Annotated in this window: 54 protein-coding genes and 1 tRNA gene (1 of these 55 cut by a window edge); 34 read left to right on the top strand and 21 right to left on the bottom strand. The window is 30.0% G+C overall.

Going from position 1 to position 52,006, the window contains the following annotated elements:
* Both AMN84_RS00930 and AMN84_RS00935 read left to right on the top strand, forming a co-directional pair.
* Nucleotides 1-468 carry the 3' portion of an ABC transporter permease gene (locus tag AMN84_RS00930; RefSeq protein ID WP_075482555.1) on the top strand. It extends 225 nt beyond the left edge of the window, so the window shows 468 of its 693 coding nt (coding positions 226-693); the start codon falls outside the window, past its left edge; it ends in the stop codon at nucleotides 466-468.
* Nucleotides 468-1,139: an ABC transporter permease gene (locus AMN84_RS00935; RefSeq protein WP_075482557.1), complete on the top strand. Its 672-nt coding sequence runs from the start codon at nucleotides 468-470 to the stop codon at nucleotides 1,137-1,139. Before AMN84_RS00930 ends, AMN84_RS00935 begins: the two co-directional genes overlap by 1 nt.
* On the opposite strand, the gene AMN84_RS00940 is transcribed toward AMN84_RS00935, so the two are convergent.
* Complete coding sequence (locus AMN84_RS00940) at nucleotides 1,136-1,525, bottom strand: DUF6165 family protein (protein ID WP_075482559.1); 390 nt, start codon at nucleotides 1,523-1,525, stop codon at nucleotides 1,136-1,138. The genes AMN84_RS00935 and AMN84_RS00940 overlap by 4 nt on opposite strands.
* Nucleotides 1,526-1,557: 32 nt before the next feature.
* Here AMN84_RS00940 and AMN84_RS00945 point away from each other — a divergent pair, with 32 nt between their 5' ends.
* Nucleotides 1,558-2,487 carry a glycosyltransferase family 9 protein gene (locus tag AMN84_RS00945; protein WP_075482561.1) on the top strand — a complete coding sequence of 310 codons (930 nt, stop codon included), beginning with the start codon at nucleotides 1,558-1,560 and terminating at the stop codon, nucleotides 2,485-2,487.
* Here the strand turns inward: AMN84_RS00945 and AMN84_RS00950 are convergent.
* Nucleotides 2,476-3,564 carry a glycosyltransferase family 4 protein gene (locus AMN84_RS00950; RefSeq protein ID WP_075482563.1) on the bottom strand — a complete coding sequence of 363 codons (1,089 nt, stop codon included), beginning with the start codon at nucleotides 3,562-3,564 and terminating at the stop codon, nucleotides 2,476-2,478. The genes AMN84_RS00945 and AMN84_RS00950 overlap by 12 nt on opposite strands.
* On the bottom strand, nucleotides 3,564-4,118 hold the full coding sequence (locus AMN84_RS00955) for a thioredoxin family protein (RefSeq protein ID WP_075482565.1): 555 nt from the start codon (nucleotides 4,116-4,118) through the stop codon (nucleotides 3,564-3,566). Before AMN84_RS00955 ends, AMN84_RS00950 begins: the two co-directional genes overlap by 1 nt.
* Before the next feature lie 17 nt (nucleotides 4,119-4,135).
* On the opposite strand from AMN84_RS00955, the gene AMN84_RS00960 reads away from it, so the two are divergent.
* The gene (locus AMN84_RS00960) at nucleotides 4,136-4,648 is read left to right on the top strand and encodes a gamma carbonic anhydrase family protein (protein WP_075482567.1); all 513 of its coding nucleotides are present in this window, start codon (nucleotides 4,136-4,138) and stop codon (nucleotides 4,646-4,648) included.
* Here AMN84_RS00960 and AMN84_RS00965 read toward each other — a convergent pair.
* Complete coding sequence (locus AMN84_RS00965) at nucleotides 4,645-5,244, bottom strand: PNPOx family protein (RefSeq protein ID WP_075482569.1); 600 nt, start codon at nucleotides 5,242-5,244, stop codon at nucleotides 4,645-4,647. The two genes, AMN84_RS00960 and AMN84_RS00965, sit on opposite strands and share 4 nt — an antisense overlap.
* 4 nt (nucleotides 5,245-5,248) lie before the next feature.
* A complete protein-coding gene (locus AMN84_RS00970) occupies nucleotides 5,249-6,118 on the bottom strand; it encodes an NAD(P)-dependent oxidoreductase (protein WP_075482571.1) in 870 nt (289 codons plus the stop codon).
* Between the two features lie 6 nt (nucleotides 6,119-6,124).
* Between AMN84_RS00970 and AMN84_RS00975 the strand changes: the two genes are divergently transcribed.
* Genes AMN84_RS00975 through AMN84_RS00985 form a run of 3 tightly spaced genes read left to right on the top strand, consistent with a single transcriptional unit; the run spans nucleotide 6,125 to nucleotide 8,586 of the window.
* Nucleotides 6,125-7,327 (top strand): MFS transporter, encoded by a 1,203-nt coding sequence (locus AMN84_RS00975; protein ID WP_075482573.1) that lies wholly within the window; start codon nucleotides 6,125-6,127, stop codon nucleotides 7,325-7,327.
* 42 nt (nucleotides 7,328-7,369) lie between these two features.
* Complete coding sequence (gene rpoZ, locus AMN84_RS05160) at nucleotides 7,370-7,891, top strand: DNA-directed RNA polymerase subunit omega (protein WP_075482575.1); 522 nt, start codon at nucleotides 7,370-7,372, stop codon at nucleotides 7,889-7,891.
* A 53-nt stretch (nucleotides 7,892-7,944) separates the two neighbouring features.
* Entirely contained in the window at nucleotides 7,945-8,586 is a 642-nt protein-coding gene (locus AMN84_RS00985) for a (d)CMP kinase (RefSeq protein ID WP_075482576.1), read from the top strand.
* Here AMN84_RS00985 and AMN84_RS00990 read toward each other — a convergent pair.
* Complete coding sequence (locus AMN84_RS00990) at nucleotides 8,567-9,712, bottom strand: CaiB/BaiF CoA transferase family protein (protein ID WP_102133248.1); 1,146 nt, start codon at nucleotides 9,710-9,712, stop codon at nucleotides 8,567-8,569. The two genes, AMN84_RS00985 and AMN84_RS00990, sit on opposite strands and share 20 nt — an antisense overlap.
* Nucleotides 9,713-9,803: 91 nt before the next feature.
* Here AMN84_RS00990 and dctP point away from each other — a divergent pair, with 91 nt between their 5' ends.
* From dctP to AMN84_RS01025, 7 genes are read left to right on the top strand one after another with little or no spacing between them, the layout of a single operon-like run.
* A complete protein-coding gene (dctP, locus tag AMN84_RS00995; protein ID WP_075482577.1) occupies nucleotides 9,804-10,814 on the top strand; it encodes a TRAP transporter substrate-binding protein DctP in 1,011 nt (336 codons plus the stop codon).
* A 50-nt stretch (nucleotides 10,815-10,864) separates the two neighbouring features.
* Nucleotides 10,865-11,359, top strand: a complete 495-nt coding sequence (locus AMN84_RS01000; protein ID WP_075482579.1) for a TRAP transporter small permease — start codon at nucleotides 10,865-10,867, stop codon at nucleotides 11,357-11,359.
* Complete coding sequence (locus AMN84_RS01005) at nucleotides 11,359-12,690, top strand: TRAP transporter large permease (RefSeq protein WP_075482581.1); 1,332 nt, start codon at nucleotides 11,359-11,361, stop codon at nucleotides 12,688-12,690. Before AMN84_RS01000 ends, AMN84_RS01005 begins: the two co-directional genes overlap by 1 nt.
* Nucleotides 12,680-13,687 (top strand): tRNA dihydrouridine(20/20a) synthase DusA, encoded by a 1,008-nt coding sequence (gene dusA / locus AMN84_RS01010; protein WP_256998135.1) that lies wholly within the window; start codon nucleotides 12,680-12,682, stop codon nucleotides 13,685-13,687. The genes AMN84_RS01005 and dusA overlap by 11 nt, the downstream gene beginning before the upstream one ends.
* On the top strand, nucleotides 13,687-14,523 hold the full coding sequence (locus tag AMN84_RS01015; RefSeq protein WP_075482583.1) for a sulfite exporter TauE/SafE family protein: 837 nt from the start codon (nucleotides 13,687-13,689) through the stop codon (nucleotides 14,521-14,523). The genes dusA and AMN84_RS01015 overlap by 1 nt, the downstream gene beginning before the upstream one ends.
* A 54-nt stretch (nucleotides 14,524-14,577) precedes the next feature.
* Nucleotides 14,578-15,363 carry a sulfite exporter TauE/SafE family protein gene (locus tag AMN84_RS01020; RefSeq protein WP_075482585.1) on the top strand — a complete coding sequence of 262 codons (786 nt, stop codon included), beginning with the start codon at nucleotides 14,578-14,580 and terminating at the stop codon, nucleotides 15,361-15,363.
* Nucleotides 15,364-15,422: 59 nt separating this feature from the next.
* Nucleotides 15,423-15,824 (top strand): DoxX family protein, encoded by a 402-nt coding sequence (locus AMN84_RS01025; protein WP_075482587.1) that lies wholly within the window; start codon nucleotides 15,423-15,425, stop codon nucleotides 15,822-15,824.
* Nucleotides 15,825-15,826: 2 nt separating this feature from the next.
* Here AMN84_RS01025 and AMN84_RS01030 read toward each other — a convergent pair whose 3' ends face one another.
* Nucleotides 15,827-17,272 carry a phosphomannomutase/phosphoglucomutase gene (locus AMN84_RS01030; protein WP_075482589.1) on the bottom strand — a complete coding sequence of 482 codons (1,446 nt, stop codon included), beginning with the start codon at nucleotides 17,270-17,272 and terminating at the stop codon, nucleotides 15,827-15,829.
* Between the two features lie 155 nt (nucleotides 17,273-17,427).
* On the opposite strand from AMN84_RS01030, the gene AMN84_RS01035 reads away from it, so the two are divergent.
* Together AMN84_RS01035 and AMN84_RS01040 are read left to right on the top strand one after the other, a co-directional pair.
* Nucleotides 17,428-19,365 carry a ribonucleoside-diphosphate reductase subunit alpha gene (locus tag AMN84_RS01035; protein ID WP_075482591.1) on the top strand — a complete coding sequence of 646 codons (1,938 nt, stop codon included), beginning with the start codon at nucleotides 17,428-17,430 and terminating at the stop codon, nucleotides 19,363-19,365.
* On the top strand, nucleotides 19,356-20,366 hold the full coding sequence (locus AMN84_RS01040) for a ribonucleotide-diphosphate reductase subunit beta (protein ID WP_075482593.1): 1,011 nt from the start codon (nucleotides 19,356-19,358) through the stop codon (nucleotides 20,364-20,366). Before AMN84_RS01035 ends, AMN84_RS01040 begins: the two co-directional genes overlap by 10 nt.
* 22 nt (nucleotides 20,367-20,388) lie before the next feature.
* Here AMN84_RS01040 and AMN84_RS01045 read toward each other — a convergent pair whose 3' ends face one another.
* Genes AMN84_RS01045 through AMN84_RS01060 form a run of 4 tightly spaced genes read right to left on the bottom strand, consistent with a single transcriptional unit; the run spans nucleotide 20,389 to nucleotide 24,636 of the window.
* A complete protein-coding gene (locus tag AMN84_RS01045) occupies nucleotides 20,389-21,513 on the bottom strand; it encodes a bifunctional 2-methylcitrate synthase/citrate synthase (RefSeq protein ID WP_075482595.1) in 1,125 nt (374 codons plus the stop codon).
* Nucleotides 21,513-22,409, bottom strand: a complete 897-nt coding sequence (gene prpB, locus AMN84_RS01050) for a methylisocitrate lyase (RefSeq protein WP_075482597.1) — start codon at nucleotides 22,407-22,409, stop codon at nucleotides 21,513-21,515. The genes AMN84_RS01045 and prpB overlap by 1 nt, the downstream gene beginning before the upstream one ends.
* Nucleotides 22,409-23,911, bottom strand: a complete 1,503-nt coding sequence (locus AMN84_RS01055) for an MmgE/PrpD family protein (RefSeq protein ID WP_075482599.1) — start codon at nucleotides 23,909-23,911, stop codon at nucleotides 22,409-22,411. The genes prpB and AMN84_RS01055 overlap by 1 nt, the downstream gene beginning before the upstream one ends.
* A 35-nt stretch (nucleotides 23,912-23,946) precedes the next feature.
* Nucleotides 23,947-24,636 (bottom strand): HAD hydrolase-like protein, encoded by a 690-nt coding sequence (locus AMN84_RS01060; protein ID WP_075482601.1) that lies wholly within the window; start codon nucleotides 24,634-24,636, stop codon nucleotides 23,947-23,949.
* Between the two features lie 71 nt (nucleotides 24,637-24,707).
* Between AMN84_RS01060 and AMN84_RS01065 the strand changes: the two genes are divergently transcribed.
* The 9 genes from AMN84_RS01065 to rpsD are packed head-to-tail and all read left to right on the top strand — an operon-like array spanning nucleotide 24,708 to nucleotide 34,595.
* Complete coding sequence (locus AMN84_RS01065; RefSeq protein ID WP_075482603.1) at nucleotides 24,708-25,319, top strand: DapH/DapD/GlmU-related protein; 612 nt, start codon at nucleotides 24,708-24,710, stop codon at nucleotides 25,317-25,319.
* A gap of 3 nt (nucleotides 25,320-25,322) precedes the next feature.
* Nucleotides 25,323-27,143, top strand: a complete 1,821-nt coding sequence (gene glmS / locus AMN84_RS01070) for a glutamine--fructose-6-phosphate transaminase (isomerizing) (RefSeq protein WP_075482605.1) — start codon at nucleotides 25,323-25,325, stop codon at nucleotides 27,141-27,143.
* Nucleotides 27,144-27,202: 59 nt separating this feature from the next.
* Nucleotides 27,203-28,582, top strand: a complete 1,380-nt coding sequence (locus tag AMN84_RS01075) for a class II 3-deoxy-7-phosphoheptulonate synthase (protein WP_075482607.1) — start codon at nucleotides 27,203-27,205, stop codon at nucleotides 28,580-28,582.
* A 37-nt stretch (nucleotides 28,583-28,619) separates the two neighbouring features.
* Complete coding sequence (nadE, locus tag AMN84_RS01080) at nucleotides 28,620-29,357, top strand: NAD(+) synthase (RefSeq protein ID WP_075482609.1); 738 nt, start codon at nucleotides 28,620-28,622, stop codon at nucleotides 29,355-29,357.
* Between the two features lie 45 nt (nucleotides 29,358-29,402).
* Nucleotides 29,403-30,764: a cysteine--tRNA ligase gene (gene cysS / locus AMN84_RS01085; RefSeq protein ID WP_075482611.1), complete on the top strand. Its 1,362-nt coding sequence runs from the start codon at nucleotides 29,403-29,405 to the stop codon at nucleotides 30,762-30,764.
* A complete protein-coding gene (gene cimA, locus AMN84_RS01090) occupies nucleotides 30,761-32,362 on the top strand; it encodes a citramalate synthase (RefSeq protein ID WP_075482684.1) in 1,602 nt (533 codons plus the stop codon). Before cysS ends, cimA begins: the two co-directional genes overlap by 4 nt.
* Nucleotides 32,363-33,223, top strand: a complete 861-nt coding sequence (locus AMN84_RS01095; RefSeq protein ID WP_075482613.1) for an urea carboxylase-associated family protein — start codon at nucleotides 32,363-32,365, stop codon at nucleotides 33,221-33,223.
* Nucleotides 33,224-33,937 (top strand): RNA methyltransferase, encoded by a 714-nt coding sequence (locus AMN84_RS01100; protein WP_075482615.1) that lies wholly within the window; start codon nucleotides 33,224-33,226, stop codon nucleotides 33,935-33,937.
* Nucleotides 33,938-33,977: 40 nt separating this feature from the next.
* Nucleotides 33,978-34,595, top strand: coding sequence for a 30S ribosomal protein S4 (gene rpsD / locus AMN84_RS01105; protein ID WP_075482617.1), 618 nt, complete (start codon nucleotides 33,978-33,980; stop codon nucleotides 34,593-34,595).
* 2 nt (nucleotides 34,596-34,597) lie between these two features.
* Here the strand turns inward: rpsD and grxD are convergent, their stop codons facing one another.
* From grxD to sfsA, 9 genes are read right to left on the bottom strand one after another with little or no spacing between them, the layout of a single operon-like run.
* Nucleotides 34,598-34,930: a Grx4 family monothiol glutaredoxin gene (gene grxD / locus AMN84_RS01110; protein WP_075482620.1), complete on the bottom strand. Its 333-nt coding sequence runs from the start codon at nucleotides 34,928-34,930 to the stop codon at nucleotides 34,598-34,600.
* Nucleotides 34,930-35,160 (bottom strand): BolA/IbaG family iron-sulfur metabolism protein, encoded by a 231-nt coding sequence (locus AMN84_RS01115; RefSeq protein ID WP_075482622.1) that lies wholly within the window; start codon nucleotides 35,158-35,160, stop codon nucleotides 34,930-34,932. The genes grxD and AMN84_RS01115 overlap by 1 nt, the downstream gene beginning before the upstream one ends.
* A gap of 2 nt (nucleotides 35,161-35,162) precedes the next feature.
* The gene (purL, locus tag AMN84_RS01120; protein ID WP_075482624.1) at nucleotides 35,163-37,352 is read right to left on the bottom strand and encodes a phosphoribosylformylglycinamidine synthase subunit PurL; all 2,190 of its coding nucleotides are present in this window, start codon (nucleotides 37,350-37,352) and stop codon (nucleotides 35,163-35,165) included.
* Nucleotides 37,352-38,035, bottom strand: coding sequence for a phosphoribosylformylglycinamidine synthase subunit PurQ (gene purQ, locus AMN84_RS01125; RefSeq protein ID WP_075482626.1), 684 nt, complete (start codon nucleotides 38,033-38,035; stop codon nucleotides 37,352-37,354). The genes purL and purQ overlap by 1 nt, the downstream gene beginning before the upstream one ends.
* Entirely contained in the window at nucleotides 38,035-38,268 is a 234-nt protein-coding gene (purS, locus tag AMN84_RS01130; RefSeq protein WP_075482628.1) for a phosphoribosylformylglycinamidine synthase subunit PurS, read from the bottom strand. Before purS ends, purQ begins: the two co-directional genes overlap by 1 nt.
* Nucleotides 38,269-39,051: a phosphoribosylaminoimidazolesuccinocarboxamide synthase gene (gene purC, locus AMN84_RS01135; protein ID WP_075482630.1), complete on the bottom strand. Its 783-nt coding sequence runs from the start codon at nucleotides 39,049-39,051 to the stop codon at nucleotides 38,269-38,271.
* Entirely contained in the window at nucleotides 39,051-40,343 is a 1,293-nt protein-coding gene (gene purB, locus AMN84_RS01140) for an adenylosuccinate lyase (protein ID WP_075482633.1), read from the bottom strand. The genes purC and purB overlap by 1 nt, the downstream gene beginning before the upstream one ends.
* Nucleotides 40,343-41,113, bottom strand: a complete 771-nt coding sequence (gene map, locus AMN84_RS01145; protein ID WP_075482635.1) for a type I methionyl aminopeptidase — start codon at nucleotides 41,111-41,113, stop codon at nucleotides 40,343-40,345. The genes purB and map overlap by 1 nt, the downstream gene beginning before the upstream one ends.
* Nucleotides 41,106-41,792: a DNA/RNA nuclease SfsA gene (gene sfsA, locus AMN84_RS01150; protein ID WP_075482686.1), complete on the bottom strand. Its 687-nt coding sequence runs from the start codon at nucleotides 41,790-41,792 to the stop codon at nucleotides 41,106-41,108. The genes map and sfsA overlap by 8 nt, the downstream gene beginning before the upstream one ends.
* 22 nt (nucleotides 41,793-41,814) lie before the next feature.
* Here sfsA and AMN84_RS01155 point away from each other — a divergent pair, with 22 nt between their 5' ends.
* Genes AMN84_RS01155 through AMN84_RS01170 form a run of 4 tightly spaced genes read left to right on the top strand, consistent with a single transcriptional unit; the run spans nucleotide 41,815 to nucleotide 43,964 of the window.
* On the top strand, nucleotides 41,815-42,567 hold the full coding sequence (locus tag AMN84_RS01155) for a competence/damage-inducible protein A (RefSeq protein WP_075482637.1): 753 nt from the start codon (nucleotides 41,815-41,817) through the stop codon (nucleotides 42,565-42,567).
* Nucleotides 42,567-42,968: a gamma-glutamylcyclotransferase family protein gene (locus tag AMN84_RS01160; RefSeq protein ID WP_075482639.1), complete on the top strand. Its 402-nt coding sequence runs from the start codon at nucleotides 42,567-42,569 to the stop codon at nucleotides 42,966-42,968. Before AMN84_RS01155 ends, AMN84_RS01160 begins: the two co-directional genes overlap by 1 nt.
* Nucleotide 42,969: 1 nt before the next feature.
* Nucleotides 42,970-43,656, top strand: a complete 687-nt coding sequence (locus tag AMN84_RS01165; protein WP_075482641.1) for an AzlC family ABC transporter permease — start codon at nucleotides 42,970-42,972, stop codon at nucleotides 43,654-43,656.
* Nucleotides 43,653-43,964: an AzlD domain-containing protein gene (locus tag AMN84_RS01170; protein ID WP_075482643.1), complete on the top strand. Its 312-nt coding sequence runs from the start codon at nucleotides 43,653-43,655 to the stop codon at nucleotides 43,962-43,964. Before AMN84_RS01165 ends, AMN84_RS01170 begins: the two co-directional genes overlap by 4 nt.
* Nucleotide 43,965: 1 nt before the next feature.
* Here the strand turns inward: AMN84_RS01170 and AMN84_RS01175 are convergent, their stop codons facing one another.
* Nucleotides 43,966-44,925: a glycosyltransferase gene (locus AMN84_RS01175; protein WP_075482645.1), complete on the bottom strand. Its 960-nt coding sequence runs from the start codon at nucleotides 44,923-44,925 to the stop codon at nucleotides 43,966-43,968.
* A gap of 109 nt (nucleotides 44,926-45,034) precedes the next feature.
* On the opposite strand from AMN84_RS01175, the gene AMN84_RS01180 reads away from it, so the two are divergent.
* From AMN84_RS01180 to AMN84_RS01200, 5 genes are all read left to right on the top strand, one after another.
* Nucleotides 45,035-45,120 (top strand) — tRNA-Leu (locus AMN84_RS01180).
* Nucleotides 45,121-45,133: 13 nt separating this feature from the next.
* Nucleotides 45,134-45,886: a hypothetical protein gene (locus tag AMN84_RS01185; RefSeq protein ID WP_075482648.1), complete on the top strand. Its 753-nt coding sequence runs from the start codon at nucleotides 45,134-45,136 to the stop codon at nucleotides 45,884-45,886.
* Nucleotides 45,887-46,654: an NAD kinase gene (locus AMN84_RS01190; RefSeq protein WP_075482650.1), complete on the top strand. Its 768-nt coding sequence runs from the start codon at nucleotides 45,887-45,889 to the stop codon at nucleotides 46,652-46,654.
* Between the two features lie 115 nt (nucleotides 46,655-46,769).
* Entirely contained in the window at nucleotides 46,770-50,003 is a 3,234-nt protein-coding gene (locus AMN84_RS01195) for a helicase-related protein (protein ID WP_075482652.1), read from the top strand.
* Nucleotides 49,996-52,006 (top strand): Eco57I restriction-modification methylase domain-containing protein (locus tag AMN84_RS01200; protein WP_218836767.1); only part of this gene is annotated, 2,011 nt, incomplete at its 3' end. The genes AMN84_RS01195 and AMN84_RS01200, both read left to right, overlap by 8 nt.

A 52,006-nucleotide genomic window follows, 5' to 3' on the forward strand; every position in this document is an offset into this window, starting at 1 on the left:
TTTGGTGGAAGTGGTGCAGTAATGTTTGTTGCGTCAATTTTTGGTTATAATGAATACATTGAGATTAACGCTTTTATCACAGGTTCTTTTGCAATTGGAATAATTTCTGGCGCTTACTCAACTGAAGTTTTTAGAGGAGCAATACAATCAATTGATAAAGGTCAATTCGAAGCCTCTCAAGTTTTAGGGCTGAAAAAACCGATCCATTTTTTAAAAGTAATACTTCCACAAATGCTTCGATTAGCTATCCCAAATTTAAGTAATGTATGGCAAATAACTCTTAAAGATACATCTTTGATTTCTGTAACAGGATTGGTCGAAATTATGAGGCAATCATACATTGCAGCAGGCTCAACAAGAGATCCGTTATTTTTTTATTCATTTGCTGCTTTATTATATTTGTTATTAACTTTTTTAAGCATGAAATTAATCAACAAATTAGAAATAAAATACAATAGGGGTTTTTAATGGATTTTGATTTAATGTTAAATAGTTTTCCAAAGTTGCTCAATGCTACTTTAGTAACATTAAAGTTATTATCTTTATCTCTAATAATCGGGTTGTTTCTAGGATTTTGTTTCGCAATTTTAAGGCTTAGCAAAAATATTTTTATTAATAGGTTTGCTTATGGATATTCGTATCTATTCAGAGGCACACCATTACTTGTTCAAATATTCATTATATATTTTGGTTTAGGACAAATAGAATTTTTAAGATCATCAGCATTATGGGTTATTTTAAAAGAACCTTATTGGTGCGCCATCATAGCGTTTTCCTTAAATACTGGAGCTTATACATCTGAAATAATAAGATCAGCTCTACAAACAATAAAACTAGGTTTTATAGAAGCAGGCAAAAGCTTAGGCTTATCAAACAAAATTATTTTTTTTAAAATACAAATTCCAATTGCAATTCGGCAATCATTGCCTGCTTACGGTAATGAAATTATATTGATGCTGAAAGGGACCTCTTTAGCTAGCACAGTTACTTTAATGGATTTAACAGGAGTAGCTAAATATATTATTTCTACAACTTTCAAACCAGTCGAAGTATTTGTTGTTGCTGGTAGTATTTATCTTTTTTTAACTTTCCTGATACACAATCTAATTAAATTTTTAGAAAAAAAATATAGTTACTAATATTTTGTATATTCTTTAATTTCTTTGATTTTTGACCCTGTATGATTATTAATTTCCAGTTTTATACTTGCCCGTTTATCGTTTAAGAAGTGGATCTCTCTCGATAATAAAATGAAATGATCATCGAATTTTGAATCTTTTTCACATTGTCTTTTATTATCCTCAATATCCCACAATTTAGCATTTATTTCTTTTAATTCAGAGAATAGTTTCTTAATCTTTTCATCAACTTTCACATTTTTATCATATTGTTCCTTTAAAGAATCATATTCTAAATTTATGAATTTTAATTTTTCTGAGTCTTTAATTCTGTCTTTTTTGATTTCAAGGATAGTTAATTTATCCAATAACTCACCAACAGATACTTCAACCAATATTTTATTCATAAAATTTTATAGTGTGATAAATTGTTAAAAATATGTCTAATATATTAATCATAAAGCACGGATCACTAGGAGATATAGCTCAAGCGAGTGGGGCAATTCAAGATATTTATGACAATCACAAAGATGATTTTATTTACTTATTAACATCTCACGTATATTCAGATCTTTTCAAAAAAAATCCTAATATAAAAGAAGTAATTATCGATAAAAGACTATCTAGATTTAATTTGATCTATCTTTTTTCATTAATGAAAAAAATTAAAAATCATAAATTTACAAAGGTCTACGATCTACAGAATTCCTCAAGGACTTCATTTTATAAAAGTATTTTATTTCCTAACTCAGGATCTTATAAATGGTCCTCTTCAGAAACTAATCTTCCAGCAAATGAAACTAAAAAAGAATTTGATAAAAAACCTGTTTTAGAGAGATTTGATCATCAACTGAGGATATCTGGTTTAAAAACCTCTCATACTTTAAAACCAGATTTTTCTTGGGGTTGTTCTAATATTGATAAACTTATTTCTAAATATAATTTAACTGATTATATACTGTTGTTCCCTTTCTGCTCTGAACATTTAAAACAAAAGAAATGGCCTTATTACGATCAATTAATAAAACTTATAAAACAAAATCATCCTAATCTAAAAATAGTGATAGCACCTGGTCCTGGTGAAATAGAAAAAGCAAAAGAATTAGATGCTGTATCTATTTTAAGTGAAGACAAACCAATTTCTATTTCAGAGCTTGCGGGTTTAATTAAAAAAAGCAAATTTGTCGTTGCTAATGATACAGGTCCTGCACATATGGCGGCACATTTGAATGTTCATGGACTATCATTGTTTGGAAGTCATACAACAGCTCATAAAGTAAGTATTGAAAGAGAAAACTTTAAAGCAATACAAGTGAGTGATTTAAAAAATTTAAGTGCAGAGAAAGTTTTCGAAAGATTAGTTCTTTAATATTAGTAAATAACTTTTTATGATTTCTTGCCAAAGAAATTTTTTTGCATTTTCTTCTGCATTTTTTCCTAAAACTTTAAATTTATTGTTCTGTAATATATCTACTAAACTTTGATAGATTTCATCCATGTTATTTCCATCACATAGTAAACCAGTTTCATTATCGACTATAGCATCGGATGCACCACCAACTTTTCCGCCAATAGACGGCACTCCATATTGAGCAGCCTCAACATAAACAATTCCAAATCCCTCTACAGATTTTTTGTAAGAAATTGATGGCATTACAAAAACATTTGAATTTTTTAAATAAGAGTTTTTTTCATCTTTTGTTAAATTCTTTAAAAATAAAACATTATTTTCAAGTTTTAGTTCTTTAATAAGTTTTTCCTGAGACTCCAAAGTATCTCCTTGGCCTATACAAATATAAATTATGTTTGGGTAAATTTCCTTCAAATTTCTCAAAGACATAATTATTTTTTCATGATTTTTTCTTTTATCAAATCTAGCAACAGTAATTAGCCTTGGCTCTTTTCCCTCAAGTTTCTTTAATATTTTTTCCTCTATTTTTGGATTTAATTCTTCTTTTGGAAAAACTCCTGGGTTAATAACCTTTATTTTTTCTTCATTAACGCCAATTTCAACACCAAGACTTTTGGTGAAATTTGAATTTGCAATAACATGATCACAATTATTTAATACTCTAACAACTCTTTTATTTAAAAAAGAATCTTTTTTATGATTTATCTCTTTAGAGTGAATAAGACATATTTTTCTAATTTTGGTATTAATATTTTCTAAACTTTTCCAATGGTCACAGATGATATTTTTAACTTTAGTATTTTTTTGTAAGTAATTATTAATTAATGAAGCTTTTCTAAATTTTCTAAAGATTTTTGGCCCCCCAACTCTTTCAATTGAAAATGATAAGTCTTCATCAAATTTTTCCTGTTGATAATGTTGATCAGCAAATACCTTGACCATCATATGCTCTGACAGTGATTTTGTAAGGCCAAACATAAGATTTTGCATACCTCCAACATCAGGGGGGAAATTTCTTGTGATAATTAAATTCATTATTTAAACCATTTAATACTACATCCCATACTAGGATATTGTTCTTTTGGACCTTGTTGAGTTTTGGCAATTAGCTTCATTGATTTAAGCAACTCACTGTCACCAGAACCGACAGGCTTTAAATTATTTAATTCTCTTATTCTTCCTCTGTAATTTAGTTTTAGGTCTTTATTATATCCAAAGAAGTCTGGTGTACACACGGCATCATATTTTTTTGCAATTTCTTGCGTTTCATCAATTAAATAAGGAAATGAAAAATTATATCTATCAGAAAACTTTTTCATATTTTCAAAAGAGTCTTCAGGATAGTTTTTGGTATCATTTGACATTATCGCAACTGAGTTAATGCCATCTTTTTTAAGTTTTGCACAATCATCTGCAAGTTCTCTTATTATAGCTTTTACGTATGGACAATGATTGCAAATAAACATTATCAGAGTACCATTATCGCCTTTGACATCATTCAATGTTAATAACTCCCCATTAATTGATTTAAGCTTGAAATCTATTGCATTAAGACCGAAATCACATATTGGAGTTTTTAAAAGTGCCATGTTAGAATATATAAATTATGTTTTACGATTTGGAAAATAAAAAACCAAAAAACTCTGGCGAAAATTGGGTAGCTCCTAATGCTGTTATTATTGGAGATGTAACTTTAGACAAGAATACAAGTGTTTGGTTTAATGCAACCTTAAGAGGTGACATTGAAAATATTCATATAGGTGAGGGCTCAAACGTTCAGGATGGTTGTGTGTTACATACTGATCCAGGTTGTCCTTTGAAAGTCGGAAAAGATGTAACCATTGGACATTTAGTAATGCTTCATGGATGCACAATCGGTGACAATAGTTTAATCGGAATTGGTGCAGTGATCCTTAACAAAGCAAAGATAGGAAAAAATTGTATTATAGGTGCGAAGGCTCTGATAACAGAAAATAAAGAAATACCTGATAACTCTTTAGTTGTTGGATCGCCAGGAAAAATTATTAGACAAGTAACAGAAGAAGAAAAAAAAGCAGTGTTTGAAAACACAAAACATTATCAAGATAATTGGAAAAAATATTCTAAATCAATTTTTTAAGGAACTAACCAAGTATCTTTTTTACTTTCCAAATCAAACTTTGCTCTTCGATGACCTTTAGCAGCAAGATATAACCACTCAATAGATTTTATTTTACACTGAATGACAGTGAAGTTTTTATAACCTTCTTCACTTTGCTCCTTTGTATAATCAAAATTATCTAATTCAGGTTTTAATCCAGATGTTGGAGCATCAGACTCTGTTCCTGGACCATTATCAACCAAATAACATTTACGGCTTATATGTTGAGTTTTTTCCCAAGAATTCTTTGTAATGTCGTTTTTATGATTAATAATACAGTTTACTTTAAGTCGAACCTGAATTTTTTCATCCTTATCATAAAATAAAAGAGCAGCGTTGGGATTATTTTTAAGTAATTCTATTTTATCTGATCTAATATCACTGTGAAATTGAACTAAGTTGTTTTGTTGATCTGATTTTCTTAAAACAACAATTCTTCCATCAATATCGTTATTATGACCACATATAAAAGTAGGAATTCTAAATTGAGAACTTCTATTCGTCACTGCATCATCTAGCATTGACCAGATTTTTTTCTTAATTTCTGTGAAGTCTTCATAGTACGCTGGCTGCATACTTTTACTTTCTAAATCTTTTTATTAAGCTTGAAGTATCCCATCTTTTGCCACCCATGTCTTGAACTTCAGCATAATACTTATCAATTATTTCTGTGATCGGTAATAGCGATCCATTATTCTTTGCCTCTTCCATTGCAATTTTAAGATCTTTTCTCATCCAATCTACAGCAAATCCAAAATCAAATTTATCTTCTAACATTGTTTTATATCGGTTCTCCATTTGCCAAGATTGTGCAGCACCTTTTGAAATAACTTCAATGACATCTTCCATGTTTAATCCTGCTTTTTGACCAAAGTTAATTGCTTCTGATAATCCTTGCACTAAACCTGCAATACAAATTTGATTAACCATCTTTGCTAATTGACCTGAACCTGATTTACCTAACAACTTTACTTTTTTGCTATAACAATCAATTTTATCTAATGCTTTATCAAAATCATCTTGATCTCCACCAACCATTACAGTTAAAGCACCGTTCTCGGCACCTGCTTGACCACCAGATACGGGCGCATCTAAAAAACCAAAACCATTTTTCTTTGCGTAAGAATAAATTTCTCTTGCTATTGTTGCTGAAGCAGTTGTGTTATCGATGTACACTGCTCCTTTTTTAATTGATTTGAATATTCCATTATCTCCAAATGTAACTTCTCTTAAATCATTATCGTTTCCTACACATGTAAAAACATAATCAGCGTCTTTTGCAGCATCTTTAGGTGTGTCAGCTTTTTTTCCTTTGAAATCTTTTAGCCATTTATCAGCTTTAGATCCTGTTCTATTATAAACAGTTACATTGTGCCCACCTTTTGATATATAACCAGCCATGGGATATCCCATTACACCAAGACCAATGAAAGCAACGTTACAAGACATAATTTAATGTTAAAAAATTTAAGTATTAAAGTAATTATATTTGGTTTTATATTTACATTTTTTTCAAGCTTTGGACAGAGTTTTTTTTTAGGATTGTTCAATGAAAGTATAAGAAATGAATTAAATATTACTCATGGACAATTTGGCTCAATTTATGCATCAGCAACTTTATTAAGTAGTATAATTTTAATTTGGGTTGGAAAGAAAATTGATGACTTTGATGTCTTAAAATTTTCTTTTTTTGTTATATCATTACTTGCAATTTCAACATTTACTTTCTCAAAGATTAATTCAGTAGCATTTCTTTTTGTTGCAATATTGTTAATGAGATTTTCTGGTCAAGGAATGATGTCTCACACTGCCTCTACAACAATATCTAGATACTTTACTAACACTCGGGGTAAAGCACTAAGTACTGGATGGTTTGGTTTATCTACTGCAGAATTTTTAATGCCAGTTACAATAATTTATGCTCTTACAATAATGGATTGGAGAAATATATGGATCATTATTTCAGTCGCCATAATTTTATTTCTTCCTTTAGTATCTTACTTTTTGGTTAAAGAGGTTAAACTTTCATCGAGAGAGGATGATAATGAAGTTATTAAACAAAATATAAAACAATGGAAAAGATCTGAAGTTATTAAAGATTATAGATTTATTATTATCGCTTTAAATATGTTAGCGATGCCCTGGATAGCAACAGGAATATTTGTCTATCAATCATTTATTTTGTCTGCAAAAAACTGGGGTGAATATACTATCGCTCAATCATTTATGGTTTATTCAATTGCATCTGTTTTAACTTTATTCGTAGCTGGATATTTGATTGATAAATTTACAAGTCGAAAACTACTTATATATATGAATATCCCTTTTTTGATTTCTTTATTTATTTTAATTTACTTTCAATCACCAGTTTCCTCATTTTTCTTTCTTGGATTAATAGGGGTATCAAATGGTTTTGCAAACGTTTTAGGTTCATCAACATGGGCTGAATTGTATGGAGTTAAATTTATAGGATCTATCAAAGCACTAACCACTGCATTAATGGTATTTTCAACAGCATTTGGAACTGCTTTATTTGGATTATTGATAGACTTTGATTTTACGATAGAGCAGATATCTATGATTTCTGGAGGCTATATTTTAATTTCTTTAATATTGCTGTTTTTAATTAAGGACAAACTTAATCCAACGATTTTGTAAAAACACCTTGATTTTGTAGACTTGAGAGTATAAATACTCCGCATGGCAAGAGTGACTGTAGAAGATTGTATCGATAAAGTAGACAGCCCTTATGAATTAGTTTTAGTTGCAAAGGAAAGAGCTACTCAATTAAATTCTGGAATTGAACCGAGTGTAGAAAAAGATAACGATAAAAATACCGTTATTGCACTAAGAGAAATTGCTAATGAAAATATTAAAACGAGTGAATTAACAGATAGCGCTGTTTACAAACTTAGAAAACATATCGAACAAGTAGATGATTTAAGCGAAGAAGATGAAGATATCGGAGATGATTTTGAAAATTTATACAAAGGTGAAATCTCAAAAAGTGGAGCTCCAATTTTACCATCTAAAAGAGCAAGAAAAGTACCTGAAAAAATTCAAGTTTCAAAAGAAGATTTAGCTGAATTACAAAATGCTGATGCACCTCAATCAAATGATGCTCCAGCAGAAGAGGGTGGAGAAGAAGAAAGTAACGAAGTTTCTTTAGATGAAATAGCTGAAAACGATCAGCAAGATGCTGATAACTCAGAAAATTCATAACAATAATATTTCAATAATAATCAAAATAAGTTATTTAATTAAACATTGTTTTAATGAATAAGTCTTTAAGAATTGCATGTGATGGAGAAGCTGCTAGTGGTAAAAGCACAGGTGCAAAATTAATTTCAAAAAAATATAAACTTTTTCTTATAAATTCTGGATTATTATATAGATATGCAAGCAAAATTATCATTAAGCATAAGCCAAAAAAAATAGTTCCTTTTTTAAAAAAGAAATTTAAAAATCTCTCATATAATAAAATAAAAAAGCAATCTTTACATTCACAGGAAATTAGTAACCATGTTGGTTATTTAGCTAAAAATAAAGGTGTTAGAGAAATAATGAAAATATTTCAAAAAAAAATTATCAAAAAAAATAAAAGAATATGTGTTGAAGGTAGAGACATTGCTAGCAGTATATTGAAAAAAAATCCCCGTTATGACTTAGCTTTTTACTTTACTTGTAATTTAAATGAAGCCTCCATTAGAAGATGGAAAGATTTAAAGAAGAAAGTTCCTCTCAAAGAGGTTAAAAAAAGCTTAATTATAAGAACTAGACTCGATAAAAAAAGAAAACATTCACCACTAAAAAAAATGAGAGATGCTATTTTAATCAGAACAGACAAACTAAATAAAAAAAAAGTGTTACTTAAAATGTCTCAGGAGATAGAAAAAATTAGTTACAAAACTCTTTAATAATTTTTTCTCTATGTTCATCTAAATCTGGAATATCGCCTCTTTTTTCCTCATCTTTATAGTTTGATATTTTTATTGGGTTGCCGGCGGTTTTAAATTCACCAATTTTTTTATGATATGAATTTACAATCATATTTCTTGCTTTGATTTGAGGATTTTCAACAGCTTGTTTTATATTAAAGATTGGACCACAAGGAATTTTTTCTTTTTCCATTAATGAGATCCAATCGTTTGTATTTCTAGATAAAAGTTCTTTTTCTAAAATTTTTTTAAGTTCATCCATATTTTGAGCTCTAGATGAATTTGTTTTAAATTTTTCATCTTGTACAATATTATCGATGTTCAAAACTTGGCAGAGTTTTTCAAAAAGTTTGTCGTTACCTGCGGCTATTATAATATGACTATCTTTTGTTTTAAAAGCTTCAAAAGGTGCTATTGATGGATGACGGGACCCCATTGGTTTAGGTATTTCATTCTTTGACAAGTATCTTGCAATCGCATTTTCTAAAATTGCAATTTGGCAATCAAGCATCGAAACATCTATATAAGTTCCTTTACCAGTTTTCTTTCTGTCATATAGTGCTGCATTAACACCTATCGCTGTAAACAAACCAGCAGTAATATCGCCAATTGATGTTCCAACTCTTGTAGGTTCAGAATTTGGTTGACCTGTTACACTCATTAATCCACCCATTCCTTGAACAACCATATCATACGCAGGTAATTCTCTTAAAGGACCTGTTTGACCAAATCCTGATGCAGAAGCATAGATTAACTTCGGATACTTTTTACATAAATCCTTCCAACCAAATCCCCATTTCTCCAACGTTCCAGGTTTAAAATTTTCAACTAACACATCTGCTTTTCTAAGTATTTGTTCAAAAATTTTTTTGTCTTCTGAATTTTTTAAATTTAGAGCTATACTTTCTTTTCCTCTATTAAGGGACATAAAGTATGCAGACTGATCATCAATAAAAGGTCCAAATTTTCTAGAGTCATCTCCAATTTCAGGCGCTTCAACTTTAATCACTCTAGCTCCGAGATCTGACAATATCATAGTACAATAAGGACCAACCAGCACTCTAGTTAGGTCTAAAACTAATATATCTTTTAAGGGTCCATTCATAATTAGCGTCAATTGTATTTTAAAGCATATTGACTCTTATCAAGAAGTTACATTTAATACATCAATAAAATAATAATAGAGAGGAATAATAATGTTTAAAAAAATATCTTTATATTTTCTTTCATTAGTTTTCGTAACTACAACTATTGGATCAGCTTTTGCAGTAACTTTAAAAGCTAGTCACCAATGGCCAGGTACGCCAAGAGCCGATGGATCTTACGACGTAAGACATGAAATGGTTCAAATTATTGCTGATGAAATGAAAAAAGCAAACGTGGGAGTAGACGTAAGAGTTTATCCTGCAAAATCACTTTACAAACCAAAAGAGCAATGGAAGCCGATGACAACTGGACAGTTAGATATTTCAGCTTTCCCATTAGCATATGCTGCTAAGTTTCACCCAGAGTTTGATATTACTTTGATGCCTGGAATGGTAAAAAACCATAAACACGCTTTAAGAGTAAACAAATCTCCGATGATGGATGAAATTAGAAAAATTATGGATGATGCTGGAGTAATAGTATTATCTGATGCATGGTTAGCAGGTGGATTTGCTTCAAAAACTAAATGTATTAGAAACCCATCAGACGCTCAAGGACAAGTTATGAGAGCAGCTGGAAAAGCATTTAACCAAATGTTAGCAGCAGCTGGTGCTGGTATTCAAAAAATGCCATCATCTGAAATTTATACTGGTCTTCAGACTGGAGTATTAACTGGTGCAAATACAAGTTCAGGAAGTTTTGTAAGTTACAAAATTTATGAACAAGTAAAATGTGCAACACCTCCAGGAAAATTTGGTTTATGGTTTATGTATGAGCCAATTTTGATGTCTAAGAAGAACTTCAACGCTTTAAATGAAAAACAACAAAAAGCTTTGATGAAAGCTGGAAAAAAAGCTGAGAAGTATATGACTAAACAAGCAGCAGGCTTAGATAAGACTTTTGAAAAAGCTTACAAAGCAGCTGGTGTTGAATTAGCGTATATGGATCAAGATGATTTCAACGCATGGTTAGAAATAGCTAAGAAATCTTCTTACAAAAATTTTGCAGATAAAGTACCAGGCGGTCAAAAACTGATCGATATGGCTTTAGCTGTTAAGTAAAATAATATATAAAGAACCCCTATTTATGAAAATAAGTAGGGGTTTTTTTTATGAAATCAAAATACCTCAAATTTTGTGATATTGTCTCGAAAGCTTGCGGAGCTTTTGCAGTTATATCTCTAGCATTTGCAATATTAATAATAGTTGAACTAGTATTTGAAAGATATTTTTTCCAAAGAGCAATAACTTGGCAAAATGAATTAGTGACTATGCTTCTCGTAGCATCTACATTTATAGGAAGCGCATACGTTTTAAGTGAAAAGGCCCATGTAAGCATGGAATGGGTCTATGATTTTTTATCTAAAAAAAATATTATTAGATTAAAAATATTTACATCTCTTTTAAGTTTATTATTTTTTATTTTATTGTTCTATTTTGGTTATTTGATAACCGCAGAAGCATTTATCAAAAATTACACCACTGGAAGCATATGGGATCCACCACTCTGGATACCTTACTCATCAATGTTAATTGGGGCAACTTTAATGATACTCCAATACATTGCCGAAATAATTAAGTTGTTAGACGAAAGGGATTTAGATTAATGGATCCTTTAATAATAGCATTAATAGTTGCCGTATTTACCTTAATTGTTTTATTTTCGGGAATACCAATCGCATTTGGATTAAGTTTTGTTTCAGTTGTACTTCTAGTTTCATTTGAAGGCTTTCAAATGCTTGATGTCTTTGCTGAAACCTTTTATGCAGGTTTAAATTCTTTTGTATTACTTTCAATACCAATGTTTATTCTTATGGGAATGGCCGTTGCAAACTCACCAGCAGGAAAAGATTTATACACTGGTCTTGACAGATGGCTTTGGAGAGTACCAGGTGGATTAGTCATTTCAAATATTGGAGCGTGTTCAATCTTTGCTGCTTTAAGTGGATCAAGTCCTGCAACATGTGCAGCAATAGGAACTATGGGAATTCCAGAGATGAGACAGAGGGGATATTCTGACCAAATTGCTACAGGAACAATTGCAGCCGGTGGAACTTTAGGAGTTTTGATTCCTCCAAGTATCGTTTTAATTGTATACGGTATGGCTACTGGAACCTCAATTGGAAGATTATTTTTATGCGGTTTGATACCCGGTTTTATGTTAGCTGGATTATTTGCTCTTTGGGCATTAATTCACAGTTACTTTATTGATAAAGATTCAGCTAAAGCTTTAAGACAAAGAACACCACCAACATTAAAAGAAAAGCTAGAAGTACTTCCAAGAGTACTACCTTTTTTACTTATTATTGCTGGAGTTTTATATGTTTTATATGGAGGAGTTGCTACTCCATCGGAAGCATCTGGAGTAGGGGCTTTCTTAGTTTTTGTTCTTATTGCTGTTGTTTATAAAATTTATCAGCCAAAAAGAATATGGAATATTATTAAAGTATCAATGAAAGAAAGTGTGATGATAATGTTTATTATTGCAGCGTCATATTTTTTTTCATTCACATTATCACAGTTATATGTAACTCAATCTTTAGCCCAAAGCATGATAGAGATTAGTGCAAATAAGTGGGTAATATTTTTCTTAATTAATATCTTTTTACTTGTTGCTGGTTTCTTTTTACCTCCAGTGGCTGTAATAGTAATGACTTCAGCTATACTTTTACCTGTAATAACAACCTTAGGATTTGATCCGTATTGGTTTGCAATAGTATTCACAATTAATATGGAAATTGGTTTAATTACACCTCCAGTTGGATTAAACCTATACATTATTAAGGGTATAACGCCCGATGTAAGCTTATCTAAAATTTTAAGGGGATCTATACCATTTATGTTTATGATGGTTTTGGCAATTATAATTTTATGTATTTTCCCTGAAATTGTAACTTGGTTACCTGACAAATTAATGGGCAAACCTCTTGGATACTAATAAAAAAAAAATTAACAGAAAAATATCAGTAGCACCGATGATGGACTGTACTGATAGACATGACCGTTATTTCTTAAGATTAATCAGTAAAAATGTGATGCTTTATTCAGAAATGGTAGCAACTAAATCAGCAATTCATGGTGATAGGAAAAGAATACTCGGTTTTAGAGAGGAAGAAAAACCTGTCGCTCTTCAAGTGGGAGGCTCAGATAAAAATGAATTAGCAGAGGTTGCTAAACTAGCTGAACAATTTGGTTATGATGAAATAAATATTAACTTGGGTTGTCCGAGCAAAAAAGTGCAAAAAAATTCATTTGGAGCGTGCTTAATGAAAGAACCTGATCTAGTTGCAGAATGTATTAGTAACATGGTCAATTCATGTAAAATACCCGTTACAGCTAAAACTCGGATAGGAGTTGATGAAATTGAGGACTTCGAATATTTAAATAGCTTCGTTAACAAAATAAAACAATCAGGATGCAAAACAATCATACTCCATGCAAGAAAGGCTTTATTAAAAGGTCTTACTCCTAAACAAAATTTAAATATACCAAAACTTAATTATGAAATGGTATACGAAATTAAAAAAGCAAATCCAGATCTTGAGATAATAATTAATGGAGGAATCTCACAAACTGAGCAAATTAAAAAACATTTAGAACACTGTGATGGTGTGATGATTGGAAGAGCAATTTATCAAAATCCTTACTTTTTGACAGACATAGAGAAAGAAATACTTAATACAAATGAAGTACCATCAAGAGAACAGATAGCAAAACAGATTATTAGTTATTTAGAAGAAGAAGTAAAGCTTGGTACAAAAGTAAATCATATAATGAGACACACGGTCGGACTATACCACGGTCAACCAGGTTCTAAAGATTGGAAAAGATATTTAAGTGACAATATGATGGCTAGAGACTCAGATTTTCAAAAAGCAAAACACATAATGACTATCGTGCAAAACAATGAGAAAGCAAATCAATTAAATTCCTAATGGAAAATTTAAATATCAATGAAATTTTTTATCTTTTAACTGTTTTAGCTATTGCTGCAGCAGTAGCAGGATTTATGGCTGGTTTACTTGGAGTAGGTGGGGGTATAATTATGGTTCCTGCTCTTTATTACGCATTTACAGTTTTAGAATTTGATCTTGTAACAAGAATGCACTTAGCTGTTGGTACATCTTTAGCAATAATAATTCCGACCTCAATTATATCTACGTTAACACACAGAGAACATGATGCAGTTGATTTTAAAATGGTAAAATCTTTTGGAATTTTTATTTTAATTGGAGTTTTTTTTGGAACTTTCTTAGCAGTTAATTTGAAAACTCCTGCACTTGTATTATTTTTTTCTATATTTGCCTTTATGGTTGGACTTTTTTTTATTTTTTTGAGAGAAAAATTGGTTGATAACCCAAAACAAATATCAAACTTAATAAAAAATATTTCTGGTATATTGATTGGGTTTATTTCTATTCCTTTAGGGATTGGAGGTGGATCATTAATGGTTCCTTTCATGAGAACATTTGGTTACGATATTAGGAAATCAATTGGAACAGCTGCAGCAGTAGGTTTCCTTATCGCTGTTACTGGAACAGTTACAATGATCACTGGTGGAAAAATTATTAATAATGTCAACACACCGTTCAGTTTGGGGTATATAAATTTACTTGGCTTCATTGTGTTTGTCCCAGTTACTATGATAATGGCTAGGTTAGGTGCAAAAGCAGTCTACAAAATCGATAAAAAAATCCTGAGCAAAATATTTGGAACTTTTTTAATTTTGGTATCAATTAGATCATTTTTAGAATATTTAAGTATCAATTAAATTAAAATTGTGGACCAAATTTTTTTCAACCAATATATATTTTTCATTTTATTGATGATAGCTGCAGCTATCCCTGTTGGTTTTTTTGCAGGATTATTTGGTATTGGTGGTGGATTAATTTCGGTACCATTTCTTTTCTTTATTTTCGAAACTTTTGGAATAGATAAAGATTATCTAATGCATCTTACTGTTGGGACTGCATTTACAATAACAATATTAACCTCATTTTCATCAGTTCTGGCTCACAGAAAACATGGTGCTGTTGATTTAAGTATAATAAAAACTTTTGGAATATTTGTTATTTTTGGCGTGGTAACAGGAACTATTATTGCTTCTATGATGAATACTAAGTCATTAGTTCTTTTCTTTTCAATCATGGTCTATTTTTTAGGTGCTTATCTACTCCTAGCAAAAAATAAAAGTAAAAAAGTTTATCCTTCATTTAATTTGCTGCCTCGTCTTTCATTTGGGTTTGTCTCTGGCTTAATTTCAGCTCCAATGGGGATTACTGGAGCAATGATCAATGTCCCTGTATTAAGATATTTTGGCTACTCAATAAATAGAGCAATAGGGAGCGCTGCAGCAATTGGATTTATAATTTCATTGTTTGGTGCAATTGGTTTTTTTTTATCAGGATTATACAAAAGTGTTGATATTCCCCTCAGCATTGGTTTTGTAAATATTCCAGCCTTTCTAATATTCGTCCCTATCACAACATTAATGGCTAGAATAGGGGCTAATACGGTGCATAAGCTTGAGAGGGCGAAAGTCCAAGTACTTTTTGGAATTTTTTTGTATGTAGTTGCTACAATATTTCTCTACCGATACTTTAATATTTAATGGTGATAATTCAAAAACTTATCTTGAACTTAAGTATAATATATTTAAAGTTTTAATTGATGATTACTAAATTAAAAAACTTTCTACTAAACTTTGAAGCTCTTGCCTCCCTTTTGTTAAGATTTGGTATCGGAATTGCTTTTATCATTCACGGTTATGCTAAATTCCCTTTGCCACCAGCGGGTTTAGTTGAATACTTTGGTTTACCTCCAGCACTTGCATCATTTGTTGCATTAAGTGAACTTTTGTCTGGAGTTATTTTAATTATAAGTGGTTTTTTAAAAAATCCTATAGGTGATACGCTTACAAGATTTGCTGGACTTGTAATTGTAATAATTATGACAAATATTTTTATAATTGCCCATTCAGATTGGTTTATCACACAAAAATTATTTACCAGTGAGCAAATTTTTCTTTTTATTGGTGGCTTTTATTTTTTGATTAAAGGAAATAAAGTTTAAAGCTATATCTTTTGATCGTACTCACCAATCTTTCCAGTTTTTTGAAGTAGATCGTCTATAAATCTGAAGATATCAATTTTAATTTTATCTGATACAGGACTTTCTGTGACAACAACAAGTGAAGGTTTATTCGAAGATGCTCTTACAAGACCCCAAGATCCATCAGCAAGAGTAAATCTTACACCATTGACTGTTAGAATATCAGTAATTTCTTGATTGCATATTTTTTGTTTATCAGTTTGAAGATTTTTTATTTTAGAAATAATTTCATCTATTACTTTATATTTTTCTTCATCTTTACAAAAAGGTCCCATAGTTGGGCTTTGAAAAGTTTTAGGTAAATCATTTATTAAAGTACCTAACTTTTTATTTTGATTATCTATTAAATGACAAATTTGAATTGCAGAATTAATTCCATCATCAAAACCAAATCCTAAAGGTTTATTAAAAAAAAAGTGACCACTTTTTTCAAATCCAGCAATCGCATTATCTTCTTTTACTTTTCTCTTAATATATGAATGCCCTGTTTTCCAATATAAAGTTTTACAATTATTTTTTTTTAAAATTTCATCATTGCTAAATAATCCTGTAGATTTTACATCTACAATGAATTTATTATTAGGATGTAATTCTGAAATATTTCTAGCAATTAATAAACCAATTTTGTCTGCAAATATTTCATTTCCTTTATTATCTATAACTCCAACTCTATCTCCATCACCGTCAAATCCAAAACCAACATCTGCATTGTTTTCTTTTACGCATTTTGAAATTTCATGTAACATTTTCATATCTTCCGGATTTGGATTATATCTTGGAAAACTATAGTCCAAATTACAGTCAAGCTCTATTACTTCACATCCAATGTTTCTAAGTATCTCAGGCGCGAAAATTCCTGCAGTTCCATTTCCGCAAGCAGCAACAATTTTTAATTTTTTCTTAATTTTATTTTTTGATAATTCTTCAATATATACTTTATTAAAATTTTTTACTTTTTCATATTTACCTGAACCTTGTTTAAAAGTTTCATTCATTACAATCGATTTAAGTTCAGACATTTCATCTTTACAATGAGTTAAACCTTTCTCAATTCCCATCTTTATACCTGTCCAACCATTTTCGTTGTGGCTCGCAGTTATCATTGCTACTGCATTAGATTTTATTTTAAATTGTGAAAAATAAACCGTAGGTGATAAACATAGACCTATATCTTTTACATTGCAGCCAGTTGATAAAAGTCCTTTTATAAAATTACTTTTAACTTCTTCGCTATAGGATCTGTAGTCGTTTCCTACAATTACAGTTGGATTCTCTTCAGAGTTAATAACTTGGGTCCCGAAACCTTTTCCTACTGCCTCGATTCCCTTTGAGTTGATGCTTTTTGGGTATAACCACCTTGCGTCATATTCCCTAAATCCGAATGGGTCGATTTTTTTTTCCACTTCCATGTTGATATATGTACATTTTTTTGATTTTTTTATTGAACTATTTTTTTAATGTTCTATAAATGTTCTGTTGATTTTTAATTTATATAGTGTATTTAAGAAATCTGCACACAACATATAGTTGTTTTACTAATAAATAGTGTTAAAAAGGGAGTATAATGAACAAAGTCTTGTCTCAGGCAATAAAGAAAGCTGTCTCTGAATTTAAACCTCAGGTTGATCAGAAGACTAAGGCTAAAGGCCCAGATTTATTCTCTTTAAACAACAACACAGAGCTATTTCAAAACTCTAGAGGTATCACAATAAAGATTGATAGAAGTAGAGATGAAAATCTAACAGATTTCGGAAAAGCAACACTTAGCGACAGATATTTAGGAGAGAATGAATCTTTCCAAGACTTGTTTGCAAGAGTAGCAAGTCATTATGCTGATGATAATTTACACGCACAAAGACTATACAATTATATTAGTAATCTTTGGTTCATGCCTGCAACACCAGTTCTGTCTAACGGGGGAACTACGAGAGGTTTACCAATATCATGTTTCTTAAATGAAGCGAGTGATAGTTTAAATGGTATCTTGGGTCTCTGGAGTGAAAATGTTTGGTTAGCTGCTAGAGGTGGTGGTATTGGAAGTTACTGGGGCAATCTAAGATCTATTGGTGAAAAAATTGGAAGAGTTGGAAAAACTTCTGGAATAATTCCTTTTATAAAAGTTATGGACTCTTTAACAATGGCAATCAGTCAAGGCTCGTTAAGAAGAGGATCTGCTGCTTGTTATTTACCTATTGACCATCCAGAGATTGAAGAATTTATTGAAATGAGAAGACCTACTGGTGGAGATCCAAATAGAAAAGCTCTTAACCTGCATCATGGTGTTCTTGTTTCAGATGCTTTCATGAGAGCAGTTGAACTTGATGAACAATGGGCACTTAAGAGTCCAAAAAATGGAGCTGTACAATCAACTGTTTCAGCTAGAAATTTATGGATCAGATTATTAACTGCAAGAGTTGAAACTGGAGAGCCATATATCATTTTTATTGATACAGTTAATAGACAGATACCCCAACATCATAAATTAGCTGGCTTAACAGTAAAGACTTCTAATTTGTGTAGTGAGATTACTCTTCCAACAGGCATTGATAAAGAGGGTAGAGATAGAACGGCTGTTTGTTGTTTGTCTTCACTAAATATTGAAAAATATGATGAGTGGAAAGATGATGAAAATTTTGTCGATGATGTAATGAGATTTTTGGATAATGTCTTAACTGACTTCATTAATAACGCTCCAGAAGAATTTAGTGATGCAACATATTCAGCTGCAAAAGAAAGAAGTGTTGGTTTAGGTGTTATGGGACTTCATTCATATTACCAGAAAAAAATGATACCTCTTGAGTCAGTGATGAGCAAAGTTTGGAACAAAAAGATTTTTGAAAATATTCAAATGAAAGTTGATAAATCATCAAAAGATTTAGCTGAAGAAAGAGGAGCATGTCCCGATGCAGCTGAATATGGTTTTAAAGAAAGATTTTCAAACAAAACTGCAATTGCTCCAACTGCTTCCATTTCAATTATTTGTGGAGGTACGTCTCCAGGAGTTGAGCCGATTGCAGCAAATAGTTATACCCACAAAACTCTTTCAGGATCTTTCAATGTCAGAAATAAATACTTGAGAAAACTATTAGAAAAACACGGAAAGGATACAGATGAAACCTGGTCAACAATTACGACTAACCAAGGTTCTGTGTCTCATTTAGATTTTTTAACTCAAGAAGAAAAAGATGTTTTTAAAACGGCTTTTGAATTAGATCAAAGATGGCTTGTTGACTTAAGTGCGGACAGAACACCACACATTTCGCAAGCACAATCTATTAATTTATTTTTACCTGCTGATGTTCACAAAAGAGATCTTCATCAAATTCATTTCCAAGCTTGGAAAAAAGGATTGAAGAGTCTTTATTATTGCAGGTCTAAATCAATACAAAGAGCAGAAAATGTTAATGATGCAAAATCAACTGATGTTACTGCGAATGTTTATAAATCAAATCAACAAGAAACCGACGAAAACAAATACGAGGAGTGTCTATCATGTCAGTAGTAAAAAAAGAGGAAAAAGGAAAAATCATTCAACCAAAAAAAATGGGACTATTAGTAGAAAATCCTGTTTATAAACCATTCAGATATCCGTGGTGTTATGATGCTTGGCTAACACAACAAAGAATACATTGGTTGCCAGAAGAAGTGCCATTAGGAGATGATGTAAGAGATTGGCAGAAAAATTTATCAGAACCAGAGAAAAATTTAGTAACACAAATCTTTAGATTTTTTACTCAAGCAGATGTTGAAGTAAATAACTGTTATTTAAGACACTACACAACAGTATTTAAACCAACAGAAGTTTTAATGATGATGACGGCTTTTGCTGCAATGGAAACAGTGCACGTAGCTGCTTATTCACATCTATTAGATACAATAGGTATGCCTGAGTCAGAATATTCAGCTTTCATGAAGTATAAAGAAATGAAAGATAAGTACGATTACATGCAGGGTTTTAATGTTAATTCAAAAGAAGATATTGCAAAAACAGTTGCTGTGTTTAGTGCTTTTACGGAAGGACTACAATTATTTGCAAGTTTTGCAATTTTATTAAACTTTCCAAGACACAATAAACTTAAGGGTATGGGACAGATAGTTACTTGGTCAGTAAGAGATGAAACTCTTCACTGTAATTCAATGATCAGAATTTTCAAAGAGTTCATAAAAGAAAATCCTGAAATCTGGACACCGAAACTTAAAAAAGAAATTTATGATGCATGTAGAACAATTGTAGAGCATGAGGATGCATTTATAGATTTAGCTTTTGAAATGGGACCAATGAAAGGTCTAACAGCTCAGGAAGTTAAAGATTATATTAGGTTTATCGGAAACAGAAGATTAGTTCAATTAGGTCTTGAGCCAATTTATGATGTAGAGAAAAATCCTCTTACTTGGCTTGATACTATGTTGAATGCTGTTGAGCACATGAACTTCTTTGAAGGAAGAGCTACAGAGTATTCAAAAGCATCTACACAAGGAAATTGGACAGAAGCCTTTTCGTAATCTAGATAATAATATATTTAAATTATCTTTGGTTAATTGGTACAACTTTTCGATAGCTACTACCTATGTAGCTAGCTAAAGGTCTTATCAGTTTATTTGCTGCATGCTGTTCAAGAATATGTGCAGACCATCCAGTAATTCTAGAAATTACAAAAATTGGCGTGAAGAAGTCAGTGTCAAATCCCATTAAATGATAAGTTGGTCCAGTAGGATAATCTACATTAGGATGAATATTTTTTCTTTCAATCATCACTTTTTCAACAATGTCATAAATTTTTTCAAACTTTTTATCTTTTTTTACTTTTGCAACTTTGGAAAAATATTCTCTCATGGTTGGCACTCTAGAGTCTCCACTTTTGTAAACCCTATGACCAAAGCCCATTACAACAGCCTTTTGATCTAGGGCGTTATTAATCCAATTTAATGCATTTTCAGGTTTTTTTATTTTATTCATCATATGCATCACTTCCTCATTTGCACCACCATGCAATGGTCCTTTTAAACTTGCAATAGCACCAGTAATTGCACCATGAATATCTGACAAGCTGCTTGTGATTGTTCTTGCAGTAAATGTAGAAACATTAAAACTATGTTCAGCATATAATATCAGCGATACATCAAACGCTTTTACTATTTCTTTTTCAGGAACTTTTCCAAAACACATATAAAAAAAGTTTTCTGAGAAAGATAAATTACTTTTTGGTTTAATAATTTTTTTTCCTTTTCTAATTCTATAGAAAGCTGCTAAAGCAACAGGTGTTTTTGCGAAAATCCTCATTACTTTTCTCAAGTTTGCTTCAGGAGAATTATCTTTAGTTTCTTTATCTTCTAATCCCATTATGCTTACCGCTGTTCTAGCCACATCCATAGGATGTGATTTTTTAGGAAAATTCTTAATACTTTCTAATAATATCTTTGATAAGTTTCGCTCTTTTCTCTCAACTTTTTCAAAATTTTTTAACTGTTTTTCTGAGGGTAACTCTCCATTTAGAATAAGATATGCGACTTCTTCAAACTTACATTTTGCACAAAGGTCTTGTGCAGCATACCCTCTATAAGTAAGAGAATTTATTTCAGGCATTACCTTTGAAACTTCCGTTTCATCAACTACAATTCCAAGTAAACCTTTTTTAATATCTTCAGTCATTAATCGTGTCCATCTGTGCTGAAATTATAAATTTTTTTATCAAGAGCATTGTATTTTTCATAATCTACCAAGTCATACAATCTACTTCTAGTTTGCATTTTATCAACAAGGTTTTTTTGATGTCCCTCTTTAAAAATTACTTTCAAACCTTCTTCCACACTTTTCATTGCCAATCTTTGAGTTGTTACTGGATAAATAACAATATTATAGCCCAAATTTTCTAATTCTTTATAATCTAAAAGATCTGATTTTCCAAACTCTGTCATGTTTGCAAGTAAATAAGAACTTAGACTTTTCCTTACTTTTTCAAATTCGGCTTTATCCTTCAAAGCTTCAGGGAAAACTATTTCAGCACCTGCGTCGATATATGCTTTACATCTTTCAATCATTTTATCAATTCCCTCTACACTTTTTGCATCAGATCTAGCAATTATCTTAAAATTTTTGTCTTTCCTAGCTTTTACACATTCTTGAATTTTTTTTACCATTTTTTTTGTAGAAATAAGTTCTTTGTTATCAAGGTGACCACATCTTTTTCTTTCAACTTGGTCTTCTATATGTACCGCTGTCACACCAAATTTTTCGAAAGTTTTAATAGTTTTTTTGCAAGACTTAAAACCCGTATCAATATCTACAATTGTAGGTAAGCTTGTAACTCTTGCTATTTGTTTTGATCTATTACTTACATCTTCAAGTGTGGTAAGGCCTATATCTGGGTAACCGAGGTCATTAGACATAACACCACCCGAAACATAAACAGCATCATAGCCAATTTCTTCAATTACTTTAGCAGTTAATGGATTGTATGCACCAGGAACTCTTAAAATTTTTCCACTTTTTAATTTATCAACAAAATCTTTTCTTTTTTCTTTTATTTTTTTTTTAATAAAGTGCATTAAAAAATACCAATTTTTTTATTTTTTTTAATATTTCTACTATTAATTTCAATATTTAATTTGTGTAACTGATTTGACTTTAACTTTCTTAAGTTTTGTATATCTCTAAGAAATCTATCCGACTCTTTTTTGGGTATAATATCTTTTGTAAGTGTTAAAAACTTTTTAATATAATTAGCTCTTTTAAATGGCCTTAAGCCATAAGGATGAGCGTCTGCTACACCTTGTTCTTCAACAATTTTTTTATTATTTTTTAATGTGACTATTACTTTAGCCCCAAAAGCTTTATTTTTTGGGTTTGGATCATGATAACGTTTAGTCCATTTTTTATCCTCATGAGTTTTAATAGATCTCCATATCTTAATAGTACTTTTCTTTCTTGCTCTTGATTTGCTATATGATTTCACGTGATGCCAATCAGCATCCTCTAAAGCAACAGCAAATATATACATTATTGAGTGATCTAAAGTTTCTCTACTTGCATTAGGATCCATTTTTTGTGGATCATTTGCCCCTGTTCCAATTACATAATGAGTATGATGGCTTGTATATATATCTATTTTTTTTATTTCATTTAAATTGTCTATTTTTCTATTTAATTTTTTTGCAAGGTCTATAAGCGCTTGCGCTTGATATTCTGCTGAATATTCTTTTGTGTAAGTTTCAAGAATAGCTTTTTTTTCCTGACTTTTTTTCGGAAGAGGAACTTTATATAATGCTTTTTTTCCATCGAGTATTCTTGCAATCACACTATCTTCACCTTCATAAATCGGACTTGGCGCTCCTTCACCTCTCATTGCCCTATCTACCGCTTCTATCCCAAGTTTTCCAGCATGCGCAGGAGCAAAAGCTTTCCAACTAGAAATTTCTCCTTTTCTAGATTGTCTTGTTGAGACAGTTACATGCAATGCTTGTTGAACAGCTTGATATATGGTTTCTGTTTTTAAATTAAGCATTGTCCCTAAACCTGCTGCAACACTCGGACCTAAATGAGCGATATGATCTACTTTATGTTTATGAAGACAGATACCTTTTACAAGATTTACTTGTACCTCGTAAGCAGTAATTATTCCCTTAATAAGGTTTAAACCTGAGACTTTCTTTTGTTGCGCAACAGCCATTAATGCAGGAATATTATCTCCTGGATGACTATAGTCTGCTGCTAAAAAAGTATCGTGAAAATCTAATTCTCTTACAGCAGTTCCATTGGACCAGGCAGCCCATTCACAGTCAAATTTCTTTTTTGAATTAATTCCGAATAAAGTAGCACCATTACTTCTTGAATGTTTCATTGCCATTTCTCTTGAGGTAATTACAGCTTTTCTATTTAATGAAGCTATAGCAACAGATGCGTTATCAATCATTCTGTTAATGACCATATCAACAGAATCTTTATTTAGTTTAGCATTATCACTTGCAATTTCTGCAATTTTCCATGCAAGTTGATTTTTTTTACTTAGTTTATCTTTAGATGCGAAAACTTTTACTTTATGTATTTTCAATTTATTCCTTTTTTGAGTTTAGTACTTCATTTATGTTAAGTATTCAAATATTTTGAAACTATTTTCTCAATACCTTGAAAGTTGGTTACCAAGTGATCATGAGGTATTTCATTTACTTTTTTATCAGTATATCCGTCCTCGAGCAATATAAATGGTAAGTTTGCAGAATTAGCTGCAGCGGAATCTGTTTCACTATCACCAATCATTAAAGATTTTTTTATATCTCCTTGAAGAATTTCAATTACAGAGGTCAAATGTCTAGGATCAGGTTTACAATAATCAAAAGTATTACTACCAGCAACATATTCAAAATAGTCAAAAATTTTTATTTTTTTTAACAAGTCAATTGCCAAATGTTCTTGTTTATTAGTACAAACTGCTAAAGAAATATCATTTTGTTTTGACCATTTTAAAAATTCAATCACACCATCAATAATCTTACTTTCATTAACAATATTCTTTCCATAGTAATCTATAAAATCCTTTACCATTTCATCTTTAATTTTTTTATCTGATATTTTCCCAAACTCTTTTTTAGCCGTTCCCCAAATAGATCTTCCAATTAAAGCACCAGCGCCTTTACCAACGAGGTTTCTAATTTCCTCTGTTGTCTTTGTCTCGTAACCAAATTTTTTCATTACAAAATTGTGAGCATTCATTAGATCAGGAGCTGTATCTACTATGGTTCCATCTAAATCTACTAAAACTGTGAATTTTTGACTCATTTTTTAAAAGTATTATTAAGAAATATTTTGTGAATTCTTTATCATAAATACTTATCTATAAGAAAAAATCAATGAAACAAACTGATATTCAAAATAAATTTAGACAAAAATTTTTAAATCAGGGTGTAAAAATGACTGCACCTGAGACTGTTTTTTTTTCAAATGATACAAAAATTGGAAAAAATGTAACAATCGAACCATACGTTGTTTTTGGATCGAAGGTAAAAATTAAAAACAATGTTAAGATATTAGCCTTTTCACACCTAGAGGGTGTAAGTGTTGATAATAATGTTTCTATTGGTCCGTATGCACGTTTAAGACCTGGAACTATTTTGGAAGAGGGTGCAAAAGTTGGTAACTTTGTTGAAATTAAAAAATCCCGATTAAAAAAGAATTCAAAAGCAAATCACCTTACTTATATTGGAGATGCAACAGTAGGTAAAAAATCTAATATTGGAGCAGGAACAATCACTTGTAATTATGATGGAGTTAGAAAAAGCAAAACAATAATTGAAGATGGAGCCTTTATAGGTTCAAACACATCACTAGTTGCTCCAGTTAAAATTGGAAAAAAAGCTATTGTTGGAGCTAGCTCAGTAATCACTCAGAATGTCAAAAATGGTTCTTTAGCTCTGACGAGGGCAAAGCAAACTGAAATAAAAAACTATAAAAGAAAAAAATAAATCATGTGCGGAATAATCGGAATAACAAGCAACAAATTAGTTTCTTCACCAATTATAAATTCTTTAAAAAAATTAGAATATAGAGGTTACGATTCTGCAGGAATAGCAACGATTGACTCTGGTTATATAAAAGAAGTTAAATGTGAAGGTAGAGTTGAAAGTTTGGAGGAAGCTGTTTCAAAATCAAAGTTAACAGGAAATGTTGGTATTGGACATGTAAGATGGGCAACTCACGGTATCCCTAACACAATTAATGCTCACCCACATTCATCAGAAAATGTATCTGTGGTCCATAATGGAATAATTGAAAATTCAACATTATTAAAAAAGTTTTTAATAAATAAAGGACATAAGTTTAAGTCCCAAACAGATACTGAAGTAATTGTTCATCTTATTACTGAATACTTAAAAAAAGATAATCTTAAAGATGCAATTATTAAAGTTTTAAAAAAACTTCATGGAAGTTTCGCCTTAGGAATTATCTTTAAAGATAATCCTAATTTAATAGTTGGTGCAAGAAGAGGCTCACCTTTAGCTGTAGGTTATGGCCCAGGTGAAAACTATCTGGGATCAGACTCTTATGCTTTAAAATCTATGACAAACAAAATTTCATATCTCAACGACGGTGAATTTTGCATTATAAAAAAAGATAATGTTGAATTTTTTAACAAGGGTGGAAAAAAAATAAATAAAAAAATACTACATCTATCTTCAGATGAACAAAATTATGAAAAGGGTGATTATAAACATTTCATGGCAAAAGAAATTGATGAACAACCAAATACTATTAAAAATTGTGTAAACGAGTACATAGACAAAATAAATAAAGATATAAATATTTTTAATTTTCCATTTAAAGAAAAAGAAATAAAATCTATTACTTTGATAGGTTGTGGTACAGCTTATCATTCATGTCTTATTGCAAAATATTGGTTTGAGCAATTAACTTCATTTGATGTAAGTATCGATATTGCTTCAGAATTTCGTTACAGAAAAAATAAATTTAAGAAAGACTGTCTTTATGTTTTTGTTTCTCAGTCTGGTGAAACAGCTGATACATATGCGGCCTTAGATCTTTGTAATAAAAATAAAATGAAAACTTGTTCTGTTGTAAATGTAATTGAAAGCTCAATAGCAAGAGACTCCAAATTTGTTTTACCAATTCACTGTGGACCAGAAATCGGTGTTGCATCAACTAAAGCTTTCTTAGGACAAATGCTTGTTCTTTATATACTTTGCTTAAAATTAGCTCAAAAAAGAAAAGATATTAGTAAAAAAGATTATTTAAAAAAGATTAAAAACTTATTAAATCTTGCAGAACTAGTTAAACATTCTTTAGCAACTGAAAACAAAATTCAATCAATATGCAGTTCATTTATTGACGCAAAAGGCTCAATGTTTTTAGGAAGAGGTTATTCGTTTCCTGTAGCATTAGAAGGGGCGCTTAAGTTAAAAGAATTAGCATACGTACATGCCGAAGGTTATCCTGCTGGTGAAATGAAGCATGGACCACTTGCACTCATCGAAGATGGTATGCCAGTTGTGGTAATTGCCCCAAGAGATCAACATTATAAAAAAACTATTTCAAATATGCAGGAAGTTATAGCAAGAGGAGCAAAAGTTTTGCTTATTACAAATAAAAGTAAAGATGAGATTTATTCTGAAAATATCTGGGAGACTATTGAAGTTGAAAACACCGAAGATGATTTGTTTCCATTTTTAGTAACAATTCCATTACAAAAGCTTGCGTATTATTCTGCACTTAAAAAAGGTTACGATATTGATAAACCTAGAAACTTGGCTAAATCAGTAACAGTAGAATAATAAAAATAACTATTCTCTTTTGTCATAATTTCGTTATATATTCATCTTAAGGTTGAATTATGAAAAATTGGAAACCAAACAGTTGGAGAAAATATCCTGTCAAACATGTTCCTTCTTATGAAAATGAAAAGGAACTTAATCAGGTATTGAGTAAAATCAAATCTTTTCCTCCACTAGTTTTTGCTGGTGAGACAAGACATCTTAAAGATCAACTTTCACAAGTTGTTGATGGAAAAGCTTTTCTTTTACAAGGAGGAGACTGCGCAGAAAGTTTTGCTGAGTTTAACCCTGACAACATAAGAGATACATTTAAAGTAATTCTTCAAATGTCATTGGTACTTACGTACTCAGCTTCGCTTCCAATTATAAAACTTGGAAGGATAGCTGGACAGTTTGCAAAACCTAGAAGTGCTCCAACTGAAAAACAAGGTGATAAAGAATTACCAAGTTACTTAGGTGACAATGTTAATGGAATTGATTTTACCGAAAAATCTAGGAGACATGATCCTAAGAGATTATTCAAAGCATACTCTCAATCTGCTTCAACGTTGAATCTTTTAAGAGCATTTTCTAATGGGGGTTTTGCTGATTTAAAAAATGTACACTTATGGAATTTAGGTTACATTAAAAAAAGTCCTCAAGCCAAAAAATTTAAAGAGCTTGAAGACAAAATTGCAGACGCATTAGCATTCATGGATGCATGTGGAATAAATTCAGATTTCAATAGAAGATTAAAAACAGTAAATTTTTGGACTTCACATGAAGCTTTACATTTACCATTTGAAGAAAGCATGGCAAGAATAGACTCAACAACAGGCGAGTGTCACGCAACTTCAGCACACTTTGTCTGGATTGGTGATAGAACAAGACAACTCGATGGCGGACATGTTGAATTCTGTAAAGGTATTGAAAATCCGATTGGTATTAAATGTGGACCAACATCTAAACCAGAAGAGATTGCAAAAATTTGTGAAGCAATTAACCCAAAAAATGAAAAGGGAAAAATTACTTTAATTTCTAGATTTGGTCACGATCAAGTTGAAAAGTTTCTACCGAAATTGATAAGACGAATTAAAAAAGAAGGTTTAAATGTAATTTGGTCATGTGATCCAATGCATGGAAATACAATTAAATCTACAACTGGTTTTAAAACTAGACCATTTAATAAAGTATTAAATGAAGTTAAAAATGTTTTTGCAGTACATCAAAGCGAAAGTTCTTACGCTGGTGGATTACATATAGAAATGACTGGTCAGAATGTGACAGAATGTACAGGTGGCGCAAAAAATATATCTGAACAAGATTTATCAAGTAGATATCACACTCATTGTGACCCTAGATTGAATGCAGATCAAGCTTTAGAATTGGCTTTCTTAATCTCAGACGAGATAAAAAAGAATTCCAACTATGCAAGAAATGCAATTAAAGCGGCATCTTAGACATTTAAAAATTAAAATTTTGTCTTATATTTGAATCATGGAACCTTCTAAAAAAGTAATATTTATCAAAGATTGGATTTTGAATTACGTAAATTCAATGCCAGTGAAGGCTAGATCATTAGTTATTGGTATATCAGGAGGAATTGATTCTTCAGTTTCAAGCACACTCAGTGCCATGACTGGATTAAGGACAATTGTATTATCGATGCCAATAAAACAAAATGGCTCACAACATGATTTAAGCTTAAGGCACCAAGAATGGTTAAAGAAAAATTTTAAGAATGTTGAAGGACATACAGTTGAACTAGACAGTTTATTTAAAACATTCGAAAGCACTCTGAAAGATTTTAGCAGCGAACATGGTATGGCTAATTCAAGAGCAAGATTAAGAATGTCAACACTTTATCAAGTTGCAGCAGCTAACAACGGAATAGTTGTTGGAACAGGAAATAAAGTTGAAGACTTTGGTGTTGGTTTTTATACAAAATATGGTGATGGTGGAGTTGATATATCTCCGATAGCCGATTGTAATAAAACTGAAGTATGGGAACTTGGAAGAGAACTTAAAATACTTGATGACATTATTAATGCAGCTCCAACAGATGGACTTTGGGATGATGGAAGAACTGACGAAGGTCAGTTAGGATTGTCATACAAAGAAATAGAAGAAGCCATGGATAACGAAAATTCAAAAAATCGAGATAAATATATTCAAATCAGAAAAGCAAATTTGCATAAAATGGAGCCAATTCCAATATGCAAGATTCCTAATTAATCAAATAGATTCACAAATCTAAATTAAAGGTATATTCCTAATATAATGAACAAAGATATATATTTAACTAATAGTCTTGGCGGTAAAAAAGAAATATTTAAACCGATAGATCCAAAAAAAGTAAAAATGTATGTATGTGGACCAACTGTTTATGATGATCCCCATATAGGTAATGCAAGACCTTTAGTAGTATTTGATATTTTGTTCAAGGTTTTAAAATGTAAATATGGAAATAAATCAGTTACTTATGTTCGAAACATAACTGATATAGACGATAAAATTATTGAGAGTGCAAAACAAAAAAAAATATCAATTAATGTTTTAACAAAAAATATCACAAATAGTTTTCACAATGATTGTGATTACCTAAAATGTGAAAAACCATCTTTTGAGCCCAAGGCGACAGAGAATATTTCTTTAATGGTCGAAATGATCAATGTTCTTCTTAAAAATAAAAACGCTTACGAAAAAAATTCTCATGTTTATTTCGATGTTTCTAGTTTTAAACATTATGGAAAATTATCAAATAAAAATATAGATGAATTAAAAGCGGGAGCTAGGGTTGAGATATCAGAAAATAAAAAAAATCCAGAAGATTTTGTGTTGTGGAAGCCATCTAATAAAGATGAGCCAAGTTGGGACTCACCTTGGGGCAAAGGAAGACCGGGTTGGCATTTAGAGTGTTCTGCTATGTCAAAAAAATATCTTGGTGATACTTTTGACATTCATGGTGGAGGAAGGGATTTAATATTTCCTCATCACGAAAATGAAATTGCTCAGTCAAGATGTGCTAATAATAATAAATCTTTTTCAAACTACTGGATACATAATGGATTCATTACGATAGCAAATGAAAAAATGGCAAAGTCACAAGGAAACATTTTTAAAATAAAAGATTTCTATCAGAAATATAATGGTCAAGTTTTAAGATTAGCTTTAATTTCAACTCATTACAAACAAGCAATGGATTGGAGTGAAGATTTATTAACTCAATCAAAAAAAACTCTGGATAAATGGTACGAATGTCAAAAAAAACCAGAAAGCAAAGTGTTAATACCAGATGATGATTTAGCTCCTCTATATGATGATTTAAATACACCTGGCTTTATAAGTAATATTCATAAATTATATGATAAAGCTGTCAAAGGATCTGACAAAGACAAAGAAATTTTTACAACAGCATGTAATTTTATTGGTCTATTAACAGAGCCAAAATCAAAATGGCAAGAGTTTAAAAGGAATATTCTAGAAATTTCAGAGGAAGAGATTTTACAAAAGATAAAAGATAGAAACACAGCTAGAGACAATAAAAATTACCAATTAGCTGATGAAATTAGAAACGAACTTTTAGACAAAGGTATTTTAATTGAAGACAAAGATGATAAAACAACTTGGAAAATAAAATGAGCAAAGAACGATTATACATATTTGATACAACATTGAGAGACGGAGCTCAAACCCAGGGTGTGCATTTTTCAATTGATGAAAAAACAAAGATTGCCTATGCTTTAGACGATCTTGGTGTAGATTATATAGAAGGAGGTTGGCCAGGTGCTAATCCATCTGATACAGAATTTTTTCAGAAAGGTTTAGATTTAAAAAACTCCACCTTTACTGCTTTTGGAATGACAAAGAAAGCTGGACGAAGTGCTGAAAATGATCCAGGTTTGTCAGCGATTTTAAATTCAAATACTAAATCTGTTTGTTTAGTAGGAAAGTCTTGGGATTTTCATGTTGATGTTGCATTAGGAATAACTAATGAGGAAAATTTAGAAAACATAAAAGAGACAACAAAACATTTTGTCAAGAATAATAAAGAATTCATGTTTGATGCGGAACACTTCTTTGATGGCTACAAAGCAAATCCCAAATATGCTTTAGCTTGCATCAAAGCTGCTTATGATAATGGAGCTAAGTGGATAGTTCTTTGCGATACTAATGGTGGAACACTTCCTCATGAGGTAACCAAAATAGTTAAAGAGGTTTCAGAACATATTCCTGGTAAAAATTTAGGTATTCACGCACACAATGATACTGGTAATGCTGTTGCAAATTCAATTGCAGCTGTTCTATCAGGAGCAAGACAAATACAAGGTACTATAAATGGCTTAGGAGAAAGATGTGGTAACGCTAACTTAATGTCAATTATTCCAACTTTTCATCTTAAAAAAGAATTATCAGACAAATTTGAAATAAGTATTAAAGAAAAAAATATCAAACATATTACACAATGCTCAAGGTTACTTGACGAGATACTTAATAGAAAACCCAATAAACATTTACCATATGTAGGTGCTGCAGCATTTTCACATAAAGGTGGTTTGCATGTATCTGCTGTTCAAAAAGATCCTAAAACTTACGAGCATATAAATCCAGAAGATGTTGGTAACAATAGAAATATAGTTGTTTCTGATCAGTCAGGTAAATCAAATATTCTTTCTAGACTTAAAACAATTGGGATTGATTTTGAAGAAAACGATCCAAAAGTTAAAAAACTTTTAGAAGAAGTTAAAGATAGAGAATTCATTGGTTATAGTTATGACGGAGCTGATGCTTCTTTTGAATTACTAGCCAGAAGAGTAATGGGAGAAATCCCGAGATATATCTCAATTAAAGAATATGACGTTTCAGTTTCAAAAAATGATCAGAATAAAATTGTTTCTAGAGCAAAAGCAAAATTAGAAGTTGATGGTGAACAAATAGTCTGCGAGGGTGAGGGTAATGGGCCTGTTCATGCTTTAGATAACGCGATAAGAAAAAATGTTACTAAGTTAGAAAAATACTCTGAATATTTAAAAGATTTAAAACTAGTTGACTACAAGGTTAGAATTTTAAATACAGGTACTGAAGCTACTACAAGAGTATCAATTGAAAGTACAGACTCTCAAGGAAAAAATTGGTTTACCATAGGTGTATCCCCAAACATAATTGATGCATCGTTTAAAGCTCTTGTTGATAGCTTGGATTTTAAATTATTTAAGGATAAAGCTCCCGCAAGTAAATAAATGAAAATTAAGAAGTTCTCTAAGAAACCTACTGATATTGAAAGCAGGGTAGGAGCAGATCCTGTTATTTGTTACCCCAATAAAAGTATAAATAATAATCTTGAAATATTACATGAAGCTAGAAATCACATTAAACAAATTGATGAAGTTATAATCCCTCCAAGAGATGCTAAAACTTTTAATGTTAAATTAGGTAATTTTTTTAGAATAGAAAGTGTTGAAGGACCACAAGTTGGAGATTTAAATTTATTTCAAGCTAATAATTTAGATGAAAAGTTTTATTCTGGAAAAACTAGAGCTCTCTACGGAACACATATTTCGGTTGGAGATAAAATGTTTAGTAGCTTCCCGTATTTAAGATCATTAGCTACAATCACATGGGATACATTAGATTGGTATGGTTATGACAAAGATGGAGGCTCTGTTCATGACGTTATAGGTACTAGATGTGATCCTTATACTTATAAGTTAACATCAAACAACGATTATCATTATTGTTGCCATTCAAATTTAACAAGAGCTTTAGTAAAAGAAAGAAATATCAAGTTAGATGACGCAGAAAAAATTGTACACGATGTATTAAATGTATTTATGCTCACTGGTTTTACAAATGATACTAAACAATATTTTATGAAATCAAGTCCAGTAAGACCTGGGGATTATCTAGAATTTTTTGCAGAAACAGACTTATTAGGGGCTTTATCTGCTTGCCCAGGCGGAGACTGTGGATCAGAACATTCGTCTGATGTTGCAAAGTGTTATCCATTAAAGGTTTCCATATGGGATGTTGATCAAAAATATCTTAAAGGAATTAATCCTTCAACATTATCTAACTACAATAGAAATCATGGCATCAAATAAATGAACAAAAGTAAAGTTACATTTATTTTACACAAACCTCAGTTATCAGAGAACATTGGCGCATGTGCAAGAGCAATAAAAAATTTTAATTTTCAAAAACTTTATTTGATTGATCCAAAACCTATTTTTCCTAATGATAAGATATTAGCAACATCCGTTGGAGCAAAAGATATTATAAAGAAAAGTAAAGTTTTTAATAATTTAGAAAGTTCCTTAGGAGATATTGATATATTGATAGCTACATCTGCAAGATTTAGAAACAAAAATGTAAAACATATTAATCTCGAGGGTTTAAAAAAAATAGATTTTACAAAAAAAATTGGTTTTTTATTTGGTTCAGAAGCATCAGGTTTATCAAATAAAGAAGTTAGTTATGCAAATTACACTTTACAAATACCCACAAACATAAATTTTAAATCTTTAAATCTATCCCATAGCCTTATAATTATTGCGCAATACATCTCAAGTTTATTAAATTCCAAATATAGTCAATTTAAAAAGTCAAAAAAGATCAAGAAAGCATCTAAAAAGGAAATTCAAGAGATGATAAATTTGTGCATAAACAACCTAAATGAAATTAATTTTTTTAAACACAAAGAAAAAAAACCTATAATGCTTGAAAATTTAAGAAACATTTTTTATAGAATGGAACTTTCAGATAAAGAAACACGTATTTTATCAAGTGTATTTGCAAGTTTAGGAAAAAAACGTTGATTGACAAATAAGATGTTAAGTTTATAACCCATTTCACTAAATGACAAAAAGATTAAATTCTAAACACAAAATTGATAGAAGACTGAAGGTTAACCTTTGGGGAAGACCAAAAAGCCCTTTCAATAAAAGAGCATACCCTCCAGGACAACACGGACAATCTAAAAATGCAAAATTATCAGACTACGGAACTCAACTTCAAGCTAAGCAAAAATTAAAATCATATTATGGAAACATAAATGAGCGACAATTCCGAAATGTTTACAGAAAAGCCATTATGAAAAAAGGGGATACTGCGGAAAATTTAATAGGTTTTTTAGAAAGAAGATTAGACTCAGTTATTTACAGAGCAAAATTTTCTAGTACGATTTTTTCATCAAGACAGTTCATAAATCATGGGCATGTAAAAGTGAATGGTAAAAAAGTAAACATATCAAGCTACCTTTTAAGTGAAGAAGACACAATCGAGATTAAAGATAAATCAAAACAATTAGCTATCATTGATATTGCTTTAGCTAACAAAGAAAGAGACATTCCTGAATACTTACAAGTTGACGAGAAGAAAAGAACAATTAAATTTGTGAGAACACCAAAGTTTGAAGAAGTTCCTTATCCTGTTGTTATGGAGCCAAACCTAGTAATCGAATATTACTCTAGATAATATTACTTTTTATATCCTATACCTTTTTCGTCAAAAACTTTTTTAAGTTCACCGTTCTCAAACATTTCCTTGATTATATCACATCCACCGATGAATTCTTTTTTTATATAAAGTTGAGGGATTGTTGGCCACTCACTATATATCTTAATACCTTCACGAATTTTTTGATCTTTTAATACGTCAACACTTTGATATTTAACTTCTAAAATTTTTAATATATTTGAAACAGCCATTGAGAAGCCACACTGTGGAGCTTCTGGACTTCCTTTCATAAATAAACAAACATCGCTATTGTTTATTGAATTTTCTATCTGTTCTTTAACTTGTTGATCCATTAATTTTCCTTTGTCTTTAGTGCTAGAGCATGGAGCTCATTTCCCATTTTTCCTTTAAGAGCGTCATACACCATTTTATGTTGTTGAACTTTATTCTTACCCTTAAATTGAGTAGAAGTCACTGTGGCGGAATAGTGATTCCCGTCACCAGCTAAGTCTTGAATATCAATAACAGCATCTGGCAAAGCCTCTTTAATCATTTTTTCAATTTCTTTTAAATCCATCGCCATAATTAACTCATGTATTTATATAACCAACCTTTATAAAATTCTGTCACCTTGTCCACTGTAAAAGTTGGCTCATCATTTATGATAATCTCTTTATCTGTTGTTTCTCCTAATAAATCAAAATGCACAGAGTTTTTCTTTAAAATACTCTCTACTTTTTTAAGATTATTTTTCTCTACTTCAATAATGTATCTTCCTTGATCCTCAGAAAAAAAATATTGATAAATATTTGTTAAATTCTTGAATTTATAAAATTTAATTCCCTTACTGCCTGCTATACACATCTTTAAAGCACCAATCATTATTCCACCAAGAGATACATCATGAACTGATAATGCTAATTTTTCTTGAATAATTTTTAGAATTGTTTCCCCGTTATTTTTTTCATTAAACAAATTTATTTCAGGTGGTGGTCCTTTTTTTTCATCTAAAATTATATTTGCAAAGATACTTTGATCTAAATTTCCTTCAGTTTTTCCAATAACCAAAACTAAGTTTTCTTTCGATTTGAACCGCATGGTCATTAAATCTTTATAGTCTTTTATTAAACCAACACCTCCAATTGTTGGAGTAGGTTTAATACCTTTGTCTTTTGTCTCGTTGTAAAAAGATACGTTCCCCGAAACTACAGGAAAATTTAAATATTTACTTGCCTCATTAATTCCATCAATGCATTCAACAAATTCACCCATATTTTCTTTTTTTTCTGGGTTTCCAAAATTTAAACAGTTTGTTATTGCTACTGGCTCTGCACCAACTGAAACTAAATTTCTCCAAGACTCACAAACTACTTGTTTACCACCAGTTAAAGGATGAGCGTAGCAATAAGCTGCTGACGAGTCAACCGATGAAGCTACCGCCTTTCTGGTTCCGTGAATTCTTACTACGCCGGCATCACCACCTGGTTTTTGAATTGTATCTCCCATAACAGTATGATCATATTGTTCCCATATCCATTGTTTTGAGCAGATGTTAGAACTTGATAACATTTTTTTAATTACTTCATTTAATTTAAGTTTTTTAAAATCATTATTTGTAAATTTTATTTTTTGTGGGAGTTTAGTTTTTTTCCAAGGCCTATCATACATTGGAGCTTCATCTGCTAAAAATTTAATTGGCACATTTGCTACTTTTTCTTTTTCAAAATAGAGCTCAATATTTTTTGTATTAGTCGTTTTTCCTATTACCGCAAAATCTAGGTTCCACTTATCAAATATTTTTTTTGCACTATCTTCCTTCCCATTTTCTAAAACAATCAACATTCTTTCTTGGCTTTCAGATAACATTATTTCGTAAGGGCTCATTTTCTCTTCTCTGCATGGAACTTTATCTAAATGTAATTCAATTCCTAAATTTCCTTTTGATGCCATTTCAATGCTTGAGGAAGTCAATCCTGCAGCACCCATATCTTGAATAGCAATAATAGATTTGTCAGACATTAATTCTAAGCAAGCCTCTAAAAGAAGTTTCTCAGTAAAAGGATCACCAACTTGAACAGTGGGTTTTTTCTCTTCTATTTTGTCATCAAATATCGCTGATGCCATACTTGCTCCGTGAATACCGTCTCTTCCAGTTTTTGATCCAACATATATGACTGGCTTGTTTATTCCTGCAGCCTTTGAGTAAAAAATTTTATTTTTGTTTACCAGGCCCAATGTCATTGCGTTTACTAAAATATTTCCATTGTAAGATTGATCAAAACAAGTTTGACCAGCTATAGTAGGAACTCCAATACAATTTCCATACCCTCCAATTCCTTTGACCACTCCTCTTAATAAATTTTTAGTTTTTTTGTGTTGGGTTGAACCGAAATGAATTGAATTTAAGTTTGCAATTGGTCTTGCACCCATTGTAAAAACATCCCTCATTATTCCACCTACTCCTGTTGCTGCACCTTGATAAGGTTCAATAAAAGAAGGATGGTTATGACTTTCAATTTTAAAAACTATTGCATCGTCGTCTCCAATATCAATTACCCCAGCATTTTCTCCTGGACCTTGAATTACTTTTTTACCTTTAGTGTTTAATTTTTTTAAATGCAATCTTGAAGACTTATAGGAGCAATGCTCATTCCACATCGCTGAAAAAATTCCAAGTTCTGTTAAATTTGGAACGCGCTTTAATAAATCACAAATTTTTTTGTATTCATCAGGCTTTAAACCATGATCTACTGCAATTTTTTCGTTTACTTCCATTATTTCAAATTTTTTAATAAATTTTCAAAAAATATTGAGCCGTCTTCACCAGATAAACTTTGATCTATCATTCGCTCTGGATGAGGCATCATTCCTAAAATATTTTTTTTTTCATTGAATATCCCAGCAATATTCTTTATTGCGCCATTTGGATTAGATTTTTCATCAATTTCTCCATCAGAGTTACAATAGTAAGCTGCAATTTGATTGTTATCTTCTAATGACTTTAATTCATCTTCAGTACAAAAATAATTTCCCTCATTATGAGCTATATGAAGCTCTAAGACATCTTTATTTATATTTTCAAAAAATTTGTTTTTGTTATTGTTAATTTTAACAAATATGTTTTTGCAAATAAATTCAATATTCTTATTTTGTTGAAGAACTCCTTTTAATAGACCGGTTTCTGTTAAGATTTGAAATCCATTACAAATTCCTAAGACCAAACCTCCAGAATTTGCAAAATCTATAACTGATTGAATAATTTTAGATTTTCCAGCTATACTTCCACATCTAAGATAGTCCCCATAAGAAAATCCACCTGGCAAGACAATTAAGTCACTTTTTGGCAATTTATTATCGTCATGCCACACCATTTTATTTTTAAAACCAAATTTTTTTAATGCAACATCCATATCCCTATCACAATTAGATCCTGGGAATATAATGACCGATGAATTCATTAAATAATTTTAAAATCCTCAATGACTTGATTGGCTAGAAGTTTTTTACAAATTTCTTCCACAGAAAGTTTTGCTTTTTGCTCATCACTCTCATCAATATTTATATCAAAGTATTTTCCTTGTCTTACTTCTTTAACATTTGCAAAGCCCATTCCGTTTAATGTTTGTTGTATAGCTTTACCTTGAGGATCAAGAACTCCAGATTTAAGAGTAACAATTACCTTTACTTTCATTTATTTTTTATTTTTTACCGCTTTTGGTTTTTCAAAATTGACAGTTTGTATGTTGGATTGTTCGTGAAGAATACCTAATCTTTTTGCTACTTCTTGATATGCATTAATTAAATTTCCAAGATTATTTCTAAATCTATCTTTATCTAATTTTTTATCAGTCTTATTATCCCATAATCTGCATGTATCTGGACTTATCTCATCTGCTAGCAACACATCTGTTTTACCATTATTTTTAATTCTTCCAAATTCAACTTTAAAATCTACAAGTTTGATGCCAACACCTCTAAACATTCCTACCATGAAGTCATTTATCCTTACTAGTTGTTTATCAATTTTTTCTATTTCTTTTTTAGTTGCCCATTTAAAAGTATAGATATGTTCTTTAGATATAAGAGGATCTCCTAGTTCATCGTTTTTTAAACAATATTCAATTAATGGATCTTCTAAAATAGTACCGTCTTCTATCCCAAGTCTTTTTGTAAGAGAGCCAGTTGCAATATTTCTTACAATAAACTCAATTGGAATAATTTCGACATGTTTAATAAGCTGCTCCCTCATATTTAGTCTTTTTACTAAATGATTTTTTATTCCAACTTGATTTAAATTCATTAAAATATGTTCGGAGATTCTATTATTAAGAACACCTTTGCCTTCGATTTTTGCCTTTTTTTGATTGTTGAAAGCAGTTGCGTCATCTTTAAAATGCTGAATTACAAAATCTTTATTGTCAGTTGCAAATATAACTTTTGCTTTACCTTCATATAATTTCTTCCCTTTTTTCATTATCTAAAAACTCTTCTAAAAATATAATTTACATTTTTTAAATGCTTTGAATATGTAAACACTTTATCAATTTTTTTCTCAGAAATTAGTGATGTGATTGATTTATCCTTTTTAATCAGCTCAATCAGATTAGTATTCTTATTAAAGCTATTAATTGCATGAATTTGAATTTTTTTATAAGCCTTTTCTCTTGAAAGACCAACTTTTGTAAGTTCTAACATCATCTCTTGCGAAAAAATTACTCCTTTAGTTATATTAAGATTTTTCATCATATTTTTTGGATAAATAATCATATTATCCACAAGATTTGTAAGTCTAAATAAAGCAAAATCTAAAGTAATATTAGCATCAGGACCTATATTTCTCTCTACGCTAGAGTGAGATATATCTCGCTCATGCCAAAGAGCAATATTTTCTAGTGCTGGAATAACACTACTTCTCACAAGTCTTGCAAGTCCTGTTAAATTTTCACTTAGTATCGGATTTTTTTTATGAGGCATTGCTGAAGATCCTTTTTGACCTTTTGAAAAAAATTCTTGTAACTCAAAAACTTCAGATCTTTGTAAATGCCTAATTTCTGTTGCAAATCTTTCAATTGATCCAGCTATTATTCCTAAAACAGAAAAATAATAAGCATGTCTATCCCTTGGAATAATTTGCGTTGATATTGGTTCAGGTTTAAGTTTTAATTTTTTTGATACAAAAATTTCCACTCTTGGATCAATATTAGCAAAAGTTCCAACTGCTCCAGAAATAGCACATGTAGAAACTTCACCTATAGCATTCTCTAATCTTTTTTTATTTCTTTTAAATTCTTCATAATAAGATGCTAGCTTTAAACCAAAAGTAATTGGTTCAGCATGAATACCGTGACTTCTTCCGATACATGGGGTCATTTTATGCTTTAAAGCTTTTTTTTTAATTACAGATAATAGTTTCTCTATATCTTTCATTAAAATTTTACCTGATTGAACTAATTGAATATTAAAACTTGTATCAAGTACATCTGATGATGTCATACCTTGATGCAAATATCTTGCTTTAATTCCTGCTTTCTCAGTAATAGATGTGAGAAACGCAATTATATCATGTTTTACTTTACCTTCAATTTGATGAATTCTTTTGACATTTATCTTTCCTCTTCGTCTAACTACAGAAGCTACACCCTTAGGAATAATCTTGAATTTTTCCATTGCTTGAGCTGCAGCAACTTCAACATCAAGCCAAATTTTATATTTATTTTCCTCTGACCAAATTTCTGTAAGTTCTTTTCTTGAATATCTCGATATCATTAATTGTAAGGAGGCTCCTTATAACCTTTAGCAGATTCTGTAAAAATTTCATAACCATTTTCTGTGATTCCAACAGTATGCTCGAATTGTGCAGATAATGTTTTATCTTTTGTGACTGCTGTCCAACCATCGTCTAAAACTTTAGTGTGATACTTTCCAGCATTTATCATTGGCTCAATGGTAAAAGTCATTCCTGGTTTTAATTCATCCCCAGTATCTTTCGAACCATAGTGAAGAATATTTGGCTCTTGATGAAAATTTGTTCCAATTCCGTGACCACAAAAATCTCTTACAACTGAAAAACCATTTTTTTCTACAAAAGATTGTATCTCATGACCAATATCACCAATTCTTTTTCCAGGCTTTAATATCTTAATTGCTCTATTAAGAGACTCATAAGTAACGTTAATAAGTTTTTTTGATTTTACAGAGGCATTACCAACTGTATACATTCGACTTGTGTCCCCATAGTGATCATTAATTATAGCGGTTACATCTATATTAACAATATCTCCATCTTGAAGTGTTCTGTCACCAGGTATACCGTGACAAACAACATGATTAAGCGAAGTGCAAATTGATTTTTCAAATCCTCTATAGAATTGAGGGGCAGAATATCCACCGTTATCTCTTATAAATTCATAACAAAGTTTATCAATATGATTTGTTGCTGTTCCTTCTTTTACATAATCTGTGATCATGTCTAAAGTTTTAGATGCCAAAGAACCAGCAACTCTCATTTTTTCAAATTTTTCCAAATAGTTACTCATCAATAATATCTATTTTTTTTTCTATTCTGATTTCTTTATCGTTTAATTTACATCTATAAGCTAAAAATTTAACACCATCTTTTTTAACTTTTAAATAATTCTTATAATATTCAGCATCGATGTCTTTAGCTATTTTAAATTTATTTATACCTTCAATTTGAGTTAAAAATAAGACAAAGGGTTTAAAGCCTTTTTTTATTGATTCAGCTAACTTAATTAAATGTTTTGAGCCTCTGGTTGTTATAGCATCTGGAAATTCTGCAAAATCTTTGCTCCTTAAAAGAGTTACATTTTTTACCTCGAGTAAATTTTTATCACATAAGAAATCAAACCTTGTATCATCTGAATATTTAAATTCTGGTTTAATTTCTTTAACATTTTTCATTTCCTTAATTAATTTTTTATTAAGACCGTCCAACACTATTTTGTTTGCTCTGTGAGTGTTAACACCAATCATACGATTATTCGATTTAATCATTTCTAATGTAAATTTAAGTTTTCTTTTTGGATCATTAATTTTGGAAACAAAAACTATATTTCCTGGATTTAAAAGACCCATCATTGTGCCTGTGTTGGGACAGTGTGCAGTAATCTTTGAATTATTTACTTTGATATCGACAAAAAATCTTTTATACCGCTTGATTAGTTTGCCTTTGATTAAAGTACTGGTAAATTTCATAATTATTAATTTATATTTGTATATGAAAAATAAAAAAGAAATAAATGCAGGCATAATTATAATTGGAAATGAAGTTCTTTCTGGAAGAACTAAAGACATCAATACAAGTACTTTATCACTATGGTTGAATTCCTTGGGGGTACAAGTAAAGGAAGTAAGAATAATTCCTGATATTGAAAAAGATATTATCGAAACAATAAATACTTTTAAAAGTAAATTCTCTTATGTTTTTACAACAGGTGGAATAGGTCCGACACACGATGACATAACTGCTGAGTCAGTGTCAAAAGCTTTTAATATAGAATATGGTTATCACAAAGAGGCTTTTTCTATTTTAGAAAAATATTATAAGCCAAGTGAATTTAGTGAAGGTAGAAAAAAAATGGCTATGATGCCTGTAACTGCTAAACTTATTTTAAATCCAACAAGTGGTGCACCAGGATTTTATGTCGAAAATGTTTTTTCTCTTCCAGGAGTTCCTTCTATTTTAAAGTCAATGCTTGGAGGTTTAGATCATTTGATTACAGGCGGTGCTCCAATTTTAAGTCATACAATAAATCTTAGAACAGTTGAAAGCGAAATTGCAAAATCTCTAACCCAAGTTCAAAATAATAATCAGGATGTTGAAATAGGAAGTTATCCATTTTTTCGTGCAGGAAAACTTGGCGTTTCTATTGTTGTAAGATCTACTGATAAAGATAAAATTGACACTTGTAATAATGAAATTTTAAAATTTGTTAAAGAACAAAAAATTCAAATTGTAAACGAGGTATAATGTTATATTTTGCTTATGGCAGTAATCTTCACCAAGAACAGATGAAAAGAAGATGCTCTGGCTGCAAATATTTAAAAAAATATATTCTTCAAGACTATCGACTAACTTTTAGAAGTGAGTTGTGTGTAGCGGACATTGAGTTCAAAAAAGGATCTAGTGTCCAAGGAGCATTATATGAAATCACAGCTAAAGATGAAACTTGTCTAGATAAATATGAAGACTTTCCTATTCTTTATAAAAAAATATTCTTCAAATATGAAGAAAGGGATGTAATGGCATATTCAATGGAAAAAAAAACTCCTTTTAAATATCCAAGCACAAGATACTTGAATATCATCAAACAAGGTTACAAAGACTGTAATTTAGATTCAAAATTTTTGGCCGAAGCCCTAAAAGGTTAAAATGTCCTCAAAATTTCAAATATTTAAGATAGGTTTTTTTGATGTTGCACCACATTTACTCTCAGTGATACCTTTTGGTATTATATTTGGTGCAATAGGTATTGAGTTAGGTTTTGATCCAATTATGACTTATGCCACATCATTAATAATCTTTGGTGGTGCATCACAAATTGTATTTTTACAATTGTTATCAGGTGGAGCGTCATCTCTTATTGCAATTACCTCTGTTGGAGTAATAAATTCAAGACATTTGCTTTATGGTGCTGTTTTATCTGAATACTTAAATAAATTATCATCAATTAAAAAACTATTTATTTCATATTTTATTGTTGATCAGGGTTTTGCTGTTTCAAATATCTATTTTAAGAAAAACAAAGAACAAAATTTTAATCATTATCATTTGCTAGGCTCTGGTATTACTCTTTGGCTTTGTTGGCAAATCTCAACAATAATAGGAATATATTTAGGATCTATTGTTCCAGAGTCTTTAGGACTAAAATTTGCAATCCCTTTAACCTTTATAGCAATTATTATTAATGAACTAAGAAAATTAGATCATTTAATTGTAATGATTATTTCAGGATTAGCTGCAACTTTTTTTTATAACGCACCATTCAAATCATATATTTTAATTTCACCACTAATTGGTTTATTTGCAGCTTATTTAATATTAAAATTTAAAAGATGACCTGGACTTCAATTTTTATTGCAGGATTTATTACTTATTTCACTAGAATGGGAATGATTACTTTAATAGATAAAGATGTTTTTAATGAAAGTTTTAGAAAGATTTTAAGCTATGTGCCCTCAGTTGTTTTTCCATCTATAATCTTCCCTGGCATTCTTTTAGATGATTATGGATCATTTGTAGCTATCTCAGATCCTAAAATTTATGGTGCCCTTACAGCAATAATTATTGGATATTTTTCAAGAAATGTAATATTAACTATTATATCAGGGTTAGCTTCTTATTGGTTTTTGATATTTGTTTTATAAGTTATTTATTAGAAAGAACTCGCTCCCATTTTTTTAAATATTCACTTAAATTATAGTTCTTATCAGAGTAAATTTTTAGTTCATCTAAATGTAACTTATAATCCTCTGACTGTTTTTGGACATATTGAATTGCATGGGTTAATTGTTTTTGAAAAGTGTTGATGTGATCTGAATGATTATCTGTGAACTCGTATAAAAATTTACTTTTGCTGCCAGTTTCTTTAAGGGCTGCGAGGTTAGGTAACACTAATAAATTTTTAGCACTCATAGCCTCAATCGCTGCCAGACAAGATGATTCAGGCCAAATATTTGGATATGCAAAAATATGCGAATTTACTAACTCTGATCTTATTTCGTCGTTTGAAACATTTGAGTTGTACTCTACGTTTTTCATGTCTTTTAATTTTTTATAAAGAGGTTCAAATACTTTATCTCTTTCATCCCAGCCATAAATTTTTAAACTTGAAAAAACTTTTAAATGAACTTTATCATTTTCAGCTAATATTTTTGGAAAACAATGGGCGAGCAGCTCTAAACCCCTGTGAGGAGTGGTGTGATAAATTAGATTTACTTTCCCATCATATTTTTTTTGTTTAATTTCGATTGGATTAATAGAATTTTTTATTACTGAAATATTTCTTCCATTAAAATCGAATTTATTACAAAACTCTTCTTTTTGATAATCGCTATTAAAAACAAAATGTGAAAATTTGTATACTAACTCGGATTTAAAGAAATTTTTATACATTCTGTCATTAGGTAAATCTTGAAAATTAAAGATATTAATACCACTGGCAAAATACTGTTCATACAAATCAGGTCGATTAAAAATGATATTTGTGTTTTTAAATAATTCTTTATTTATGCCTTTTAACAATCTTTCAGCAAGCAATACAGTTCCACTCATACCATTTTGACTTGCTCCTAATTTAACTAACTTTCCTGAGATAATTGCTGCCATAACAAAAAAAAGTGTTTCATAATCGTTGTAGAGATCAAACTATACCTAAAGAATTTGTAAAACAAAATGATATTGTGTTATTAATAATAATTATTATAAAAAAAGGAATGCCCTCGTGGTGAAATTGGTAGACACAAAGGACTTAAAATCCTTGCCCTTTTGGGAGTGCCAGTTCGAGTCTGGCCGAGGGCACCACAGAAAGTAATTGATGAGTAAAAAAAAAATATTTATTGGTATGCCTTTATATGAAGGTAACATTTCTCATATCACTTTAACTGGAATAATTGATCTTATTCAATGGTTTGGTTCAAAAAATATTGAATATAAATTTTACTTTATTTCAAAGGACTCATTAGTATCACGCGCGAGAAATACTATTGTTACAAAATTTTTAGATGATGAAGATTTTGATGGAACACATTTATTTTTTTTAGATGCAGATATAGGATTTAATCATAAAAACTTTGAAAGATTACTAGATTACAATAAAGACTTGGTATGTGGCGTTTATCCAACTAAAGGAATTAATTGGGAAAGATTAAAAACTTTGGATAACAAAACTGTTAAACCTCAAAATTTAATGAATTATAATGTAAATTTCATTGATTCATCAAATATCAAATTAGATAAAGGTTTTACAGAAGTTAAAGAAGGTGCAACTGGATTTATGTTAATTAAAAAAGAAGTCTTTTTAAAACTAAAAGATAATTATTCAGATTTAAAATTTACTCCACGACCAAGTTCCGTATTATCAGGTTCAGACAACTGTTATGACTTTTTTAAAGTAGGAAACTATAAAGATAAAAAAGGTAATGTTAATTATCTATCTGAGGATTTTTATTTTTCAACATTATGGAGAGATATAGGGGGAAAAATTTTTGCTGATATGACTTCTGAACTAAGCCACTTAGGTAAATTTAGTTTTCATGGGTCACCGTCATTCAATTTAAAAAAGAATTAAATGAAAAAAGTCCATATTATTAGTGATACAAATAATAGATCACTTAAAATCAAAAATTTTTTAACGAAAAAAATTAAGTCTAGTTCATTAAAAAAATCATCTTTAATAATAGTTGTTGGTGGAGATGGCTTTATGCTTCAAACTTTAAAAAAGAATTATAGATTAAACAAACCTTTCTACGGGGTAAACTCTGGGAATTATGGGTTTTTAATGAACAGGTTTAATAGAAACAAAACACATAAAAAAATTTTTCAAGCAAAAAAAATTAATATATCTCCATTAACTATGAGTGTGAAAACTAAAACTGGAAACAAAAAAAAGGGAATTGCAATAAATGAAGTCTCGATACTCAGACAAAGTAGACAAGCGGCTTCTTTAAAAATAAGTCAAGGTAAAAAACAAATTATCAAAGAATTAATCTCTGATGGAGTCCTTGTGTCTACTCCAGCTGGAAGTACTGCATATAATCTATCTGTGCATGGCCCAATATTAAGTTTAAATTCCAAACAATTATCAATTGCACCAATAAGTGCATTTAGGCCCAGAAGATGGAAGCCCAGGATAGTTAACGATAATTCCCAAATTACAATTAGAAATCTTAATCCCGCTAAAAGACCAATTAGTGCTGTCGCAGATAATTATGAAGTTAGAAATGCCAAACAAATTACAATTAAAAAAAACAAAAAAATCAAATTTAGTTTAATGTATGATAAGAACAGAAGTCTTCAAAAAAAAATTAGTATTGAAAAATTAAGAAAAGAACTTTGAGTGGTGCCTCCGCTTTAAAGGTGAAAATAATATTAATATTTGATACTTATTTGACAAAATAATGTTTCCAAATAGGCAAAATAATAATACGTTTTATTGAAATTAAGATTTTTATATGGCAACAAGAATAAGTTCTAGAAATTTTGACACAGAAGTTAAAAAGATAATTAACAATATCATTCCCGGATGTAAAAATATTTATATAAGAGTAGGTTATTTTTATTTTTCAGGGTTTTCATTAATTGCTAAAAGTTTAAAAGATAAAAATATTAAAATTTTAGTTGGAATTGAGTCAGATCAAAAAACAACAAATATTGTAAAATCTGAAAAAGAAATTAGTGAAGAATATTTGAAAAAATTTTCAGAAACAGTTGATAAGGATGAAATACTAGATAAGCCAGAAGAAAGAGATTCATACTTTATATTTAAAAAAAAACTTAAAGATGGAACCTTAGAGGTTCGTCAAAACAAAAGAATAGATCATTCTAAAGAATTTATTTTTGAGTACTCAGATAAAAATGCAAAAATGTTTAATAGTCCAGGCCAAACTATGGTTGGATCATCAAATCTAACTCACTCTGGCTTTATAAGTAATCAAGAAACAAATGTTTTAATTCCAGATCCAGAAAATTTTAAAAATACAAAATTAGATTTTATGGATGATTGGGAAAATTCTATTCCATTATTAAACAAAGAAAAGGCAAAAATATTTGAGAAATATTCAAGCAAGTTTCCATTCGAACAAACCCCGAGTCCTTACTTGATGTACGTAAGAGTTTTAAATGAGTATTTCAAGGACAGAAGTGATGAGGAAATAAAATTACCAAAAGATATTACAGAAGATTACTTTGAAAACTACAAGTACCAAAGAGATGCTATTGCAAAGGGGCTTGATATTTTAAAAGATCATAATGGTGTATTAATAGCTGATGTAGTAGGTTTAGGAAAAAGTATTATTGCATCAGCTATAGCTAACAACATAGGTTTGAGGACTGTAGTAATTTGCCCACCACATTTAAAAGAACAATGGAAGGACTATTTATATAAATTTAAAGTTAGAGGAGCAAGAATTTATACTTCTGGAAAAATTTTAGATGCATTAACTGAGGATACCCCAGGACAAAAATTAATAATTATTGATGAAGTACATAAGTTTAGAAATGACGAAACTAAGGATTATCTAAATCTTTATCAATTATGTCATGATAGTAATGGTAAAGAACCAAATAAGGTAGTTTTATTGTCAGCCACACCCTTTAATAATAAGCCCAGTGATACCTTTAGTTTAATTAAATTATTTCAGATCCCCACAAGATCAACTTTACAAACAATTACAAATCTTTCAGTATATTTTGAAAGAATAAGTAAAACTTATAACAGCCTAAAGAGAGAGCAAATTATAAATAAAAGAAGTACAAAAGAAATAAATGATGATTTTAAAAAATTAGGGGAAGAAATTCGAAATATAATATCTCCTTTGATTATAAGAAGATCTCGAATTGATCTAGAAAATATAAAAGCTTATGACAATGATTTAAAAAAGCAGAAGATCTTTTTTCCAAAAGTGGAAGATCCTATTTTGTTAACTTATGATTTGGATAATATTGAGGATATTTACAAAAAAACTTTAAAGATTATTGCACCAGGTAATGAAGATAGTAATTATAAATGTGCAAGATATAAACCTCTAGCCTATGTTAAGCCAGAATGTTTGAATGAAGTCTTAGATGCAGGAGGGTACAATGATGATGAAAAAAAAAATAAGTTACCTCAGCAACAGCAAAACATTCATGACTTTATTAAAAGAATGATGGTTAGAAGATTTGAAAGCAGTACACATTCATTTTCTATAACTTTAGATAGGGTAATCAGATCTAATGAGAGAATGATAGAATATTACGAAACAAAAGGTGTGGTGCCAGTTTATCCAAGAAACCAATTACCTGATTTAGAGGAACTTTATGGAAGTGAGGATGATACACAAGTAGATGATTTTGATATTGAAAAAGAATCAAAACTTGAGAAATTTAAAAATAAAGGACTATGGTTTATACAAAAAGATCAATTAAAAAAAAGTTATATAGAAGATATTAAAAATGATTTTGAAATACTTAAATCAATTCAAAAGGATTGGGAAATTTTAAAAAGCAAAAATTTTAAAGATCCTAAAACAGACGCATTTAGAGAAATTATTGGTAAACAATTAAAAAAAGAACCAAAAAGAAAAATAATTATATTTACTGAATTTTCAGATACAGCAAATTATTTATATAAAAAAATTAAAAAAGATTTTAAAGCATATATTTATACTTCTAAAGATTCTTCTAAAAAAAGGAATAAGATAGAAATAAAAGAAAACTTTGATGCATCAAGCAAAGTTCAAAAAAATGATTATGATATAATGATTGCAACGGACGCTATTTCAGAAGGTTTTAACTTACATAGAGCTGGAACAATCTTTAATTACGATATTCCCTACAACCCCACGAGGGTTGTCCAGAGGTTTGGAAGGATAAATAGAATTAATAAAAAAATGTTTGAAAAATTATATATATATAATTTTTTTCCTACAGATATAGGCGAAACAGAAGTAAATCTAAAAAGAATTACTGGACTAAAAAAAATGATGTTTAATGCGATATTTGGTGAAGATACGAAAGTATTAACAACTAATGAAACTTTAGGAAGTTATTTTCAAAAGCAGTTTGATGATATCTATAAGGAAACTGAGTCAGCAGAAACCTATTTTGAAAATATTATCTATGATTTAAGAGATTTTAATCCTGAGGTTATCATTGAAGCAAATAATATCTCCAAAAGGGTAAAGGCAAAAAGAAAAATTAAATCTGATAATGGTTTGTTAATTTTTTCAAAAAAAGGGGATGTACCAAAATTTGTTTTTGCAGATAAAAAAAAAGAAATAAGAAACTTACTATCAATAGAAGCTCTAAAAATATTTGAAGCAAAACCTAATGAAAAACACATCAATTTTGATAGGAAATATGACTCACTTTATGAAGAGATTAAAGAACAAATATTTGCAGAACAGAAAATTTTGCCACCCAATAAAAAGAAAAGGGATTTGATAAATAAGTTACAATTATTATCAAGAGAAAGTAGGTACTCAGATTATTATTCAAAATTACATACTGTTGTAAAAGAACTTGATGCATTAACACCTTTGCAACTTAGAACTATCAGAAAGATAACATCTAAAACCTCCGATAAAAATATTAAAAAAATTATGGAAGAAATACCAGAGAGGTTACTTGTAAATCTTCTCAAAACATACAATGAAGTTGAGCTTAAAAAAGATGCTTTAATCATTACCGAACAAATCAATGATTGATTTTACAAAAAAATATGAACAAACAAATTTTCGTTCTTTTTTAAAAGAGTTTTTGCCTAAAGATTATACAGAAACTGAGAATGAATTAAAAATTGATACTGATAACAAATATTTCAGTAAAGCTACATTATTGGGCAATGTAAATTCATTAGATAGACTAGTAATTATCGAAGTAGAGAGAACTAAATCAGAAAAAAGTCGTTTAGCTGTTACCAAAGAATTATTCAGATTTTTGGAGTTATATGGGTACTCAAAAGCATTAATAATTACATTTTCAAAAAAAGAATCCCACTATAGATTTTCATTAATCAAAAGTGATTTAAAATGGACATCAGACACAAAAGTAAAAAGGGAATTTTCAAATCCTAAAAGATTATCTTTTTTACTTGGTGAAGGCTCCAAAGTTCATACTGCAACTAAGCATCTTATAGATGATGGAAGAGTAAAAAATTTTGATGATTTATATTCAAGATTTAACATAGAAATAGTTAATGATGAATTTTATGATCATTATAAAAATTTATTTTTAAATTTGAAAGATAAACTAGACAAAGACAAGGAATTTAGTGCTTTTGCTAAAAAGATCAATTTAGAGACTAAAAATTTTGCAAAAAAATTATTAGGACAAATTATCTTTTGTTATTTTTTACAAAAAAAAGGATGGCTAGGAGTTGAAGAAAATAAATCGTTTGGAACTGGTGATACTTCTTTTTTAAGAAATAAATTTAGACAAATTCACAAAGAAAAAAAAAACTTTTTTAATGATTTTTTAGAATTTTTTTTTTATAGAGGTTTAAATAATCAAAACAAAAATGATTTTGTTAAAGAAATAAATTGCAGGGTTCCTTATGTTGGCGGTGGTTTATTTGAATATTATGAGGGATATGATTGGGAAAAAGAAAAATTAAATATACCGAATACAACTTTTTCAAATGATGATAATGATGGAATATTAGATATTTTTGAACTTTATAATTTTACAGTAGATGAAAATGAGACTATTGATATAGAAATTTCGATAGATCCAGAAATGCTTGGTAGAATTTTTGAGAGTCTTCTTGATGAAAATATTAGACAAGAAAGAGGAGCCTTTTATACACCTCGCTCAATAGTTAAAGATATGTGTGAGAAAAGCATAATTAATTATTTATCAATTAAGCTAGTTGATAAATTAAGTTTGAAACAGATATCAGATTTTGTCTCAAATGAACAATTTGATATTTCGAAAGATGAAGTTTTTAAAAAAAATTCATCCTTAATAGATTCATTTCTCGAAGAAGTAAAAATATGTGACCCAGCAATAGGTTCTGGTGCTTTTGCTGTAGGTGTTGTTAATTTAATTTCCAATCTTAGAGTTTCATTAAGAGATTTTGTTGATAGAAAATATAAAAATACATCTTATTACTTTAAAAGAGATTGTATTCAAAACTCAATCTATGGTGTTGATATTGATATTTCATCAGTTGAAATTACTAAATTAAGACTTTGGCTCTCACTCATTGTAGATGAAATAGATTATTCGCTAACAGAGCCTTTACCAAATTTAGATTATAAAATAATGCAGGGAGACTCTCTTATTGATGAGTTTTATGGATACAAATTTAGTATTTCTCAAAACGATAAACAGCAATATAGTTTAGATGAACGTCCAAAAGAAATTGAGGATTTAATAATTAAGTTAAATTCTCTTCAAAAAAAATACTCAAATTTAAAACAATTTCTAAAGAGAAAAGAGACTAAAATAGAAATCGATAATCTTTTATTATTAATTTTTGAGAAAGTTATGGTTAATGTTAATCAATTTGATCAAGAAAAAACAAAAAGATTTAAAAAAAGATACAATGATCCTCGGCCACGAAATACTTTAAGAAACTATTTTTGTTGGGAATTATTTTTTGCTGAAGTTTTTTATTTAAATGGAGGATTTGATATAATTATTGCAAATCCTCCTTATGAAGTTTTAGATTCTAAAGAGTCAATAGATTCAGAGGAGAGAATATCTC

The organism is Candidatus Pelagibacter communis (genome assembly GCF_001180105.1).
Taxonomy (GTDB): Bacteria; Pseudomonadota; Alphaproteobacteria; order Pelagibacterales; family Pelagibacteraceae; genus Pelagibacter; species Pelagibacter ubique_K.

Bases quoted from the DNA above. Each gene is read 5' to 3' on its own strand.
- AMN84_RS01045 (WP_075482595.1), bottom strand. From the start codon at position 21,513: ATGACTGAAGATATTAAAAAAGGTTTACTTGGAATTGTAGTTGATGAA.
- AMN84_RS01170 (WP_075482643.1), top strand. From the start codon at position 43,653: ATGACCTGGACTTCAATTTTTATTGCAGGATTTATTACTTATTTCACT.
- purS (WP_075482628.1), bottom strand. From the start codon at position 38,268: ATGAAAGTAAAGGTAATTGTTACTCTTAAATCTGGAGTTCTTGATCCT.
- AMN84_RS00985 (WP_075482576.1), top strand. From the start codon at position 7,945: ATGAATAAGTCTTTAAGAATTGCATGTGATGGAGAAGCTGCTAGTGGT.
- AMN84_RS01100 (WP_075482615.1), top strand. From the start codon at position 33,224: ATGAACAAAAGTAAAGTTACATTTATTTTACACAAACCTCAGTTATCA.
- AMN84_RS01190 (WP_075482650.1), top strand. From the start codon at position 45,887: ATGAAAAAAGTCCATATTATTAGTGATACAAATAATAGATCACTTAAA.
- AMN84_RS00935 (WP_075482557.1), top strand. From the start codon at position 468: ATGGATTTTGATTTAATGTTAAATAGTTTTCCAAAGTTGCTCAATGCT.
- AMN84_RS01165 (WP_075482641.1), top strand. From the start codon at position 42,970: ATGTCCTCAAAATTTCAAATATTTAAGATAGGTTTTTTTGATGTTGCA.
- AMN84_RS01095 (WP_075482613.1), top strand. From the start codon at position 32,363: ATGAAAATTAAGAAGTTCTCTAAGAAACCTACTGATATTGAAAGCAGG.
- AMN84_RS01060 (WP_075482601.1), bottom strand. From the start codon at position 24,636: ATGAGTCAAAAATTCACAGTTTTAGTAGATTTAGATGGAACCATAGTA.
- AMN84_RS00975 (WP_075482573.1), top strand. From the start codon at position 6,125: ATGTTAAAAAATTTAAGTATTAAAGTAATTATATTTGGTTTTATATTT.
- purQ (WP_075482626.1), bottom strand. From the start codon at position 38,035: ATGAATTCATCGGTCATTATATTCCCAGGATCTAATTGTGATAGGGAT.
- AMN84_RS00990 (WP_102133248.1), bottom strand. From the start codon at position 9,712: ATGAATGGACCCTTAAAAGATATATTAGTTTTAGACCTAACTAGAGTG.
- AMN84_RS01185 (WP_075482648.1), top strand. From the start codon at position 45,134: ATGAGTAAAAAAAAAATATTTATTGGTATGCCTTTATATGAAGGTAAC.
- AMN84_RS01035 (WP_075482591.1), top strand. From the start codon at position 17,428: ATGAACAAAGTCTTGTCTCAGGCAATAAAGAAAGCTGTCTCTGAATTT.
- cysS (WP_075482611.1), top strand. From the start codon at position 29,403: ATGAACAAAGATATATATTTAACTAATAGTCTTGGCGGTAAAAAAGAA.
- AMN84_RS00960 (WP_075482567.1), top strand. From the start codon at position 4,136: ATGTTTTACGATTTGGAAAATAAAAAACCAAAAAACTCTGGCGAAAAT.
- AMN84_RS01175 (WP_075482645.1), bottom strand. From the start codon at position 44,925: ATGGCAGCAATTATCTCAGGAAAGTTAGTTAAATTAGGAGCAAGTCAA.
- rpoZ (WP_075482575.1), top strand. From the start codon at position 7,370: ATGGCAAGAGTGACTGTAGAAGATTGTATCGATAAAGTAGACAGCCCT.
- AMN84_RS01000 (WP_075482579.1), top strand. From the start codon at position 10,865: ATGAAATCAAAATACCTCAAATTTTGTGATATTGTCTCGAAAGCTTGC.
- AMN84_RS01115 (WP_075482622.1), bottom strand. From the start codon at position 35,160: ATGGCGATGGATTTAAAAGAAATTGAAAAAATGATTAAAGAGGCTTTG.
- rpsD (WP_075482617.1), top strand. From the start codon at position 33,978: ATGACAAAAAGATTAAATTCTAAACACAAAATTGATAGAAGACTGAAG.
- cimA (WP_075482684.1), top strand. From the start codon at position 30,761: ATGAGCAAAGAACGATTATACATATTTGATACAACATTGAGAGACGGA.
- AMN84_RS00955 (WP_075482565.1), bottom strand. From the start codon at position 4,118: ATGGCACTTTTAAAAACTCCAATATGTGATTTCGGTCTTAATGCAATA.
- AMN84_RS01075 (WP_075482607.1), top strand. From the start codon at position 27,203: ATGAAAAATTGGAAACCAAACAGTTGGAGAAAATATCCTGTCAAACAT.
- nadE (WP_075482609.1), top strand. From the start codon at position 28,620: ATGGAACCTTCTAAAAAAGTAATATTTATCAAAGATTGGATTTTGAAT.
- glmS (WP_075482605.1), top strand. From the start codon at position 25,323: ATGTGCGGAATAATCGGAATAACAAGCAACAAATTAGTTTCTTCACCA.
- grxD (WP_075482620.1), bottom strand. From the start codon at position 34,930: ATGGATCAACAAGTTAAAGAACAGATAGAAAATTCAATAAACAATAGC.
- AMN84_RS01025 (WP_075482587.1), top strand. From the start codon at position 15,423: ATGATTACTAAATTAAAAAACTTTCTACTAAACTTTGAAGCTCTTGCC.
- map (WP_075482635.1), bottom strand. From the start codon at position 41,113: ATGAGTAACTATTTGGAAAAATTTGAAAAAATGAGAGTTGCTGGTTCT.
- sfsA (WP_075482686.1), bottom strand. From the start codon at position 41,792: ATGAAATTTACCAGTACTTTAATCAAAGGCAAACTAATCAAGCGGTAT.
- AMN84_RS00965 (WP_075482569.1), bottom strand. From the start codon at position 5,244: ATGCAGCCAGCGTACTATGAAGACTTCACAGAAATTAAGAAAAAAATC.
- dctP (WP_075482577.1), top strand. From the start codon at position 9,804: ATGTTTAAAAAAATATCTTTATATTTTCTTTCATTAGTTTTCGTAACT.
- AMN84_RS00950 (WP_075482563.1), bottom strand. From the start codon at position 3,564: ATGAATTTAATTATCACAAGAAATTTCCCCCCTGATGTTGGAGGTATG.
- purL (WP_075482624.1), bottom strand. From the start codon at position 37,352: ATGGAAGTAAACGAAAAAATTGCAGTAGATCATGGTTTAAAGCCTGAT.
- AMN84_RS01020 (WP_075482585.1), top strand. From the start codon at position 14,578: ATGATAGCTGCAGCTATCCCTGTTGGTTTTTTTGCAGGATTATTTGGT.
- AMN84_RS00970 (WP_075482571.1), bottom strand. From the start codon at position 6,118: ATGTCTTGTAACGTTGCTTTCATTGGTCTTGGTGTAATGGGATATCCC.
- purB (WP_075482633.1), bottom strand. From the start codon at position 40,343: ATGATATCGAGATATTCAAGAAAAGAACTTACAGAAATTTGGTCAGAG.
- AMN84_RS01065 (WP_075482603.1), top strand. From the start codon at position 24,708: ATGAAACAAACTGATATTCAAAATAAATTTAGACAAAAATTTTTAAAT.
- AMN84_RS01015 (WP_075482583.1), top strand. From the start codon at position 13,687: ATGGAAAATTTAAATATCAATGAAATTTTTTATCTTTTAACTGTTTTA.
- purC (WP_075482630.1), bottom strand. From the start codon at position 39,051: ATGAAAAAAGGGAAGAAATTATATGAAGGTAAAGCAAAAGTTATATTT.
- AMN84_RS01040 (WP_075482593.1), top strand. From the start codon at position 19,356: ATGTCAGTAGTAAAAAAAGAGGAAAAAGGAAAAATCATTCAACCAAAA.
- AMN84_RS00945 (WP_075482561.1), top strand. From the start codon at position 1,558: ATGTCTAATATATTAATCATAAAGCACGGATCACTAGGAGATATAGCT.
- AMN84_RS01160 (WP_075482639.1), top strand. From the start codon at position 42,567: ATGTTATATTTTGCTTATGGCAGTAATCTTCACCAAGAACAGATGAAA.
- AMN84_RS00940 (WP_075482559.1), bottom strand. From the start codon at position 1,525: ATGAATAAAATATTGGTTGAAGTATCTGTTGGTGAGTTATTGGATAAA.
- AMN84_RS01155 (WP_075482637.1), top strand. From the start codon at position 41,815: ATGAAAAATAAAAAAGAAATAAATGCAGGCATAATTATAATTGGAAAT.
- AMN84_RS01030 (WP_075482589.1), bottom strand. From the start codon at position 17,272: ATGGAAGTGGAAAAAAAAATCGACCCATTCGGATTTAGGGAATATGAC.
- prpB (WP_075482597.1), bottom strand. From the start codon at position 22,409: ATGCACTTTATTAAAAAAAAAATAAAAGAAAAAAGAAAAGATTTTGTT.
- AMN84_RS01005 (WP_075482581.1), top strand. From the start codon at position 11,359: ATGGATCCTTTAATAATAGCATTAATAGTTGCCGTATTTACCTTAATT.
- AMN84_RS01195 (WP_075482652.1), top strand. From the start codon at position 46,770: ATGGCAACAAGAATAAGTTCTAGAAATTTTGACACAGAAGTTAAAAAG.